Origin of the sequence: Actinomadura rifamycini DSM 43936 (assembly GCF_000425065.1) — a bacterium.
Lineage (GTDB): Bacteria > Actinomycetota > Actinomycetes > Streptosporangiales > Streptosporangiaceae > Spirillospora > Spirillospora rifamycini.
In genome coordinates this window covers 1-57,671 of the sequence record NZ_AULB01000018.1, presented here as the reverse complement: position 1 = coordinate 57,671, position 57,671 = coordinate 1, and the positions used below count along the sequence as shown (strand labels likewise).

Here is a 57,671-nt window from a genome sequence, read left to right as displayed (position 1 = left end):
GTCGTCGGCGCCGCGCTGGACGACCTCGTCATCGGCGACCGCCGCGTCCCCCGCCTCGGCCGCGCCCGGCTCCGGCTGGAGCACCGCTCGGGCGTCCGCACCGAGATCGACTCCGACCTCATGTCGCCCGTCCGCGAACGCCGCATCACCCTCGAGTTCGACGCGGGCGTCGTCGTCGGCCACTACCCGTGCAGCGACGCCGACCACACCGCCCAGCTCCGCACCGTGCGCCCCGGCGGCGAGACGTCCTGGACCGCCTTCGACGACGACGCCTTCCCCGCCTTCCTGCGCACCGCCTACGAGCGCTTCGCGGCCGCGACGCCCCACGGGACCCTGCCGCTCCAGGTCGACGCCGTCCGGCTGCTCACCGAAGCCAAGCGCCGCTGCACCGCCGTGCCGGAGGTGCGCGGTGTCGGCTGACGCCCGGCTCGCCGGCATCGGCGACGAGGCCGCCCCCGACCTCGGCGGCCAGCTCGCCGCCGTCGCCGGCCTCGGCTGGCGCCGCCTGGAGCTGCGCACCCTCGACGGCGTCCCCCTCGCCCGGATCCCCGAGGACGGCGTCCGCCGCGCCGCCGACCGGCTGCGGGCCGCCGGCGTCGCGGTCGCCGGCGTCGCCTCCAAGATCGGCGACTGGTCGCGCCCCGTCACGGGCGACTTCTCCCTCGACACCCGCGAACTCGACGCCCTCGCCGTCCGGTGCGCCCTCCTGGACACCCGGCTCGTGCGGATCATGTCGTACCCGTCCGGCGGGCTGGACGCGCCCGAATGGGGCCGCCGCGTCCGCGCCCGGCTCCGCGAGCTCGCGCGCCGCGCCGAGGACCGCGGCCTCGTCCTCGCCCACGAGAACTGCGCCGGCTGGGCGGGCGCCCGCGCCGACCGCATGCTCGACCTCGTCACCGGCATCGGCAGCCCCGCCCTGCGCCTCCTGTTCGACACCGGCAACGGCGTCCCGCACGGCTACCCCGCGCCGCCGCTGCTGCGCGCGATCGTCCCGCACGTCGCGCACGTCCACGTGAAGGACGCGACCCGAGGCCCGGACGGCGACGTCGCCTACGTCCCGCCCGGCGAGGGCGACGCCGGCGTCGCCGAGTGCCTCCGCATCCTGTTCGACCACGGCTACGACGGCGTCCTGTCGATCGAACCCCACGTGAGCCTGCGCCCCCACGCCCCGTCCCCCGGCCGCCCCGAACCCGCGACCTTCGCCGACTGCGGCCGGGCCCTGGAACGCCTCGTCGCCGCCACCGCCGCGTCGAAGGCCCCCCGATGACCCCGCCCGCTTCCCCACCCCCCGACCACCCCCCCTCCGCCACCACCACGTCCCCCACCTCGGGCGAGTGCGGTGCGGGGGGCGGGTGTGCCGGGGGTGAGCCGTTGGCGTTCGTGGGGTTGCCTTCGGTCGGGGTGTCGGGGCCGCCGGTGCCCGCGCCGCTCACCGCGGACGACCGGGACCTGCTGCTGCGGCTGCTGCGGTGCCCGACGGCGGGGCCGCTCGAAGGGGGGTCGGGCGCGGGACTGCGGGCGGCGCAGGTCGCGTACGCGGAGCACGCGGCGCGGTTCGGGATGCGGGTGGTGCACCACGCGCCCGCGGGGATCGACGACGTGGAGCGTGGGCCCGTGCCCGCGGCGGTGCGGGACGCGCTGGGCGACCCGGGGTTCCTGGCGGAGCAGCCGAACCTCGTGCTGCGGCTCGGACGGGACGGCGTCCCCATGGGGCGCACGGTGATGTTCAACGTGCACCTGGACACGGTCGCGGGGATGCAGCCGGTCGGGTTCGACGGGGCGCGGTTCCGCGGGCGGGGGGCGGTCGACGCGAAGGGGCCCGCGGTGGCGCTGCTCGCGGGGATCCGCGCGGCGTGCGCGAGCCGGCCGGAGATCGGGCGGGACGTGGGCGTGGTGGTGCAGGCGGTCGGGGGCGAGGAGGGCGGGGCGATGGGCGTGTCCGGCACCCGGCCCCTGGTGCAGGCCGGGTACACGGGGCGGCTGAACGTGTTCTGCGAGCCCACCCGCCGGAGGTTCCTCGCCCGCTGCACGGCGTCGATGACCGCGCGGGTGGTCGTGGCGGGCGAGGACGCGATCGACGACCGTCCCGGCGAGGGGCACAACGCGAGCGTCCTGCTGGGGTACCTCGCGCAGTGGCTCGGGTCCGCGCTGGACCCCTACGCGGCGCAGGCGGCGGTGTGCGTGGCGGGGCTCGAGACGGGGCCGCGGCACAACAAGGTGTACGGGTCGGGTTCGCTGCTGCTGAACCTCGCGTACGCGTCGATGGACGCGGGCCGCCGGCTGGAGCGGGAGGTCGAGGCCGCGCTGCGGGACGGCCTCGACGCGTTCGCGGCGCGGTTCGGCGACTCGCTGCTGTTCGCGCGGACCGCGGCGGACGCGCACGCCGTCACGCGGCTGGAGTGGCGGAAGCGGGGCCTGCCCGTGCTGGACGACCGCAGCGCGTGGGGGCACGCGCTGCTGGAGCGCGCGGGGATCCCGCCGTGGCCGCCGGACGAGCCGGGGTTCACGTGCGACGCGATCTGGATGTCGCAGGTGCCGGGGGCGTGCTCGGTCGTGCTGGGGCCGGGCGATCTCGCGGCCGACAACGCGCACGCCGAGGGGGAGTCCGCCGACGCCGCCGAGCTGGCGGCGTTCGCGGCGGACGTCGCCCGCGTGCTCATCGCTTTCACCGACGAGCTGATCGGAGCATGGTGACCTTGACGACCGCTGCCGCGGAGCCGCGGGCCGGCGTCCGCGTGGACTACGCGGAACTCCTCGATTTCACCGCCGCGGTGTTCGCCGCGCACGGGGTGCCGCGCGAGCGGGCCCGCGCGGCGGCGCGGACGCTGTGCCACGGCGACGTCGCGGGCATGGAGTCGCACGGGCTGGCGAACCTGACGCGCCTGTACCTGCCGCTGCTGGCCGAGGGGCGGGTGGATCCGCGCGCGGAGCACCGCGTGGTGGACGACCGGGGCGCGCTGGTGCTGGTGGACGCGGGCCGGGCGCTGGGCCTGTGGTCGGCGGGCGCGGCGATGGACCTCGCGGCCGACCGTGCGGAGGAGCACGGGATCGGGATGGTGTCGGTGCGGGGCGCGACCCATTTCGGCTGCGCGGGGCCGCACGCGCTGCGGGCCGTGGAGCGGGGGATGGTGGGGGTGGTCGCGGCGAACTGCGGCGGGCAGCGGATCGCGCGGCCGCCGGGCGGCGCGGCGCCGATGCTGGGGACGAACCCGCTGAGCGTGGCGGCGCCCGCGGGGCCGCACCCGCCGTTCGTCCTCGACATGAGCACGACCGCGGCGCCGACGGGCCGGATCCGGCAGGCGGCGCGGGACGGGCGGACGGTCCCGGAGGGGCTGCTCGCGGACGACGCGGGCCGCCCGGTCACCGACCCGGCGCGGTTCGACGCGGGACGGGCGCACCTGCTGTGGCTCGGCGGGCGGCCGGGGCAGCACAAGGGGTTCGGGCTGGGCGTGGCGGTGGAGGTGCTGGCGGCGCTGGTGGCCGGGGCGGCGCTGGGCCCGCCGGGCGGGGGCCGCGACGACGACATCGGGTTCGCCGCGGTGGCGGTCGCGCCGGGCCGGGCCCGGTTCGCGGCGGACGCGGGCGCGCTGTTCGGCGCGCTGCTGGACTGCCCGCCGGTGGATCCGGCCGCGCCCGTCCGGTATCCGGGCTGGTACGAGCACGAGCGGGCGCGGGAGCGGATGCGGGACGGCGTCCCGCTCGGCGGCGGCCTGTACCGGGAGCTGTACGAGGTGGCGGTGCGGACGGGCGTCGCGGTTCCGGAGGTGCGGCGGTGAGGCCGCCGCTGCGGGTGGCGGTCGTCGGGCTCGGGGTGATCTCCCGCTTCTACCTGGCGGCGCTGCGGGACGCGCCGGACCTGCGGCTGGTCGCGGTGTGCGACGAGGATCCGCGGAAGGCGTTCGCGCTGGGGGTGCCGGGCCGCACCGACCATGTGCGGCTGCTGGAGGAGGATCGGCCGGACGCCGTCGTGGTGACGGTGCCGAACGACGTGCACCACCGCATCTGCATGGACGCGCTGGAGCGGGACGTGGCGGTCTGCGTGGAGAAGCCGCTGGCGCTGACGGCCGCGGAGGGCGCCGAGCTGGCGGCGGTCGCCGAGCGGCGGGACGTCCCGCTGTTCACGGCGTTCCACCGGCGGTACAACGCGGCGGTGGAGCGGCTGGTGCGGGAGTGCGCGGGGGCGCCGGTGGCGGAGGTGACGGTCCGGTACCTGGAGCGGATCGAGGAGCACGCGGGCGACGACGGCTGGTACCTGGACGCGCGGCGGTGCGGCGGCGGGTGCGTCGCGGACAACGGCCCGAACGCGTTCGACCTGGTGCGGCTGCTGCTGGGCCCGGCGGAGGCGGTGTCGGCGCGGATCGAGCGGGACGCGGCGGGCACCGACCGGCGGGCCGACATCGGGCTGCGCGCGGGCGCGGCGCGGGCGCGGGTGCTGCTCGACTGGTCGTATCCCGGCGAGTGCAAGGACGTGGCGGTCCGGCTGGCGGACGGGCGGGTGCTGCGCGCCGACATGCTCGGCGGGCATCCGGGCTTCAAGGAGTCGCTGTGGCACGAGTACGTCGGGGTGCTGCGGGCGTTCGCGCGGTGCGTGCGCGGGCGGGCCGGGTACGACGGCGGGCTCGCGGCGCTGCGGTTCGTCGAGGACGCGTACCGGTTGGAGGCGGCGTGAACCCGGATGAGGACGGCGCGAAGCGCGAGGTGCACGGGACGCTCGTGAAGGTGCTGACGCACCGCCGGACGGACCGGGGGATGCGGCTGGAGCCGTTCGCGAGCCGGTGCGTGCGGGCGGGCGAGGTGCACGAGCTGGTGGCGACGGACCACGCGGAGACGGTGGCGGGCGCCCGGATCGACCGGGTCGCGTTCCTCGGGTTCGCGGAGATCGGCGCCGCGGGGGTGCTGGACCGCGGGGACGTCCTGTGGATCGGCCACCGCCGGATCGGGGTGCTGCTCGGGTTCGACGGCTGCCATCTGCCGAACCACTACAACGTCCTGGTGCGGGCCGTTCCGGGGCCGCCCCTGGCCGGCGGGGAGCTGGGGCTGGCGCCGGAGGAACGGCTCGTGTTCCGCCGGGGCGCCCCGCCGGCCTGATTTCGCCGACGTTTTACTCGAATGACCGAATCAGCCATTGAGTTAGCCGCGGCATGCCCAAATTAAATAGTCGCCACAGGTGATGCCGAATGCGTTCCGGGGGTATGCGGGTCTTACCTTCGCCGCATGGTTCGGACCGGCTCGGTTAGGCAATCTCAGTGGTGTGGGGTCGGAAGTTCGAATCGCTCCCCGAAAAGCATTCGATTCGACCAGCGGCATCCGGCGTGAGGATGCGGAAAGGAAGGCCAGATGGTCATGGCGACGAAGCAGGAGAACCGGCTCGAGGAGCGGTTCCGGCTCTGGGACAACAACGGCAACGGCACCATCGAGCGGGCCGACTTCGAGCGCGAGGCGGACGAGATCATCGCCCGGCTCGGCGCGCAGGGCACCCCGGCGGCGGACGAGCTGAAGGACGCCTACCTCGGCATGTTCGACCGGCTCTCGGCGGCGGCCGGGTCCGGCACGATGAGCCGGCACCAGTTCCTGGAGGTCGCCGAGACGGAGATCATCGGCAAGGGCGACGCGGGGTTCGCCGAGGTCGTGAAGCCGACGATCCAAGCGATCGTCAAGGTCCTCGACAAGAGCGGCGACGGCGAGGTGTCCCCGGCGGAGATGCACGGCTGGTTCGCCGCGATCGGGCTGAGCCCCGAGGTGGCCGACACCGCGTTCCGCCAGCTCGACACCGACAACAGCGGAAAGCTGTCGGTGGACGAGCTGGTGGACGCGGTGCGCGACTACCACCTCGGCCGCAACGACATCCCGCTGCTCGGCCGCTGAGGCCGCCCCCGGCCCCGGCCGGGCCGTCCCGGAAATGACGGGACGTCCGGGAGGGCGCCGCACCGGAATCCTCGTCACGGCCTCCGGTGCCGGCGCCCTCCCGGGCGGTTCCGCCGCCGACACGCGAACCAGCGGAGAGACGTGCGGAGAAACGTGCGGGAGAACGTGCGGAGAAAGTGCTGACAATGACCGCCAAGACGATTCCGTTCTTCACCCAGGCGGCGACGTTCGACGCCGAATGGGACGGCATCCGACGACATCTGAACGACGTCCTCGACAACGGGAAGTTCTCGCACGGCGCGAAGGTCGCCGAACTGGAGCGGGCCCTCGAACGCTGGACCGGCGCCCGGCACGTCGCGGCCGTCAACTCCGGAACGGACGCGCTGGTGCTGCTGCTGCGCGCCGCCGGGCTCCGGCCGGGCGACGAGGTGGTCGTCCCCGCGTACTCGTTCGTCGCGACGGCGACGTCCGTGGTGCTCGCCGGGGGCGTCCCGGTGTTCGCCGACATCGAGGAGGGCGGGTACGGGATCGACCCGGCGTCGGCGGACGCCCGCGTCACCCCCCGCACCCGGATGATCATGCCGGTGCACCTGTTCGACCGGCCCGCCGACATGCGCGGCGTCCTGGAGGTGGCGCGGCGGCGCGGGCTGGCGGTCGTGGAGGACAGCGCCGAGGCGGTCGGCATGCGGGTGGACGGCGCGCACGCCGGGCTGCTCGGCGCGGGCGGCGCGCTGTCGTTCTTCCCCGCGAAGACGCTCGGCGCGATCGGCGACGCGGGCGCCGTCCTCACCGACGACGACGCCGTCGCCGAGACCGTCCGGATGCTGCGGCACCACGGGCGCGGCGGGCGGACGCTCGGCGACTTCGCCGGCATCGCGAACGCCACGGTCCTGCCGGGCCGCAACAGCAAGATGGACGACGTGCAGGCGGCGGTGCTGCTCGGCAAGCTCGGCCGGCTGGACGCCGACATCGCGCGGCGCGCCGACCTGTCCGCCCGCTACGACGCCCGGCTGCGGGACGTGCCGGGCGTGCGGCGGGTCCCGGGGGACGCGCCGCCGCATCCCGGCACGGGACGGTTCGTGTACGTGCACCTCGTCGAGGTCGACGACCGCGACGCGCTCGCCGCGCACCTCGCCGCCCGCGGCATCGGCACCGAGGTGTACTACCCGCGCCCGCTGCACCTCCAGCCGTGCTTCGCGCATCTCGGCCACCGCACCGGCGACTTCCCCCGCGCGGAGGCGGCGTGCGCCGCCGCGCTCGCGCTGCCGCTGTACCCCGACCTGCCCGACGCGCACGCCGACCGGGTGTGCGACGAGATCGAGCGCTTCTACGCCGGAAGGAGGCGGGCCCGGTGACCGCCCCGCCCCTCGACGGATCCACCGCCGGATCCACCGCCGAGACCACCGCCGCGACCATCCCGTTCTTCCCGCCCGACCTGTTCGAGGACGACCGGGAGGCGCTGCTGGACGCCGTCCGCGCCGTCGGCACCGCGCCCGGCCAGACGTTCATCCTCGGCGAGCACACCGCCCGCCTGGAGAGCGCGCTCCGCGACCGCCTCGGGCCCGGCACCGCCGACGCGGTGGCGTGCTCCAGCGGAACGTCCGGGCTGTCGCTGCTGCTCGCGGCGCTGGACGTCGGGCCCGGCGACGAGGTCGTGGTGCCCGCGTTCGGCTGCGCGCCGCTCGCCGCGACCGTCCTGGACGCCGGCGCCCGCCCGGTGTTCGCCGACATCGACCCGGTCCGGCTGACGGTCGACCCGGCCGCCGCCGAGGCGCTGATCGGGCCGCGCACGAAGGCGCTCATGCCCGCCCACATGTTCTCGGTGATGGCGGACATGCCCGCGTTCCGCGCCCTCGCCGACCGGTACGGGCTGCCGCTCGTGGAGGACGCGGCGCTCGCGCAGGGCGGCACGCTCGCGGGACGCCCCGCGGGCTGCTGGGGCGACGCCGGGGTGTACTCGTTCGTCCAGGTCAAGACGTTCGGGATGCCGGGGGAGGGCGCCGTCGTCCTCACCCGCGACGCGGCGCTGGGCCGCGCCGTCCGGATGCTGCGCAACCACGGGCAGGACGGCGTGCACCGGTTCGTCCACCACCGCGTCGGCCGGAACGGCGTCGGCCTCAACAGCCGGTTCGACGAGGTGATGGCGCTGTTCCAGCTGCACCGGCTGCCCGGACTGGACGGGCGGCTGGCGCGCCGCGCGGAGATCTCCGCGTACTACTCGCGGCGGTTCGCGCCGCTCGCCGACCGGGGCCTGGCGGCGCCGCCGGTCGGCGGCGACGGCCGCTTCCACTACGTGTACACGGTCCTCACCGGGCGGCGCGACGAGCTGCGCGCCCACCTGGCCGAGCGGGGGATCACGGCGCACGTCTACTACCCGCGCCCGCTTCCCGCCCAGCCCGCGTTCGCGCCGCACGCGGCGCCCGGCGCGGCGTGGCCGAACGCCGAGTCCGCCGCCCGCCGCAACATCTCGCTGCCGCTGTACCCGCACCTGACCGACGCCCAGGTGGAGCGCGTCGCGGACGCCGTCTGCGCGTTCGCCGACGCACACCCCGACACGCACCCCGACCCCGACGCACACCCCGACACCCACACGAACCGGGAGCGGTGATGACGCGCCACACGACCCTCGCCCGGCCGGGCACGTCCGGTCCCGCCGGCCTCGCCGCCTACGCGCGCCTGGCCAAGCTCGACATCTTCGACTACTACCTCGGCCTGCTGCTGGTGTGGGCGCTGCTCGGCCCGGCCGTCCGCTGGGACGGCGGGACGTTCGGGCTGCTCGGCCTCGTGCTGATCGCGGAGGTCGTCGTCGTGGCCGCGATGGTCGGCTTCGACGACATCACCGGGTTCCGCGACGGCAGCGACGCCGCGAACTACGGGTCGGACGCCGCGCGGCGCCGCCTGCACCGCAAACCGCTCGTCGCGGGGACCCTCACCGAGGAGCAGGCGCTGCGGTTCGCCTGGTCGGCGACGGTGGCGGGCGCGCTGCTGTGGGCGGTGAGCGTCGCGGCGGCCCCGCACCGCCCGCTGTGGGCGATCGCGCTCGCGGCGGTGTGCGTCGCCGCGTCCGTCCAGTACTCGTGGGGGCTGAAGCTCAGCTACCGCGGGTTCCAGGAGGTCTTCCTGATCGGGCTCGGGATCGGCTGGACGCTCGTCCCGTACGCGCTGCTGACGGGCGCCGCGTCCGCGTTCGTCATCGTGCAGGCCGTCGTGTTCGGGGCGGGGCCGATGCTGTTCGGGCTCTACTCCAACACCAACGACGCGGACGGCGACCGGGACGCGGGCCGCATCACCGTCGCGACGCTCGTGTCCGCGCGGACGCACCGCGCGTTCGTCGCCGCGGCGACCGCCGCGCAGGTGCTGCTGATCATCGGGTCGGCGGCGGCCGGGGCGGCGCCGTGGTGGTTCCCGGCGGTGCTGCTGCCCGTCGTCGCGATGCGCCTCGCGCACCTGGTCATCGGGTTCCGGGGCGACATCCTGCGGGCCCGCCGCATCGCCATCCACGCCCACCGCGTCACCGTGGTGCTGCTGGTGGCGGCGAACCTGGCGGCCACCGGGCTCGCGTCATGACCGGCCTGGACGTCGCCGTCGTCGGCGCGGGCCCCGCCGGGCTGGCCGCCGCGCACGCGCTCGCCGAGGCGGGCCGGACGGTCCGGGTGTTCGAGGCCGCGGCCGCCGTCGGCGGGCGGATGCGGACGGTCCGCGAGCACGGCTGCCTGATCGACATCGGCGCCGAGATGTTCCCCGGCCCGCCCGCGTACCCGGCGACGTGGCGGCTGATCTCCGCGCTCGGCCTCGACGCCGACCCGGGCGCCGTCCCGCGGGTCCCCGACGCGCTCGCCGTGTGGCGCGGCGGCCGCACCCGCCCGCACGTCGGCCGCCCCCTCGGGCTGCTGACCGGCGCGGGCCTGCCGCTCCGCGCCCGCCTCGACCTGGTGCGGCTCCAGGTGCGGCTGGCCCGGCTCGGCGACCTCGACCCGCGGCGCCCCGAGCACACCTCCCTCGGCACCGCGACGATCGCCGAACTCGTCCGGCCGTACCATCCCGACCTGCGCGAGTACCTCGTGCATCCGCTGGTCGGCGGGTTCTTCGGCTGGGACCCCGAGCGCTCCGCCGCCGCCCCGTTCGCCGCGCACCTGGCGTCCACCGGCGGCTCCGGCGGCTGGCGCACCTACCGCGACGGGATGGACGCCCTCGCCCGCGCGCTCGCCGCCCGCCTCGACGTCGTCACCGGCCACCCGGTCACGCGGGTGGCGGACGGGCCGGGCGGCGTCCGGATCGAGTCGCCGCGCGGGACCGTGACGGCCCGCGCGGCGGTCCTCGCCGTGCCCGCGCCCGTCGCGGCCCGGCTGCACCCGGACGCCCCACCCGCGGTCGCCGCGTACCTGCGGGCCTGCGGGTACGCGCCGATGCTCCGCGTCAGCCTCGTCCTGGACCGGCCGCTCGCGCCGCGCGGCACCCGCCCCCGGTTCGCGACGCTCGTCCCCGACGCCGCCGACCCGCTGCTCGGCGCGATCACCGCCGACCACCGCAAGCACCCCGGGCGGGCGCCCGGCGGGCGCGGCCTGCTGTCGCTCATCACGTCGCCGCGCGGCACCGCCGAACTCGTCGGCGCGCCCGACGACGCCGTCGCCAACCGGCTGCTCGCCCGCGCCGAACGGTTCGTCCCCGGCGTGTCCCGGCACGTCCGGCACGTCCGGGTGACGCGGTTCCGGTACGGGCTGCCGGAGGCGACGCCGCGCGCGCTGCGGCTCCGCGCCGACTTCGCCCGCCGCCCCGCCGCGGCCGTCGAGTACGCGGGCGACTGGACGGCGCTGCGCCCGTGCAGCGAGGGCGCCGTCGCGTCCGGCGGGACGGCCGCCGCGCGCGTCGCCGCGCACCTCGACAGCCGCGCCGCCCCCGACCCCGACCCCGCCCCGGAGGTGAGCCGATGACCCCCCTCGGCCGACGCATCGACCTGGGCACGCTGTTCGACGACCTCGCCGCGCGGGGCCGCCCGACGACCGTGCACCTGAGCCGCCCGCTCGACATCGCGCCCGGCCTCGGCACCGTCCACGGCCTGCCCGCCCTCGCCGGGCTGGTGCGGGACGCCGCCGGCTGGCTCGCCGCCGCCGGCGCCCGGCGCGGCGACCGGGTCGCGATCGCCAAGCGCGACCACTGGGACACGGTGCTGCTGTGCTGCGCCGCCGCCCGCATCGGCGCCGTCCCCGCGCCGCTGTCCGCGCACCTGGACGCCGGCGCGCTCGACACCCTGCTCAAGCGGCTCGACCCCGCCCTGCTCGTCGTCGACGCGGCGCGGCTCGCCGCGAGCTGGTCCGCGGGCCGCGCCCCCGAGTCCCTCGCCGCCCGCACGCTCGTCCTGGACGGCCCGGCCGCCGGGGCGCTCACCCTGGACGACGTGCGCGGCGCGCCCGCCCCCGCCCCGTACCGCCCGCCCGTCGACCACCCGCTCGCGATCGTGCACACGTCCGGCACCACCGGCGTCCCGAAGCTCGTCGCGCACACCACCCGGACGCTGCTGCGCCGCCTCGCCGGGTTCGAGGCGCACCGCTGGCCGGTGCTGTCCGCCCGCCCCGACGACGTCGTCGCCGGATCGTTCTCGTTCGTGCACGGCCGCGCCCTCGCCTGGACGGCCGTCGCGCTCACCCACGGCCCCCGCGAACTCCTCGCGATCCCCGACTCCCGCTGGGACGAGGCCGGGCCGCTGCTCGACCGGCACCGGCCCACCGTCGTCGAGGCCCAGCCCGCCGCGTTCGTCCGCTGGCGGTCCCGAACCCGGACCGGCGACGACCACCCGTTCGACCGCGTGCGGCTCTTCATCAGCACGTTCGACGCCGTGCACCCGCCGACCGTCCGGGCGTTCCTCGGCGCGACGCGGCACCCGCGGCCCCTCTGGCTCCAGGGCTGGGGGCAGAGCGAGACCGGCCCGCTCACCTTCCGGTTCCTTACCCGCCGCGCCCTCGCCGCCGAACGCGAACGGCACCCCACCACCCGCGACCTCGGCCGCCCCGTCCCCGGCCGCACCCGGCTCCGCGTCCTCGACCGCACCACCCTGCGGCCCGTCCCGCGCGGCACCCCCGGCCTCGTCGTCTGCGCCACCCGCGCCCTCGCCGACGGGTACGTCGGCGAGCGGTCCCGGTTCGAGCGCAAGCGCGCGGGCCGCTGGTTCATGACCGGCGACATCGGCGCCCTCACCCGCGACGGGCGCCTCCTCCTGCTCGACCGGGAGGCCGACGCCGTCCCCGAGAACGCCACCGAACTGGAGGACGTCATCGAGGACCGGCTGCCCGGCGTCGCCGAATGCGTCGTGCTCAGCGTCCCCGGCCGCCCGGCGCAGCCCGTCGCCGTCACCGACGGCGGCGCCCTCGACCCCGTAGCCTGGCGCGCCGCGACCGCCGACCTGCCCGCCCTCGCCGAACCCGTCGTCCTGGCCTGGGACGACATCCCGCGCACCGGCACCGGCAAGGTGCGGCGCGCCGCGCTGCGCGAGCGGCTCGGCCTCACCCCCGAGACGTACGGGACGGGCCGATGGACGTGACGCGCCCCCTCGCCGGGACGACCGTCCGCGCGTCCGGCGACACCCTCCCGCTGCGCGTCGCCGCGGCCCGCCTCCGCGCCCTCGGCTGCACGGTCGAGCACGCCCGGGCCGCCCCGCCGGACGCGCCCGCCGGACGGCTCGCCGCCGTCCGCGCCCCGTTCGGCGGCGCCCTCCCCGAATGCCGCATCGGCTGGTCCGGGCCGGTGCCCGTGCCGATGCGCGGCGAGCACGACGTGCAGGCCGCCTGCGGCATCATGCAGGTCCACGGGCGCGCCGCCGGCGGCCCCCGCGTCCTGCCCGTCGACTTCGCGTCCGCCTGCGCGGGCGTGCTCGCCGCGCAGGCGTTCACCGCCGCCGCCCTCGCCGCCCTGCACGGCCGGACGGACGTCGCCGCGACCACGTCCGTCGCGCAGGCCGCGGCGCTCGCGCTCACCCAGTACGTCGCCGTCGCGACCGCCGAACCCGGCGCGGGGCGACCCGCCGACCCCGCCGGCGACGCCGAGCGCACCCCGCCGTTCCGCTCGTCCGACGGCGTCGTGTTCGAGCTCGAGACGTTCGACGCCGAGCGGTGGCTGTGGTTCTGGTCGGCGCTCGGCGCGGGCCGCGCCGCGATCGTCCGCGGCTGGCCCCCGTTCCAGCAGCGCTTCGCCACCGCGACCTGCGCGCTCCCCCCGGACCTCGCGAAGGCCGCGGGCGAGCACGAGTACCGCGCCGTCCGCGACGCCGCCGACGCCGCGGGCGTCAGCGCCGTGCCCGTCCGGCCCGCGACGGTGCCGCCGCCGCCCGCCCCGGCGTCCCCGTGGCGGCTGCGCGCGGTGACGCCGCCCGCCGCCCCGCCCGCCCCGCCGCCCGCCGGGCCCGGCCCCCTCGCGGGCCTCCGCGTCGTCGAGTCGACGAACCGGGTGCAGGGCCCGCTCGCCGGGCACCTCCTCGCGCTCCTCGGCGCCGATGTCGTCCGGCTCGAACCGCCCGGCGGCGACCCGCTGCGCGGCGTCCCGCCGCTGTCCGGCGACCTTTCCGCCCGCTTCCTCGCCCTCAACCGCGGCAAGTCCGCCGTCGAGGCCGACCTCACGACCGCCGCCGGGCGCGGCACGGCCCTGCGGCTCGCCGCGTCCGCCGACGCGTTCCTGCAGAACTGGCCGCCGGGCCGCGCCGCCCGCTTCCGCCTGGGCGCCGCCGACCTCGCGGCCGTCCGCCCGTCCCTGGTGTACGCGCACGCCGGCGGCTGGGCCGACGCCCTCCCCGCCCCGCAGCCGATGGGCACCGACTACCTCGTGCAGGCCCACTCGGGCGTCGCCGCGCTCGTGTCCGGCCCCACCCTCCTCACGGTCACCGACGTGCTCGGCGCCCTGATCGCCGCCGAGGGCGCCGTCGCGGCCCTGCTCGCCCGCGCCCGCACCGGCGCGGGCGTCCGCGCCGCGACGGCGCTGATCGACGCCGCCCGCCTGCTCCGCACCGCCGTCCACACCCCGGTGGACGGCGCCCCGCGCGCGCCCGTCGTCACCGACCTCGCCGCGATGGCCGCCGACCCCGCCTACGCGTCCCTCTTCGAAACCGACGGCACCGCCACCTACAGCCGCGCCCCATGGACCTTCGACCACCCCCAGGAGCCCCACCCATGACCCCCACCCCATCCACGTCCGCCGTCAGTCCTGGGTCTCGTGTGTGGAGGTCGGGGAACGGGGTCGTGCTCGCTGATCTCGTGCCCGCCGGGTTGCGGGGGGAGTGGGTCGCGCGGGGGGTGTGCCCGGGGCGCGACCTCTACACGCTGTTCCGGGAGCGGGTGCGGGACGCGCCCGAGCGGGACGCGGTCGTGGACGACGCGGGCGCGCTGAGCTACGCCGAGCTGGACGGGCGGGTGCGGCGGGCGGCCGCGGCGCTCGCCGCGGGCGGGCACGGCGCCGCCGACATCGTCGCCGTGCTGCTGCCGAACGGGCGGGACGCGGTCGTCGCCGAGCTGGCGGTGGCGGCGATCGGGGCGGTCGCGCTGGCGATCCCGCACACCCGGGGGCCGCGCGACGTCGCCCGGCTGCTGGAGCTGTCGCGGGCCGCCGCGCTCGTCACCGTACCCGGGATGATCGACGCGGTGGACGTCCCGGCCCGCACCCGGGTGTGGACGCCGCACCGCCGGATCGACGGGTCCGGCGCCGGGGCGCGGTCGCTGGACGACGCGGGCGCCGCGGAGGTCCGGGCCTGGCGGCCCGCCCGTCCGGACGCCGAGGCCCCGGCGCGGCTGCTCGTGTCGTCGGGGTCGGAGTCGGCGCCGAAGATGGTCGCGTACTCGCACAACGCGATGGCGGGCGGGCGCGGCAACTACGTGGCGGCGCTCGGCGGCGGCGCGCCGATGCGGGCGCTGCTGCTGGTGTCGCTGGCGTCCGCGTACGGGTCGCTCGGCACGTCGGTGGTCCTCGCGCGGCTCGGCGGCACGCTCGTCCTGCTGCCCCGGTTCGACGCGGCGGCGGCGCTGCGCGCCGTCGAGCTGCACCGGCCGACACACCTGTTCGGCGTCCCGACGATGCTGTGGCGGATGACCGAGGCGGAGGCCGCCGCGGACGTGTCGTCGCTGCGCGCCGTCGTGTCCAGCGCGGGCCCGGTGCACGGGCACGTGGTGGAGGCGTGCACGCGCCGGTTCGGGATCGCGCCCGTGAACATCTACGGGTCGAGCGACGGCGTCAACTGCCACACCGGGCGCGTGCCGGGCGGGTGGCGGCCGGGGCTCGCGGGGGTGCCCGACCCGGACGTCGCGGAGATCAGCGTCCGCGACCCGCGGGGGCGGCCGCTGCCGCCGGGGGAGGCGGGCGAGATCTGGGCGCTCGGCCCGATGACGCCGCTCTGCTACGTCGCGGCGCCCGAGCTGGACGCGCGGCACCGCGCCCCCGGCGGGTGGGTGCGCAGCGGCGACCTCGGCCGCCTCGACCCGGACGGGACGCTCTGGGTGCTCGACCGGCTGAAACGCGTCGTCATCCGCGGCGGCGTCGGCCTGTCCCCGGCGGAGGTGGAGCGGGAGCTGTCCTCCCACCCGGGCGTCGCGGACGTGCACTGCGTGCCGGTCCGGGACCGCGACCTCGGCGAGCGGATGTGCGCGTGCGTCGCGCCGCCGCGCGGGGCGCCGCCGCCGACGCCCGCCGCGATGCTCGACCACCTGCGGGAGCGCGGCCTCGACAAGCGGCGGCTCCCGGAGCGCTTCCTGGTGCTGGACGAGCTGCCGCTCGGGCCGACGGGCAAGGTGTGCGCCGCGACGCTCGCGCGGCTCGCCGCCGAGTCCGCCGTGCCCGCCGACGCCGGGAGCGGCCGGTGACCGCGGTCGTCGGCGCCCGCGAGCGGCACCGCCTGCTGGGCGAGGCGTACGACCCGATGACCGTGGAGAACCTCGCCCGGACGGGGGTGGGGCCCGGCTGGCGGTGCCTGGAGGTCGGCGCGGGCGACGGGGGCGTCGCGGCGTGGCTGGAGCGGCGGGTCGCGCCGGGCGGGCGCGTGACCGCCACCGACGTGCGTCCCGATCCGCAGGCCGCGGGCCCGCGGGTGACGCGGCACGACATCGTCCGGGACCCGCTGCCGGACGGCGGGTACGACCTCGTGCACGCGCGGCTGGTGCTGCGGCTGCTGCCGGAGCGCGACGCCGTGCTCGGCCGGCTGCTCCGCGCGCTCAAGCCGGGCGGCGTCCTGCAGCTCGACGAGTTCGACGCGTCGGCCGCGCCCGCGCTGGACGTGCCGAGCGCGGCGGCGCGGGAGCTGTACGACACGTTCACCGCGGCGAAGAACCGGCTGATGGCGCGCTCCGGGGTCGATGTCGCGTGGGGGCGGCGCGCGGTGCGCGCGCTGGTCGCGGCGGGGTTCACCGAGGTCGCGGCCCGGTCGCGGGTGGAGGTGTGGGACGCGGGGGCGCCGGGCCTGCGGCTCCTCGCGCACCACGCGCGGCACCTGGAGGACGAGTTCGTCCGGGAGGGGATGACGCCGGGGCAGCTCGACGGGGTGCGGGAGCTGCTGGCCCACCCGGGTTTCCGCGCCTGCTCCTACACCATGTACTCCGTCCAGGGCCGGCGCCCACGGGAGGTTCGATGACGTCGCAAGCGAAGGACGCGCGCGCGAAGGGCGGGCGGTTCGACGTCCGCGCCGCCGCGCCGGAGGCGCACGCCGCGATGGCCGCCGGCGGTCCGCGAAGAAAGGTGATCATGGCACCATTGCGGTCATGAGCGACCGAACCTCCCGGAAAGCCGTCGCGGTCGCGGTGACCTGGCTGCTCCTCGGCATCGCGGGAGTGCTCGGCGCCGTCGCGACGGTGCTGGTCGCGGTGCCGGGGCGGCTCGCCGACCAGGCCGCGTTCGACGCCGCGCGGGACTGCCCGGCGGCGCCGCGCGAACCCGCCGACTGCCTGTGGAAGCAGGAGTTCGCGATCTCCGACATCCGCCTGTACTCGGGCCGGGGCAGCGAGATCACGGCGACGCTCACCGACCGCGCGGGCGACGTGTGGCCGACCGAGTACAGGACGAACGAGCCCCTCCTCGACGACCTGGACGACGGCGACACGGTCGTGGGCACGATCTGGCTCGGCGAGGTCGTGCGGATCGCCGCGCCGGGCGGCGTCCAGGAGACGACGGCGAACCCCGGGGGATTCGCGGAGAGCGCCGTGGGGACCGCGCTCGTCGCCGGCCCCACCGGCCTGCTGCTGATCGTCGCGAGCGGGTGGCGGCTGAAGCACCGCACCCGGGAGTCGGCGCCGCGGGGGCTGACGGGCTTCCTGTGGTTCACCGGCGGGCAGGCGGCGGGCTCGCTCGCCCTCGGGCTGCTGGTGATCGTTCAGGGCTGGTCCGTCTGGCTCATCCCCGGGCTGTGGCCGGTGATGGCCGCGCCGCTCGCGGGGCTCACGGCCCTGGCCGTCCGGAAGGCGGACGACCTGTCGGCGGCCCTCGGCGGCACCGGCTCCGCCCCCGCGCCCTAAATGCGTGGAGAACGCGGGGAGCGGCCGGGAGAGTGGGGGGCGTGGCTTACGGGGACACCGGACGGACGGGCGCGGTGCGCGCTCCGGAGATCGACCTGCTCGACCGGCGCGCCCTGGAGCGGTGGGCGCCCGCCGACCCGCGGGTCGTGGACGAGGCGCGGCGGCTGAAGGAGCGCGCGCTGCTCGACCTCGGCATGACGCACAGCGCGGTCGCGTCCTGGCTGTACAGCAAGTGCCACCACCAGATCCCGACGACGGCGGTCGGCACGGCGGCCGTGGTGGCGGCGGGCGACGGGTCGTGCCTGCTGCTCTACAACCCGGGCTTCTTCCTCGGCATCGGCATCGAGGGCGTCCGGTTCGTCCTGTTCCATGAGGCCCGGCACGTCGTCCAGCGGCACCTGTTCGCCGACCCCGACCTGCGGGCCGACCCGGTGTTCACGCTCGCCTGCGAGGTCACCGTGAACCACGTGGCGCTGGCCAGGCTCGGCGGCGGGCTGCCCGAACTGGACGGCCGCCCGGTCGGGGTCTCGCCCCGGGACGTGTACGGGGCGTACGTCCGGGACCTCGGCGCGCAGGGGCTCCGGCCGCGGTGCTACGAGGAGTGGATCGACACCGACATGAGCGTCTACCGGGAGCTGCGGCGGATGCGGAACCCGCCCGGCGTCGAGCACGCCGTCTGCGTCCACGTGCTCCTCGACGTGCTCGACCAGGAGACCGTCGACCGGATCGGCGCGGACGTCCTGCGCAGCGTCCTCGTCGCGGCCCGGCGCGGCGACCGCGCCGCCCGCGGCGAGCTGCTCGACCTGCTGCGCCGCACCGAGGGCGGCGGGGAGCGCACCGACCGGATCTGGGGCGACCTCGGCGCGCACGCGCTGCGCGGGCGGACGTCGGCGACGCGGCGGGTCGACTGGTGGCAGCGCTGGCTCGTGGACGTGCTGGGCTCGCGGCTCGCCGAGGGCGAGCGGCTCGTCTACCCGAAGAAGCGCGGCGCGCTGCTGGCGGCCCTCGGGCACGAGCCGATGCTCGCGCGGCGCGGGCCGCGGCGGCTGAAGACGCTCGTCATCGCGCTCGACACGTCCGGGTCGATGCCGGACGGCGTGGTCGAGTGGCTGGCCGCGCTCGTCGGCCGCATCGACGGGGTCGAGGCCGACTGGGTCGCGTTCGACGCGACGGTGAAGCCGTTCGTGCCCGGCGAACCGCTGCGCGGCGGCGGCGGGACGAGCTTCAGGGCCGTCCAGGCGTACGCGGAGAGCCGGGACGACCCGGTGGACGCCGTCGTCGTCGTCACCGACGGGCACGCCGAGCGCATCGCCCCCGCGGAACCCGGCAAGTGGATCTGGCTGATCACGCCCGGCGGCGACGAATGGCCCGAGCACCGGGACCCGCCGATGGCCTGCCACCGGGTGGAACCCGTCTGATCACGATCGATGCCGATATTGGCTACGGTGACGCCCTATGAGCCCGCACGGTAAGACGACGCGCGCCCGCGACATCGCGCGCTGCACCGCCGGCCTGCTGCGGTTCGCGACCCCCGGCGAGACGGACGCGCTGCTCGGCCACCTGCCGGACGGCCGCGTCGCGCACGCCGTGCGGAGCCACGGGACGCCGAACCGCGTCGTCATCGAGGCGCTGCTGCGGCGCGGCCGCCCCGGCGACCTCGACGCGCTCGTCACGCACGCCCTCACGGTCGGCGACCCGCCGTCGCTGCTCGGCCGGCTCCTCGACCTCGACAGCCCCGAGGTCAACGAGACGTTCGTCGGTGCCGACGCCGCGCTCACCCGCCTGCCGCGCAACCTGCGCCGCCAGCTCGCGCACCAGACGTCCCGCCGCGACGGGACCACGCCGCGCCCGCTGCCCGACCGCCTGCGCGAGGCGCTGCCGTCCGCGAAGGCCCCGGAGAGCTTCGACCACGCGCTGCTCTACGCGGCCGACCCCGAGCAGGCCGGGGCCGCGCTCCGCTTCCTCGGCGCGGGCGCCGACCCGCACGGCGCCGTCCAGGCGTGCCGCACCCTGCTGGACGCCCGCCGCCACCACGAGATCCGCGACCTCGTCGACCGGGACCGGCTGCCCGCCTACCGCTGGGGGCCGGACGGCACCGAGCCGAGCGTCCTCGCGTACGCGCGGGCCGCGCTGCGCGGCGAGGAGGGCGAGCGGGCGCTGCGCGAGCTGTCCGGACGGGTGCGCGGCGCCGAGTTCCTGCGGACGATCGCCGAGATCTCCGACGCGCACGCGTGCGGGCCCGGCCGGGGGAGCCGCCCGGTGTTCCGCACCGTCGTGGACCGCCGCCACCCCGGCATCCCCCGCGTGGGCTGGGCCGACGTCCTCGCGGACGAGCCGCGCCGCCGGGCCGCCGACGGGCCGTTCCCGCTCCGCGCGGCCCGCTTCATGGCGAAGCGCACCGACCTGCCCCTCGACCTCGCGCGGCTGCTCGCCGCCGACCATCCGGCCCTGGCCGTCTTCCTCGCCGACCCGGCGCCGGAGGTGCTCGCCGACCTCTGCGGGCGCGGGCCCGTCCCGGGCGCGGACGTGGTCCTCAAGGTCGTCGGGAACGGCCTGGCGGCCGGCACGTTCACGCCCGAGTTCGTCGTCGAGACCGTCCCGGAGGACACGCTGCGGGTCGTGGCGGAGTCGCTGTGGCTGCCCGCGATGCGGGGCACCGCCCGGATCCGCGCGCTCCTCGGCCTCGCCGGGGACGTCCGGCTCGCCCCGGCGTTCACCGACGAGACCGGGCACGGCCGCACCCGCCGCCTCCGCCGCCCCGGCCTGGCGCTGCACTGGGACGCCGCGCTGATCTACGGTTCGGACGCCGCGCGGCTGTTCGAGCGGCCCGGCGGCACGACCGCCGACGCGGTGCTGGCCGCCGCGCCCGCCGACGCGGTCCTCGCGCCCGCCCCCGGCGCCGCCCCCGACCCGCGCGTCCTGCGCCGCCTCGCCGAGCACGTGGACCGGCACCTCGGCGGCCGTCCCGAAGCCTGGCTCGTCGCGCTCCGGCTGCTGGAGGACGGCTTCGTCGGCACCCTCCCCGAACTGCTGGAGACCGCCGGGGCCGTCACCAGCTGACGACCCGGTAGTCCTTCAGCAGGACACCGTGCGGCGGGTCCCCGCCGCGCTCGCCCCGCACGATCGGGTCGTACACGCGGGCCGCCGCGTCCACGACGTCCAGCGGCGGGCGGAACCCGGCGGCGGCCCGCCGCGCCCGGTCCGGCCCCGGCTGCTGGTCGGTGAACCAGCCCGGGTCGACGCTCGTCACGTACACGCCGCGCTCCGCCAGCTCCGGCGCCGCCGTCAGCGTCAGCATGTTCAGCGCGGCCTTCGCCATGTTCGTGTGCGGATGCTCCGACCCCTTGTAGTACCGGCCGAACCGGCCCTCCGCCGCCGACACGTTCACCACGTACCGCCGCGGGTGCGGGGACGCCTCCAGCAGCGGGCGCAGCCGCCCGAGCAGCACGAACGGCGCGGTCGCGTTGATGAGCTGCACCTCGATCAGCTCCACCGGGTCGACCTCGTGCACCAGCCGCGTCCACGAGTTGACCGGCGACGGGTCGGGCAGCAGCCCCGCGACGTCCACGGTGCCCGACGCGGTCGCCACCGGCGGCCCGCCCGGCCCCGGCGGCAGCGCCGCCCGCCCCTCGACCGCCAGCAGCTCCGCGTACGTTTCCGGCGGGTGCCGCAGCGTCTGCGCCGCCAGGTTCACCAGGACGTCCAGCGGTTCGCCCGCCGCGACCCGCTCATCGCACCAGCGGACGAGCGCCGGGACGTCCCGCAGGTCCATCCCGGTGACGGTGAGCCGGTCCCACCACGCGTCCCGGTCGGGCACGGCCGCGAACCGCCGCCGGGCGTCCACCGGGAACCGGGTGAGGGCCGTCACCGCCGCGCCGTCCCGCAGCAGCTTCAGCACCAGCTCGAACCCGGCCTTCACCCGCCCGCCGGTGACGATCGCGCGCCGCCCCGCCAGGTCGGCGCGCGCGTCGCGGCGCGCCCGGTGCTCGGCCGCGCACGGCGGGCACAGGCGGTGGTAGAAGCCGTCCAGGTCGCGGAAGTGCGCCCGGCAGACGTAGCAGACCTGCAACCCGCCCAACCGGGCCGGGCTCGCGCCCGGGCGCCGCGCCGCCGGTCCGGCGTCCGGTTCGCTGTCCGGTCCGGCGTCCGGTCCGGCGGGCGCCGGGAGCGCCGCCCCGCCCGGCGCCGCGACGGGGGCGCCCTCGACGCGGCCCGCGGCGCCGGTCGCCGTTCCGGCGAGGATCTCGGCGTCCGCCTCCGCGCGGCGCCGCCGCCGCGCCGCCCGCTCCCGCCCCCGCGTCCGCCGGACGAACGCGGACACCGCCGCCCGCACCCGTTCGAGGTCCGGGTCGCCGTCGGGCGCGTCCGCCAGTTCGGCGAGGACGTGCAGGCACGTCGCCACCTCGTCGTCGCGCATGCACGCCATTAAATCGGGTGATCCCGGGCGTCGCGGACCGCTTCACTGGTCGCATGAGCATGCCGGACGGGCCGCGGCTGGCCCACTTCATCGACACGATGATCGACCTGGGCATCACCGGGCAGGTCTTCGGCGAGCACGGGATCGGGAAGACCTCGACGTTCTTCCACCACGTCCGCACCCTCGACGGCGTCCGGCTCGTCTACGTGCCCGCGGCGAACCTCACCCCCGACGACCTGCTCGTCAACGCGCCCGTCCGGCGGCCCGGCGACGGGGAGCTGGTGCTGCGGCAGCTCATCATGCGGCAGCTCAAGCCCGGCAAGCCGTTCGTGCTGCTCATCGACGACTCGCTGCAGGCGGGCGCCACCATCCAGTCGCAGCTCATGCAGATCGCCTGCACCTGGACGCTCGGCGAGCACGACCTCCGCGCGCTCGGCTGCATCGGCGTGTTCCTCACCGACAACGAGTCCCTCGACGAGACCGCCGCGCGCCGCACCGACCTCGCCGTCCTCGACCGGATGGCGACGCTGCGCGTCACCGCCGCCGACACCGCGTGGCGCGCCGCGCTGTCCCGCACGTTCCGCGGCGTCGACCTCACCGGCGTGTTCCGCGTGTGGGCGTCGCTGCCGCCCGCGCTGCGGCGCCTGCTGTCCCCGCGCACCCTGGAGCACGTCATCGACTGCGGCCTCGCCGGGTTCCCCCTCGCGTGGGGGCTGCCGCTGGTGGACGGGCGCCGCCTCGCCCTCGCGGAGCCCGGGGCCGACGGGCGCCCCGGCCCGGACCAGGCCCCGGACGTCCTCGACCGCGTCGCCGCCGAGCTGCGCCGGGCGGGCGCGGACGCCCCGAACCCCGCGCACGTCCCGGACGCCGTCCGCCGCGCCGTCCGCGCGGCCCTCGACCGCCGCTGGGCCGTGCTCGTCCAGGGCCCGCCCGGCTGCGGCAAGACGGAGGTGGTCAAGGAGGTCGTGCGGGAGGAGCTCGGCACCGACCCGCTGTACTTCTCGCTGCCCGTCACCAACGTCGAGGACCTGTGCGCGCCCGTCCCCACCCTCGACGGCACCCTCGACAACCTCCTGGCCGCGCCGTTCGTCGGCGACGGCGACAAGGCGATCGTGTGGGACGAGTACAACCGCCCGAAGGACAAGGCCGCGTTCGCGCGCCTCATGGAGATCACCCAGGAGTGGTCCCTGGCCGGGCGCCGCATCGAGGGGCTCCGCGCGCAGATCGCCTTGCAGAACCCGCCGTACCACCTGGGGCGGAAGCTGCTCGTGGCCCGCAACACCATCGCGCAGGCGTCCCGCTTCACCGTGTCGCTGGAGATCGACCCCGAGGACATCCCCGCCAACGAGTGGCTGATCTCCCGGTACGGGCCGACCGCCGAGACCGTCCTGGAGTGGTGGAAGAACGACATCGACGACGAGGGCCGGCAGTGGATGACCAAGCGGACCCTGGAGCGGCTCATCCGACTGCACGGCCGCGGGCTGCCGCTCGACGTCGCGAAGATCTACCTCGGTGACGGCGACTACGCGCCCGTGCCGCTCACCGACCTGGAGGCCCGGCTGTCGCGCCGTCCGGTCACCGGCCTGCGCGAGCTGTCCGCCGACCTCGACGCCTGGACCGGGCGGCTCCGCGACGCGCCGCCCGAGGGCTCGGACGCGACGGACACCGTCCACCGCGTCCTCGCGAACGCGGAGCTGTCGCAGCTGGAGGCCCACGCGGAAGCCGTCGCGGCGCTCGCGCCGCTGCTCCCGCCGAAGCTCAAGGCCACCTACCTGATCGGCGCCGACCCCGCCCGGCAGCGGTTCTGGACGTCGGTGTTCGTCAGCGGACGAGGCTGAGCGCGCCGGGCGCCACACCGACCTCGACGCGCGACCCCCACGAGACGATCTGGTGGATCGCCGAGGGCCCCGGCCCCGACCGCTGGCCCGTCTACGCCGTGACCGAACGCGACGAGGGCACCCGGTTCGACTGCACGGCCACCGAGTTCCTGTTCCGCCAGATGACCGACCCCGACTTCCCTTTCTACTCGCCGGCCGACCACATCACCGGCCACTGGTTCAGCGCGTTCGTCCGCTCCGATTCCTGACGGACGCCCCCGAACCGGACGGCCGTCCGGAGCGTCTCCTCCCGTGGAAGATCAACACGAGAGGTGTCGCAGTGCTGCCGCTTCACGACGACGACCCGCCCGCCGTGGGCCCGTACGCGCCGGTCGCGCTCCTCGGCCACGGCCGGCGGGGACCCACCTACCTCGGCCGGGCGCCCGGCGGGCGCCCGGTGGCGGTGACGCTGGTCCGTCCCGGGCTCGCCGCCGAGGAGGGGTTCCGCCGCCGGTTCGCCGCCGAGGCCGCGGCGGCCCGCCGGGTCGGCGGCGCCCGCAACGCGCGGGTCGCGGACGCCGACCCGCACGCCGACCGGCCCTGGCTCGCCGCCGAGTACGTCCCCGGCCCCTCGCTGGCGGAGACCGTCGCCGAGCGCGGTCCGCTCCCGGCCCGCACGGTCCGGACGCTCGGGGCGGGGCTCGCCGAGGGCCTCGCCGCCCTGCACGCCTGCGGGCTGGTGCGCCGCGACCTGCACTCCGGCGACGTGATCCTCACCGCGGACGGCCCGCGCATCGTCGGCTTCGGGACCGTCCGGACAGCGGAGGACGACCCGGGCACCGAGGCCGGGGAGGCCGCCCGGTCGGCGCTGTACCTGACGCCCGAGCAGATCCGCGGCGACTGGGAGATCCGGGACGCCACCGACGTGTACGCCCTCGGCAGGGTGCTGGTGTTCGCCGCCACCGGCGCCGTGCCCTTCGACGGGAATTCGATGGAGACGATGCTGCGCGGGCTCCTCCACGAGGCCCCCGACCTGACCGGCGTGCCCGCCGACCTGCGCGACGTGGTCGCCGCGTGCCTGGCCAAGGACCCCGGCGACCGCCCGACGGCCGAAGAGGTCCGCGCGGCGTGCGATCCCGCGGCCGCCTCCGGCGGGCTCCGGCCGCCCGACCGGCCGCACGAGGCGGTCTCCCGTCCGGACGCCGCCGCCCCGCCCCCGCCCCCGCCGACCGCCTCCGGCGCCCCGGTCCCGCGTGCCCGGCGGCGCGCGGCGACCGTGTGGGCGGCCGTCGGCGCCGCGGCGGTCCTGGCGGCCGGCGCCGCGGTCGGCGCCGCCCTGCTCCGGGCGCGGGCCCGGCGTCCGGCGCCCGCGTGACCGGCGTCGTCCGGAGCGAACCAGGGCGATCTGGAGCAAATCATCGGCTCGACGCACATCTCCTGACCGCCCGGCCATTTTCGAACGGACACGCCGGGTCCGGCGAATCACGGTTAGGCGCGATTTCGTACTAGCTTGTGGGATGAGGGTGGCTGGTGAGGGGACGTGAAAGTGCGGGAGCAGAGGGCTGCGGGCGGATTTGACCCGAATGTGCCGAACATTGCGCGGATGTACGACTACTACCTGGGCGGCAAGGACCATTACACCGCCGACCGGCTCCGCGCCGAGGAGGCGATCGCGGCCGATCCCACGCTCCCCGTCCTGATCAGGGAGAACCGCGCTTTCCTCGGACGCGCGGTCCGCCACCTCGCCGAGCAGGGCGTCGACCAGTTCCTCGACATCGGCACCGGCCTGCCCACGCAGCAGAACGTGCACCAGATCGCCCAGTCGGTGAACCCCGACGCCCGGACCGTCTACGTCGACTACGACGACCAGGTCGTCGCGCACGGCCGCGCGCTGCTCGCCGGGTCGCACGTCACCCGGATGATCGAGGCCGACCTGCGGCGGCCCCGCGACATCCTGGAGCACCCGGAGCTCGATCTCCTCGACCTCACCAGGCCCGTCGCGCTGCTCCTCGTGGCGACCCTGCACTTCGTCCCCGACGAGGACGACCCGCCCGGCATCATGGCCGAGCTCCGCGAGGCCCTCGCGCCCGGCAGCCACCTCGTCATGACCCACGCCTCCGCCGACGGCGTCCCCGACGTCGTCGCCAAGGTCGTCGAGGTCTACAACCGCACGTCCGCTCCCGGAACGCCCCGCACCCTCGAGCAGGTCACCGCCCTGTTCGGGGAGTTCGAACCCGTCGAGCCCGGACTGGTGTGGGCGCCGCTGTGGCGTCCCGACCACCCGGTCGACCCGGACCGGGCCCGGCAGACGTGGTTCTACGCGGGGGTCGGACGCAAACCCTAGAGGGTCCACCGAGCGAGGAGGACGTATGCAGGCGACGACGGTCGGGGCCGCACTGCGGGACGCGGCGGCCAGGGGCGGCACGTTCCTGTACGACGGCGACGACACCATCACCTACCCCGCCTTCGACGAACTCGCCGACCGCGTCGCGTCCGGGCTGCTCGCCCGCGGCGTCGGCCGCGGCGACCGCGTCGGGCTGCTCGGGCCCAACACCCCGCAGTGGCTCGCCGTCTTCTTCGGCGCGGCCCGCATCGGCGCCGTCGTCGTCCCGCTGAACGTCCGGTACCGGGAGGCCGAGCTGGCGTACATGCTCGGCCAGAGCGGCGCCCGGACGGTCGTCTCCGCCGGCGCCGTCGGCGGGTTCGACTTCGCCGCGTTCTTCGACGGGTTCCGGCCGCGCATCCCCGGCGTCCGCGACTTCGTGTTCTTCGGCACCGGCTTCCCCGGCGCGGGCTCGTTCGACGACCTCGCCGCCGCACCGCCCGACCCGGCGGCGCTCGCCGCGGCCCGCGCCGCCGTCGACCCCGGCGACCCGCTGCTGATCCTCTACACCTCGGGCACCACCGGACGCCCGAAGGGCGCGGTGATCACGCACGGCGGCCTGCTCGCGTCGGCGTCCGCGCAGGCCGCGCACCTCGGCATGGACGAGCGGGACGTGCTGCTCGGCCACCTGCCGCTCAACCACGTCGGCGGCATCACCTGCACGATCGCGGCCGCGCTGGCCGCGGGGTCGGCGGTGGCGCTGCTGCCCGCGTTCAGCCCGGACGGCGCCCTGCGCGCCGTCGAGCGCCACCGGGTGACGCTGCTGAGCGCCGTCCCGACGATGTTCACGCTGATGCTCGGGCACGCGAGCCTCCCCGAGCGGGACGTGTCGTCCGTCCGGACGTGCGTCGCGGGCGGCTCCAACGTGGAGCCCGCGCTGGGCGAGGAGATCCGCCGCGCCTTCCCGGGCGCGTCGCTGTACGGGCTGTACGGCCTGTCGGAGTCGTCGGGCGCGTGCGTGCTGTCCGGGACGGACGACGACGCCGAGACGGTCGCGCGGACCCTCGGCGTCCCGATCGGCGGCTTCGAGGCCCGGACGGTCGGCGCGGACGGGGCCGTCCTCCCGGCGGGGGAGACCGGCGAGCTCCAGATCCGCGGCGGCTGCGTCGCCGCCGGCTACTGGGACATGCCGGAGGAGACCGCGGAGGCGTTCCTGCCGGACGGCTGGCTCGCGACGGGCGACATGGCGCTGCTGGAACCGGACGGGCACGTGGTGCTGCGCGGCCGCAAGAAGGAGATGTACATCCAGGGCGGCTTCAACGTGTACCCGGTGGAGATCGAGAACGTGCTCGGCGCGCACCCCAAGGTCGCGATGGTCGCCGGGTTCGGCGTCCCCGACGACGTCCTCGGCGAGGTCGGCTGCTGCTACGTCGTGCCCCGCCCGGACGGCGCGCCGCCCACGGCGGACGAGCTGGCCGCGTACTGCCGGGAGCGGCTCGCCGACTACAAGGTCCCGCGCCGCTTCGTGATCACCGCCGAGGTCCCGCTGACGCCCGTCGGCAAGATCCACAAGGCGCTGCTGCGGGAGCGGCACGCGGCGGTCCCGGCCGACTAGGCCGGGGGCGGGGTCATCCGGCGTCCCGGACGGGCGCCCGCCCGGGGTCGGCGAGCGCGGCCGCCGTCATGCGCTCCATGCGGCGGCACGCCCGCCGGTAGAACTTGAGCTGCGTGCGGCGGCCGAACAGCATGAACCCGAGCCGCACGACCGGGTTCGGGATCCGCCCCCGCCGCGACACGGCGCGGATGCGGAACTCGACCTCGCCCGTGTCGAGCCACTTGCGGACCTCCTGGTCCATCTGCCCGCGCTCCAGGTGCCCTTGCAGCGTCCGGTAGTTCCAGCCCCACACCCGCACCGGCCGCCCGCCGATCTCCTCGACGCGGTCGGCGACGTCCCCGACGCGGACCGCGAGGTGGAAGCGCAGCCCGCAGAACCGGCCCTCCAGCAGCATGTCCCGGCCGGGCTCGGGCGGGCCCGCGCCCTGCACGCGCCGGATGATCGCCGGGTCGGCGTACGCGTAGTCCCGGACGAGCCGGCGGCCGGTCTCCCAGCTCCCGCCGGGGACCGGCGGCCCCGGCGGCTCCGGCGGCAGCGCGCGGCGGACGTCGTCCACGTGCCAGCCGCGGCCCGTGCGCGGCTCGTCCGGGTCGAAGTTGGGGGGACGGTGCCGCAGGTCGGCGTGGAGCCGGTGCGGCGCCGGGACGCTGTGCCTCATCGGGGTGCTTTCTCCGGTCGACGGCGCGGTTCGGGATCGGGGCGGGCGGGGCGGGCGCCGCGCCCGGCGCGGCGTTGGGCGACCTCCTGGACGGCGGCGTACGCGGGGCCGCGCACCCGCTGCAGCAGGCCCGCCGGAGGCAGCCCCGGGATGGGGCGCCGCTCGGGATCGAAGCGGATCGGCGCGCGCGCGTCCGTCCGCGCCGGCCCGGTGAGCCGCAGCTCGCCGAACCGCTCCCACGGGCCGAACTCCGTCGCCACCAGCAGGTCGAACAGCAGCGGGCGCGCGTCCGCGGCGCGCGCGAGCCCCGCGAGGCCGGCCGGGCGGATCCGCGGGCCCCGCGCGGCCGCGCCGAGCAGCACGCGCCGGTCCCCCGCCCGGTACGCGAGCAGCGACCCGTAGAAGCCGGGGGCCCAGCGGGTCGAGGGCCGCAGCAGGTGGCGTCCCAGCGGGCCGCGCCCCGTCGTCGCCAGCAGCAGCTCCGCCTCGCCCTCCCCGGCGGCCCCGCCCTCGCCGCCGTCCGGCGGCCAGCGCAGCGCGAGCCCGAGGACGTCCGGGAACGCGTCCGGCGTCCCGGCCGCGCGCGACAGCCGCGCCGTCCCGTGCAGGACGGCGCGGTCGTCCAGGAACGGGACGCACCACTCCCGCGGCGCGCCGTGCAGGACGAGCGCGGCGTCGAAGACGAGCCCCTCGGGGTGCAGCGGGCGCCCGCCGCGCAGGCGCGCCGCGAGCGCGAAGCCCTTCGCGGCCGCCGCGGCGAGCGCGTCCGTGACGGGCCCGGTCCCGCGGGTGTCCGCCCGCTCGGTGAGCACCTCGATCTCGCCGGCCATGCGGCCCCCGGCCAGCTCGGCGACCCGCTCGCAGAAGTGCGTCCACATGTGGAGCTGCATCTCCTTCGCGACGCGCAGCCCGCTGTAGAGGGCGCTCGCCAGCCGGTCGCCGCTGCGCGCCCACGACTCGATCGTGAACACGAGCCCGTCCGGCGCGTCCGCCGCCCGGAACTCGATCTCCCCGGCCTCCAGGTGCCCGCGCAGCGTCACGAAGCGGAACGACACGGGCGTCCGGTCGACGACGCGCACCGGGCAGTTCCACGGGCCGGGCATGTGGACGAGGTACTCGTCGCCCACCTCGACCAGCCCTTCGGCCCCGGCCGTCTTGTCGAAGACGGCGACCTCCACCGGCGACGCCGCGTTCAGGTCGTCGCCCAGGCGGGTGATCAGCTCCTCCGGGGTCAGCGGGCTGCCCGCGATCCGGACCGTGTACCGCCGCTGGAACGCGGGCCCGGCGCCCTGCCGCGAGTCCTGCACCCCGCGCCCGTCCCGGTGCGGCAGCCGCTCGACCTCCGCGACGGCGTCCGTGCGCAGCCCGCCCCGCCGCACCCGCCGCGACCTGCGCAGCCACCGCCACCCCGCGATCGCCATCCCGGCGGGCCAGCGCGCCGAGCGCGCCCGCCTCCGCCACCGCTGCCGCACGGCGCCCCCCGATCGTCCGCCGTCCCGAGTGTGGCCGTCGCCCTACCCGGGACAGGCGTGCCGAATCACACGGATCGGCCGGATTCGTCCGGGCCGCGGGGACGCCGGCCGCCGGGCGGGCCGGTACCACGACGCCGCCCGGACCCCCAGCATGATCGCCGTCGGAGCTTCCTCGGGGGGACGATGGACCCACTGCGACCGCACGACCCGCCGCGGGTCGGCGCCTACCGGCTCCGCGGGCGGCTCGGCGCGGGCGGCATGGGCGAGGTGTACCTCGCGGCCTCGCCCGGCGGCCGGGACGTGGTGGTGAAGGTGATCAGGCCCGAGCTGGCGGACACCGCGGACGCGCGCCGCCGGTTCGTCCGGGAGATCGCGGCGGCGCAGCGCGTCGGCGGGTTCCACACCGCGCAGGTCGTGGACGCCGGGCCGCACGACGACCCGCCGTGGATGGTCACCGAGTACATCCCCGGCCCGTCCCTGCGGCGGCTGGTGCTGGACGGCGGGCCGCTGCCGCCCGACCGCGTGCGCGCCCTCGCCGCCCAGCTCGCCGAGGGGCTGGCCGCGGTCCACGCCTGCGGGCTGGTCCACCGCGACCTCAAGCCGGGCAACGTCATCATGGCCGCGGACGGCGCGCGGATCATCGACTTCGGCATCGCGCGCATGGCCGACGCGAGCGTCCTCACCGCGACGGGCGCGGTGGTCGGCACGTACGCGTTCATGTCGCCCGAGCAGGTCCACTCCCGCGCCGTCGGGCCGCCCAGCGACGTGTTCTCGCTCGGCGGGGTGCTCGCGTTCGCCGCCGCGGGCCGCAGCCCGTTCGCCGCGGACACCATCCCGGCGATCGTCCTGCGCATCGTCAACGACGAGCCCGACCTCGGCGCGGTGCCCGGCGGGCTGCGCGAGCTGATCGCGGCCTGCCTGGCGAAGGACCCGGACGACCGCCCGACGGCCGCCGACCTGCTGCGGCACCTGACCGGCGCGGAAGCCGCCCCCCGCCCGGCGCCCGCGCCACCCGCCGCGCCCGCCCCGCCCGCCCGGCCCGCGCCACCCGCCGCGCCCGCGCCGACCGTCCGGCCCGGGCCGGACGCGGGCACGGCGCCGCCGCGCCGGATGCCGCGCCGCCGGTTCCTGCTGGCCGGGGCCGCGGGCGCGGCCGCCGTGGCCGTCCCGGCCGTCGTCCTGGCCACGCGCGACTCCGACGCGAGCGGGCACTCCGGGAAGCCGGGCGGCACCGCGCGGCGGATCAGCGACCGGATCCTCACCGGGCACGGCGCGGTGTCCCAGGCGGCCTTCACGCCGGACGGCACGGCGCTCGCCACCGGCGGCGCGGACGGCCCGATCATCCTGTGGGACGTCGAGACCGGCGAACGGATCCGCACGCTGCGCGCCCACAGCTACCCCGTCGTCTCGATGGCCTTCACCCCGGACGGCGAAACCATGTTCAGCGCCGCGGAGGGGGTGCAGGTCTGGGACGTCGCCGCGGGCCGGGCGCGCCGCGGCCTCCCCACCCAGGGGCGCAGCGAGCACCCGCGGGAGTTCGCCGCGATGGCGGGCACCCCGAACGGGCGGTACCTCGCCACGGACGCGCCCGGTGGCGGCGGCCCGATCCTGTGGGACGCCGCCACCGGACGGCTCGTCCGGAGGTTCGCCGGGGACGCGGACGCCTCGCTGGCCTTCACCCCGGACGGCCGCGACCTCGTCGGCGGCGGCCGGGGCGTGCGCCTGTGGGACGTCGCGAGCGGCGGGTTCCTCCGGGAGTTCCGCGGGGCCGGGGTGCCGACCCACTCGGTGGCCCTGAGCCGCGACGGCCGCGTCCTGGCCGCGAGCAGCGTCCTCGCGCCCGTCCGGCTCTGGGACCTTTCCACCGGCCGCACGCTCCGCGACCTCACCGGCCGGGGGAAGGCCACCGGCCCCCTCGCGTTCAGCCCGGACGGGCGGCTGCTGGCCGTCTCCTCCGTCCCCGACGCCGCCGACGCCGCCGAGATCACGCTCTGGGACGTCGCCACGGGGCGGGTGGACCGGATCCTCGAAGGGCACACGGGCGCCGTCAACGCGCTCGCCTTCCATCCCGGCGGGACCGCGCTGGCGAGCGCGAGCGACGACCGCACCGCCCGCCTGTGGAAGCTGACCGCCTGACCGCTCAGCGGCCGCCGTCCCTGCGCCGGAGGCCGTCCAGCACGACCCGGCAGAGGGCGTCGCCGGCACGCGCCCCGGGCCGGCAGACGGCGGTGCCGAGGAGGTCGACGACCTCCTCGGGGCGGACGTCGGCACGCATCGCCCCCTCCCGCTGGGCGGCCCGGACGATCTCCCGGAGGAGGCCGTCGACCTCCCGCTGCAGGGCGTTCCGCTCGCCGGGCGGCGGCGTCCCGTCCTCGGCGAGCGTTTTGACGAGGGCGAACGGCTGCTCGGTGGAGTGGGCGACGACCTCGGCGAACACGTCCCAGCGCGGGACGTCCCGCGCGGCGAGCGCGCGGAGCTCCGCGGCGTACCGGCGCAGCGCGGTGGCGGCGATCTCCTCGACGAGCGCCCGGCGGTCGGGGAAGTGCCGGTAGAGGGTGCCCACGCCGAGCCCCGCCGCGCGCGCGATGTCCTCCATGCCGACGCCGGGTCCGTACTCGGCGAACAGTTCGAGGGCGCGGGCGACGATCCGCTCGCGGTTGCGGCGCGCGTCGGCTCGCATCGTCCTCCGTCCAGGGTCAACCGGAACCACGAATTCAGGTTACCCTGGGCGAACGGAACCGGAATATCCGATTCAGGTTGGAGCGATCATGCGCATCGGACTGTTCACCATCGCCGGCGGCGCCCCCCTGGACGACCTCGTCGCCCAGGCCCGCCTCGCCCGCGACGCCGGGCTCGCCAGCGCGTTCTTCGGGCACGGCTCGTCCTTCGACGCCCTCACGACCGCGGCGCTCGCCGGGCGCGAGGTGCCCGGCATCGAGGTCGGCACGGCGATCGTCCCCACGTACCCGCGGCACCCCCTCGCGCTCGCGAGCCAGGCGCTCACCGCGCAGGCGATGGCGGGCGGCCGCCTCACCCTCGGCATCGGCCCGAGCCACCGGCCGATCATCGAGGACGGGCACGGCATCCCCTACGACCGTCCCGCGCGGCACACGCGCGAGTACCTGACCGCGCTGCGCCCGCTGCTGCGCGGCGAGGACCCCGCCCACCGCGGCGAGACGCTGACCGCGGTCGGCGCGGTGGACGCGCCCGGCACGACCCCGCCGCCGGTGCTCCTCTCCGCGCTCGGCCCGGCGATGCTGCGCATCGCCGGGGAACTCGCCGACGGCACCGTCACCACCTGGACGGGCGCCGCCGCGATCGCCGACCACGTCGTGCCGCGCATCACCGCCGCCGCCGCGGCGGCCGGACGTCCCGCGCCCCGCGTGCTCGCGGGCGTCCTCGTCGCCCTCACCGCCGACCCGGACGCCGTCCGCCGCGAGATCGCCGACCGGTTCGCCGCCGCGGCCGACCTCGCCGCCTACCGGGCGGCCCTCGACCGCCAGGGGCTCGCGGGCGTGCACGAGACGGTCGTCGCGGGGGACGAGGCGGCCGTCGCCGCGGAGCTGCGCCGCTTCGCCGACGCGGGCGCCACCGACCTGCTGATCGCCCCGTTCGGCGACGCGCCCCGCGTCCTGGAGTTCGCCGCGTCCCTCGGCTGAGCGGGCGGCCCGGGCAGTCGGGGCGCCGGGTCAGGCGGGCGGGCCGTAGCCGGTGCACTCGGGCGCGAACGCCGGGTCGTCCGGGCCGAGCGCGTTGAGGACGATCTGCGCGACCGGGCCGTCGTACCAGAGCCCGGCGTGGCCCACCGGGTCGTCCGGGCACAGGTCCTGCAGCAGGATGTTGGTCGAGTCGCCGCCGTGCAGGAACGAGTTGGTGAGCGGGGTGACGGTCGTGTCGTGCGCGGTCGCCACCGTCACGTACCGGACGCCCGGGACGGTGTCGCCGTCGGCGAACAGCGCCTCCTGGAACTCCGACCCCGCCTCCTGCTGGACGTGCGCGGGCGACCCGGCGAACCGCAGGAAGTCGTTGACCAGCCCGAGCACGCCCAACCGCCGCCCGAGGTCGACGAGGCCGTCCATGGTCGTGCCGTGGTTGGTCGGCCCGAGCGCGACGAGGGAGCGCACCTTCGCGGCGCCGCCCAGCCGCTTGATGTAGTAGTTCGGCATCATGCCGCCCTGGGAGCCGCCGACCACGTCGACCTCGGCGGCGCCGGTCGCGGCGAGCACCCGGTCGACGAACGCGCTCATCGTCCGCGCCGACTCCGCGATGTCGCCGAGCCCGTAGACGCGGCCCAGCGTCAGGTGCGTCCCGCCGTAGTTGAACCCGTAGACGCAGTACCCGGCGTTGGCGAGGGTCGGCGCGAGCACCGCCCCCGCGGAGCCGAGGTTGGACGTCGTCCCGTGCACGATCACCACCGGGTTCGGGTGCTCGGGCGACGGTTCGCAGTCCCAGTCGTTCGCGCCGGCGACGGCGTCCGGGCTGAGGAAGAAGTTGCGCACCGCCGTCCCGACGTCGCCCACCGGGTACGCCTCGTCCGCCGCCGCCGCGTGCGGCGCCGCCGCCGTCCCCGCCGCGACCGTGATGCAGAGCGCCGCGAGCCCGTGCCGTACCCGTCGTCCCCAGGTCATACAGACGACGCTATCTGTTAGAGCTTCGGCCCGCCACGCCGCCGGTGACAAGAACCCCGCGACGCCTTCGCGCCCGGCGACGGAAAACGCCGCGGAGACCGCCGCCCTCCCGGCTGTCCCCCGTGCGAGCTACCCGCGAATGTCCACCGTGCGGGGAAGATGCGCGACCCCCGGATCCCTAGCGTCGATCCTGCACGCGGCGCACCGGGCGCGGCATCTCGAAAGGGGCATCATGCGACTGCTGAAGCAGCTCGTGACCGTCGCGGCGGTCGCGTTCGTCGGGGGCGCGGTCGCCGGCGCCGTCCAGGACGTCTGGTACCTCACCCTCATCGCCGGCCTCGCGACGGCCGCCCTCGCCGTCCCCGCCTACACCTGGATCGTGGGCCGCACCGAGCGCCGCGCCGTCACCGAGCTGGCCGCTCAGGGCGCCGCCTTCGCCACCGTCCGCGGCATGCTGATCGGCACCGCGATGTTCGCGGTGGTCATCGGGCACATCTACCTCCTCGGCGGCTACCACGTCGAGGGCTTCGGCTCCCTCACCGGCGCCCTCGGCATCCTCGGCTTCATGGCCGCCGCCGCCGTCACCGAGGAGCTGCTCTTCCGCGGCGTCCTGTTCCGGATCATCGAGGAGCGCATCGGCACCTACCTGGCGCTGGCCCTCACCGGAATCGTGTTCGGCCTCATGCACATGGCCAACCCGGACGCCAACCTGTGGGGCGCGGTCGCCATCGCCATCGAGGCCGGCGGCATGCTCGCCGCCGCCTACGCCGCCACCCGCAACCTGTGGGTGCCGATCGGCCTGCACTTCGCGTGGAACTTCGCCCAGGGCGGGATCTTCAGCACCCAGGTGTCCGGCAACGGCGACTCCGAGGGCCTGCTGGAGAGCTCGACGTCCGGTCCCGTCCTGCTCAGCGGCGGCGACTTCGGGCCGGAGGCGAGCGGGTACGCGGTCCTGGCGGGCGCCGTCCTCACCGTCGTCTTCATGTGGCTCGCCCACCGCCGCGGCCACGTGGTTCCGCGACGCCGGCGCGACCGGGCCGCCGCGACCGCTACGCTCGCCCAGTGATGATCACGCTCCGCAGGGCTCCCGACCTGTGGCACCGCCTGGACGTCACGGTACGGGACACCCCCCTCGCCCTCTTCCTGGCCGTCGGCTCCGCCGTCCCGATGTTCCAGGGCCAGGGGACGCAGCTCGGCGCCGTCCCGGACCGCCCCCTCGACGCCCTCGCGGCCGCCGCGATCGCCCTCCAGAGCCTCCCGCTCGTCGTGCGCCGCCGCTGGACGGCCGTCTGCCTCGCCCTGACGGCGATCGGCTTCGCCATCGACCAGCTCTCCGGCTACCACACCTTCGCGGGCACCGGCATGGCCGTCGCACTGCTCAGCGCCGGCGCCCACCTGGAGTGGCACCGCCGCACGACCGCCCTGCTGCTCACCGCCGCGTACGTGCCGCTCGCCGTCGCGCTCCACCGCCTCGCCCCGTCCGTGGGCGTCGCGGAGTTCGTGACCTTCTACATGGCGACGTGCTTCGCGTGGGGCGTCGGCGCCTGGCTGCGCTACATCCGCGCCGTCGAGGCCGAGCGCCGCCGCCACGTCGCCGCCGCCACCCGCGCCGCCGAACGCACCCGCATCGCCCGCGAGCTCCACGACGTCGTCACCCACCACGTCACCGCGATGGTCGTCCAGGCCGAGGCCGCCCGGTACCTGACCGCCGCCCCCGAGCGCCTCGACGAGACCCTCGGCTCCGTCACCGACACCGGCCGCCGCGCCATCTCCGACCTGCGGCACCTCCTCGACCTGCTCAACCCCGACCACGACGAGCCCGCGAAACCGGCCGTCGGCGAACTCCAGACCCTCGTCGAGCAGACCCGCCGCGCCGGGCAGCCCGTCGAGTTCACCGAGGAGGGCGCGGGAGGCGCCGGCAGCGCCGACTTCACCATCTACCGCGTCGTCCAGGAGTCCCTGACGAACGCCCTCAAGTACGCCCACGGCAACCCCACCGTGGTCAAGGTCAACTACGGAGAGAAGGAGATCACCGTGGAGGTCGGCACCCGCGGCCCGAGCACGGCGGCCGGGTCGCCCGGCGGGAGCGGACGGGGCCTCGCGGGGCTCCGCGAACGGGTCGACGGCCTCGGCGGCGAGTTCGCCGCGGGCCCGGGCCCCGACGGCGGCTTCGTCGTCCGCGCCCGCATCCCCGCCGCGAGCGCGCCGTGACCGCGCCCGTCCGGGTCCTGGTCTGCGACGACCAGGCGCTGATCCGCACCGGGTTCACCACGATCATCGACGCGCAGCCCGACCTGGAGGTCGTCGGCGAGTGCGGCGACGGCCGCGCCGCCGTCGACCTCGCCCGCGAACTGGACCCGGACATGGTCGTCATGGACGTCCGGATGCCCGTCCTCGACGGCATCGAGGCGACCCGCCTGCTCGCGGGCGCCGGCGTCCAGAACCCCGTCAAGGTCCTCGTCGTCACCACGTTCAACCTCGACGAGTACGTCTACGAGGCGCTGCGCGCGGGGGCGAGCGGGTTCCTGCTCAAGGACGCCCCGCCCGCCCAGCTCCTGCACGGCATCCGCACCGTCGCGACGGGCGCCGCGCTCCTCGCCCCCGAGGTGACCCGCCGCCTCGTCGGCCGCTACGCCGCCCGCATCCGCCCCGCCGGCGGCGGCGCGGACGACGTCCCGCTGACCCCCCGCGAACTCGAGGTCCTGCGCCTCATCGCCGACGGCCGCTCCAACAGCGAGATCGCCGCGACCCTCGTGATCAGCCAGGAGACCGTCAAGACGTACGTCTCCCGCATCCTCACGAAACTCGACCTCCGCGACCGCGTCCAGGCCGTCGTCTACGCCTACCGCCACGGCCTGGCCACCTGACCCACCCCGCGGCCCGGTGCGTGGCGTGGAGAAGTCGGCGTGAAAAGAAGACGTCGGTGATCCACGGTACTCTGCCTAGCTGTCGGCGTCGCCGTTGGCCGGTGTGAACGATCGCGCGGAGGCCTGCGGTGTACTCGGACCCGAACGACACACCTGGAGACCAAGTGCAACCCGTCAAGATCGTGGACTTGTTCGCCGGCCCCGGCGGCCTCGATGTGGCGGCGGAAAAGCTCGGTATTCCGACGGTGGGCATCGAATGGGATGCATCGGCCTGTGAGACGCGGCGCGCCGCCGGACTGGAAACCGTGGAAGGCGACGTGCGCGACCACAAGCCTTCCGATTACCCGGATGCGAACGTTCTGGCCGGCGGTCCCCCCTGCCAGACCTTCACCGTCGCGGGAACCGGCGTCGGCCGTAAAGCTCTGGACGAAGTTCTGAGCTTCGTCAAGCGCATGCGCTCACGGGAGGACCGCGAAGAAATCGCCAAGGACTTGGCCGAGCTGAGCGACGAGCGCACCGGCCTGGTGCTGGAGCCTCTTCGTTGGGCGCTCGAGGCGATCGACGTCCGAAAGTCACCATACGACGCCATCGTTCTCGAACAGGTTCCCGCGGTGCTTCCCGTCTGGGAAGCCTACGCGGAAGCCTTGAGCGCCGAGGGGTACGCCGTCGACTGCGGCCAGTTGCGGACGGAGATGTACGGCGTTCCGCAAACGAGGAAACGCGCCGTTCTCATCGCACGCTTGGGCGTCGAATCGGTTCGTCTTCCAGTCCCGACTCATCGGCCCTACAGGAAGGGTGTTCCGCGGGATTGCGGTGACCTGCTTCTTGCGCCGTGGCGGACGATGACGGAAGCGCTCGATCGACGTGGTCCGTTCTCCGTCATCTCGAACTATGGCACGGGCGGCGATCCCAAGGCCCGCGGGCGGCGGTCCCATGACGAGCCCTCGGCGACCGTGACGGGCAAGATTTCCCGCAACAGGGTCGTTTCCGGGACCGGGGAAGAACTGCCCCGCTTCAGTATGTCGGAGGCCGGCCGCCTTCAAACCTTCCCTCGCGACTACCCATGGGCGGGGAAGGACGTCGGCCAACAGATCGGCAACGCCGTCCCGCCTCGTTTGGCAATGCACGTACTCGCCGCAGCGTTCGGATGGGATCCGCCCACCGAAGACATGCTGGAAAAACTCACGACCTGGAACGTCGCGGGCGTACCGGCTCCGAAGGCGCTGGAGAACGTGATGGTCGAGGGCATGGAATACGTGTGACCCCGGCGCTCGGCCTCGCCGGGTGAACGGACGTGGTCGCATCCATCGCTCCGTTCACCCGGCGGGGCGCTGCGGCACCCGCCGACCTCAGACGTCACGCCGGCCGAGGTCGGCTCCTCCCTGTTCGCCGCTCAGCCGTCGTGCAGGCTCCGGTGCGTCGGCTCCGCGCCCGGGTCGCCGGGCGGAAGGGGGGCGACCGTGGTCGGAGGGGCCGGGGAGACCAAGTCGTTGAAGAACGAGTAAGCGCCCGCGAAGGCGACGACCGCCAAGATGGTTCCCGCGGCGAACTTCTTGTTCTGCGTTCCGTCGCAGACGATGTAACCCAGGAAGCCGCCGACCAGAGCGACGACGATGGAACCGAGCAACAGCGTCATGACCCGAGGGCTGATGCCGTCGGCCGTGGTGGTGGCGATCACGGTGGTGACCAGAGTCGACATGGGCGTCCTTTTGCAGATGGACGAGTGATGGGGTGACGCGCCTGTCGTGTCGCGCGGGGTGCAGGCGCCTGTGCGCAGCCGGGAGTGTCGGCTCTGGCGTCGGGCCAGGTCGACTTGGATCATCGCCGACTGCTGTGCGGCTGATGCGTGCGCCGTCCGTGCTGCATTGGACGATCTCCATGGCGGCGCCGAGATCACTTGTCACAAGGCTTCCAGCTGCGTGCTCCCGTCGTTTGTCGTCGGCTCGTGCACGAACGAAGGCATGAGAAGTAGCGTCTTTGCCATCGATGGAACGGTTCGTACCCGAACTGCGTTCGGAGGCAAGACGTGTTGAAGGGTCCCGACGCTTCAGTGATGAACTCGGGACAACCTCGACTCGATGGCGCGGGTGCATGCCATCGCGAGGCCGCTGGGTTCTACCGGTCGTCGGACCTGCAATTCATGTCGACTGGTTGGCTCGCGGGTAGTGCATCATCTCCCTTCGGCGGCGAGGGATGCTGCCGGTTCGTCATCTCGGGTCGTGGCTTCATGGATCCCTTCGGCTAGCGCCTGACCGGGGATCCACGTATGGACGATAGGAGATCACGGTGATCGCGATCGCGCCATCGGCCCGATCCTGGGGCCGGGCATCACGAGGTTCCACCATAAACGGGCCGCCGCGCAAGCCGAGATCACGAATGTACAAGAAAATCACGTGTGCGCAGTGTCTGCCCCACTCGGTCGAATGTGGTGTTTCGAGGGTTTGAGGGGGCGCGTTCCTCGGTCGATGCATCTTCCGCATCAACCGCCTTGACATCCGTGCATCCGCGGGCGTACTCTCCGGCGAGTGCGGCTCGAGTTCGAGCCGCTTGTAACCCTTACCCGGATGCGCTTCACAGCCTGAAGGTGTGGGCCGCTACAACATGAATATTGTTCGGATGTGCTAGGGCCGCATTGATGTAGTCGTGTCAGCTGCGGGCTCTATATCGGCATGCCGAGATTGGCTGCAGTTGTCCCCGCGAGCCCGATCATCCGAACGATGAGAGCGTGATGGTCGGTCTGCGTCGACGATGGACGAAAGGCGACGGCTCAACATGGACACCACCCCTGCCGACGGTGGGCAATCCGTTCATCACAGCGAGCAACTGGAGAAGCTCGAAGAGTCCTTGAAGGACGCGTTGGCGATCGTCCAGGACACGCCTCGAGAAGATCTGAAGCCCCAAGAGTGGCTGGAGACCGCGGCTGCAGTAGGCGTGTGTCTCGCCCAATCACGTGAGGCTCTCGCCGAAGTGCGTCAAGAAGTCGTCGGAGGAGCCCGGGCGGCGCTCCTCCTGTACCTTCGCGGGCACCCGGGGGAGGAGGTCTCGCCCCACCAGCTGGAAGGTGTCGCGGCCATCAGGGCCTGGGCACGGCGTATCCGTGAACTTCGGCAAGTCGGGTGGGAGATCGAAACCCGCGGGAACGGCGCCGAGGCTCCGTATCGACTGTCGGCCTCCCACCTGGACGAGTCCGTGGCCTCGAGCGAAGAGACCATCGAGTCCGTGGGGGGCGGGAAGCCCGCGGAGAGATTGCTCGAATACCTTCTGCACATCAGCCCGTGGCCGGCCAGTCCGCAACAGCTGGAACGCGTCGCGAAGACACCGACCTGGCGACAGGAGCTTCGGGAACTGATCGACCAGGGGTGGTTGATCCAGTCACATGACGATGCTCCTGATGAGATCCTCCCAGGACATTACCGTCTGGCGAACCTGGAAGCGTAACGACCGAAAAAAATTTCGTTCGGTCGCCGTACCCTGTTTCAGTGCAGGGGCACCACGCCCGAGCATCACTCGTGTTCGCGAGGAGAACAATCAGTGACCAGTACGGACGAGTCCGAACGCGCCGCACACTCTGGTTGGTCGGGAAAAGACAGCCCCGTCGGTCAGGTCGTGCTCGCCCAATCCGAGGCTTGCCTGCGCTCCTATGAGGCCAACGCGGTCCTGATCGAGGAGCACGCGAACATCGAGACGTCCATCCGGGAGGGGGGTTACGGCCATCGGCAGTTGTACGAGCTGATTCAGAACGGGGCCGACGAGCTCAGAACCACCCGTAACGGGGTCATCCACGTGCTGCTCACGACAGACGCGCTGTACTGTGCCAACCGGGGGAACCCGATCACTCCGGAAGGTGCGCGCACCATCCTGGCCTCGCACCTGTCCCGTAAGCGCGGTGCGGAGATCGGGCGCTTCGGGGTCGGGTTCAAGTCCGTCCTCAGCGTCTCCGATCGTCCGTTCTTCTTCAGTCGCAGCGGCTCTTTCGTCTGGTCTGCGAGCCGTGCTCGGGAGCGCATTCTGGAACGCGTCCCCGATGCGGCGGGACCCACCCCCGTGCTCCGCATCGCCGAACCGCTCGATGCGGATGAGGAGCGTGCGAAAGATTCGATCCTCAACGAGCTGATGTCCTGGGCCGTCACGGTCATCAAGCTTCCGCTCCGCGAAGGCAGGTTCGCCGATCAACTGGGCGCTCAGCTACGGACATTTCCGTCGGTGTTCGCTGTGTTCTCTCCCCACGCCGGCCGCGTGATCCTCGAGGACCGTAGGAACATCTCGTACCGCAAGGAGATCGTCGTAGGAGGCGAAGGTCGCCGCCGGTCCCTCCAGGTCATCGAGAACGGGGTCGAGGCCGAACCTCTGGAGTGGTCGGTCTTCGAGAAGAACACCCCACTGTCCGACGACGCATGGGCTGATGCCGGTGAGTATCGGAACCGCGTCGAGGTTCCCATAGCCTGGGCCGTTCCGGACTCCGGCTGGCACAAGGAAGGGACTTTCTGGGCCTTCTTCCCGACGGAGTACCAGACCACCTTGAGCGGTGTCCTGAACGCGGCATGGAAGACCAATGAAGATCGTCAACACATTCTTCGAGGCAATGCCTTCAACGATGAGTTGATGAAGGAGTCCGCCCGGCTGGTCGTGGCCTCCCTGCCCGAGCTCGCCACGCCCGAAGATCCCGCGCGGCCCTTGGAACTGATGACCGCGCGTGGACGTGAGGTCCGGAACTGGGCGGATGAAATCCTCACCGACCTCGTTCGTGCGGAGGCGGCACGCAACCGCTCCCTGCCAGACCAGGACGGGGAGTACCAACTCCCTGAGGATGTACGCCTTCACCCGAAGGCGCCGTCGACCGATGCCGATGTTTGGCAGCGTTGGAAAGCTTGGGTCGAGCGGTGGGCCGCCTACCCTGGCCGCCCGGCCGAGTGGTGTCACCCATCAGTGGAGAGAACGGCGACACGACGGGCCCGCGCCGACATGTTGATCTCGGACTCTGGAAGCCGGGCCGCCACTGTTCAGGAGTGGCTGGAGGCATTGGTGACCGACGGTTCGGCCGCCGCATCGGCCGTCGCACTGTCGATCGTGGCGGAGATGGCCGCCGAACATCACCCTTACAAGGACGAGGCGCGGAAGTCGGCGGTTCTCCGAACAGCGGACGGCCGGCTGGTGCCCCCTCTGGAAGGGAAGGTGTTCCGTCGCACGGCGATGGACCCCCCTACCGAGGACACGGTCTACGTGGACCCGGAGTTGGAGGACGATCCCGCCGCCTCTCGATTCCTCGACATCCTCGGCATCAAGGAGGCGGATGCCTTCGGTCGCTTCGCCGCAGCGGTCTCCGGGGACCTCGCAGGCTACCGTGGACCGGATTGGGACCGGTTCTGGCTGCTCGCGAGACAGACCGGTGTCGAGCGCGCCGTCGAGTATCTGGTCGAGCGGGACGTGGTCGCAAGTCTCGAGATTCGTACTCGGGCCGGGACGTACGAACCGCTGAACGCCTGCCTGCTTCCCGGCACCGTCATCCTTCCCGGGAGCCCGGATGACGCCGAGTTCGTGGTGGACGAGGACTTCCATCACGATGACATGGAGATGTTGCGCCGACTGGGCATGTCCGACACGCCGATCCCGGAAGCGGACCCTTCGACGGCGGAGTGGTTCGGCGACTACAAGGCCGCGATGGTCGACAGGTACTACCGGACCCTGCCTGCGGGGGCCCGCAGGCCACAGCAGGGCAAGATCGTGGTGGAAGGCGCTCCTCTCGCCGGGCATCTCGGGCTTCTGTTCGACCTCACGCCGGCGGCGCGGTCCCGCTTCATTCAGAACCTGCCGCCCGAGGGCATGGTGACCAGGTGGACGGTCCAAGCGCTCACTCGTCCGGACGATCTGCCCCTGCCCGTACCGTCCCCTCTGGTATGGGCCATCGAGAAGACCGGCAGGGTCGCCACGTCGATGGGCGTACGTCGCATCGCCGATTGTGTCGGCCCCGGCTTGGCGGACCATGCTCGTGTGCTGCCCGTCGCGGACATCGACCTCGGCCTCGCACGTGCCCTCGGTCTCGCCAACACCTTGGAAGAGATCAAGGGAACTCTGTGGCTGTCGCTTCTCGACCGAGCTCTCGAGAGTGAGAGACACGTGGAGATCGGCGCCCTGTACGCGCTCGCCGTGACCCAGTTGAGCTCGCCTGCCAAGATTCGTTGTCGACAGGGAGAGAGCTGGACCGCCTGCCCTCCGGCGGAAGCCGTCGCGACAGCGGATCCCGGTCAGTACGAACGTCTCATGGCACGCGGCATAGCGGCTCTGCTCGTTCCTGAGACGAACGATGTCGCGCAGCTCGTGGACGCGTGGGGAATGAAGACCTTCGACGAGGTCTACGTCACGGAGATTCGTGCGTCGCCCCTCGGCGAGCCGATTCCCCTGGAGGACGTGTTCCCGCAGCTGAAGTTCGAGCCCGGGCGTCCGCTGCGAGGCCTCGTCCTGCAACGCTGCGAGACTTTGGACCAACTCGTTCGTACGCCCTCGGGTCAGACTTCGGAGCCCGTCCGCATCGGCCGGCGCGAGGAAACCGTCTACTGGCTCGATAGTCCCGATGACCTGGCGCTTCTCCAGGAGTTGAACGCCCTCCTGCGGCTGGGGCTCTCGGAGGAACGGCGTCGGGAGGTCCTTCGCCATCGCGAGGATCTCCAGCGCGACCGCCGGATCGTCGAGGTGCGAGCACTGCCGGACCTCAGGGACAAACTGGTGGCCATGCTCGGTGCCGACGTGCTCCGAGAACGGCTGCCGTACGGCCTGGTCGACGCGGTCGAGGCCGAGGAGGGACCGATCGACGACCGGACCGTCGCGGAGCTGACGCTCGCCGTGTACGGGGCGGGCGTCCTGCGCGAGTTCCGACAGCAACTGGAGGACCGAAACTTCCCCGTCCCGACCCAGATGGCCGGCAGCCATCAAGCGAAAGCGTTCGTGGCGGATCTCGGCTTCCCCGCCGAGTACGCCGGGTTCCGGCAACCCGCGCTCGCACCGGTTCTCACCGTGGAAGGACCTGTGCAGTTCCCGGCCTTGCACGACTACCAGGAGCTGATGGTCGGACGAATCATGGAGGTGCTGCTGAGCCGACCCGCCCTGCGCGGGATGCTCAGCCTGCCCACCGGAGCGGGCAAGACCCGAGTGGCCGTCGAGGCGATCATCCGCTGCCTGCGGTCGCTTTCGACCGAGGCCGTCTCCGTTCCCGTTCTGTGGGTGGCGCAGACAGAAGAACTCTGTGAGCAGGCGGTTCAGACGTGGCAGATGGTGTGGCGCCACACCGGACCGGCACGGCAGTTGACGATCAGCCGGCTGTGGGCCGCGAACGAGGCGGATCCCGTGGACGAGGGGCATCACCTCGTCATCGCCACCGACGCCAAGTTGGAAAGTGTGATCGAGGCCGAAGAGTACGCGTGGCTCCGCGAAGCACAGGTCGTCGTCGTGGACGAGGCGCACACATCGATCAGTCCGCGGTACACGCGGGTTCTCGGCGCGCTGGGACTCAACCCGCACCGATCGCGATGCCCCCTCGTCGGTCTGACCGCGACGCCTTTCCGCGGGACCAACACCGAAGAGTCCGACCGCCTGGTCGCCCGCTATGGCCGAAACCGGCTGGACCACCGGCGGGACGGCACGGAGATCCTGGGCGCAGACCCTTACGCCACCCTGCAGGAACTCGGTGTGCTGGCGCGCGTGAAGCACGAAGAGCTGCCGGGCTCCGACCTCGATTTGAGCGTGCAAGAGCGAGACTCGCTCGAACAGCTCCGTCGGCTGCCGCCATCGGCCGAAGAACGGCTCGGACACGACGCCGCCCGCAACCGTATTCTGATCGACAAGATCCTCGAGTTGCCGGACGACTGGCCGATCCTGCTGTTCGCCACGTCCGTCAACCACGCCCAGACCATGGCGGCGCTTCTCATCCGCAAGGGAGTTTCGGCCGCCGCCGTTTCGAGCGGTACCGATATCGGTCAACGTCGGCATGCGATCGAGCAGTTCCGGCAGGGCGGGATCCGCGTCCTGGCCAACTACAACGTTCTTTCCCAGGGTTTCGACGCGCCGGCGACACGGGCCGTCATCGTCGCCCGTCCGACGTACAGTCCCAACGTCTACCAGCAAATGATCGGGCGCGGCCTTCGCGGCCCGCTGAACGGCGGCAAGGAGGAGTGCCTCATCGTCAACGTCGCCGACAATATCGTCCAATACGGTGAAGAGCTCGCGTTCCGACAGTTCGAGTACCTCTGGAAGAGCCGATGACCGCACAGGTCCAGCTGACGGAACAGCAGCGACGGCTCGTCGAGGAACCTGCGGAGGCCCGCCTTCTGGTGACCGCTCCGGCGGGTTCGGGCAAGACGCTGTCCCTGATCCATCGCCTCGCCCACCTCATCGAGTACGAGGAACTCGAGCCGTCGGAAATTCTGGTCCTGAGCTTCTCCCGTGCGGCGGTCGGTGAAATCCGAAAGCGGCTCGCCGCCTTCGGAAGCGCCGCCGCGCATGTCGGCGTCCAGACGTTCGACTCCTTCGCCACCGGGCTGCTGTCCGAGGTCGCCCCGGAAGGCCCCTGGCAGCGACAAGGGTTCGAGCCGCGGATCCACGAGGCGACCCGGCTGATCAGGGAAGACTCGGACGTCGAAGAGGTCATCGGTGATCTCCGTCATCTCGTCGTCGACGAGGTCCAAGATCTCGTCGGTGATCGCGCCGAGCTCGTCCTGGCGCTGTTGGACACCGACGTGGAAGGCTTCACTCTGCTGGGCGATCCAGCCCAGGGCATCTACGGTTTCCAACTCGAGGACCCGCGGCAGCGCCTGGAGGGCGCTGCTCGGCTGTACGCAGAGGTGCGCGAACGCTTCGAGGGTGATCTGCAGGAGGTCTCGCTCACTGGCAACTTCCGTGCTCGTGAGCCGGAGGCCGAGGCGGCGCTCGCCTTCGGCGATGGGCTGGGACTCGTGAACGCTCCCTTCGGCGAAATCCAACGAAACCTGCGCAGTGTGCTCATGGCGGGGGACTCCCTGGGAACACTCGAGCAGGCCGCTCCCGTCATGGCCCGCATGGCGGGGACGACGGCGGTGCTGTGCAGATCGAACGACCAAGTCCTTCTGGTCTCACGGCGGCTGTACGACCTCGGGGTCCGGCATCGCGTCCAACGGTCGGCGCGTACCGACGTCATCCCCGCATGGGTCGGATCGCTCTACCGAGAAATCGATTCCAAACAGCCGAAGAAAAGCGAGGTTCTTGAGATTTTCAGGAATTTCGAGGTGGACCCGGAATCTTCCTGGGAGCTCCTTCGGCGCATGGGGCCGAGGCGCCGAGACGAAACCCTGGATCTTTCCGCCATTCGGAATCGCCTGTATCGCGGAGACGTTCCCGGTGAACTCACGGAACAAGGTTTTGAAGGGATCGTCGTCTCCACCGTCCACAAGGCGAAGGGACTCGAATTCGATCAGGTCGTCGTCCTGGACCCGGGAGACGCACCCGAGGACGACATGATCGAGCAGGCCGAGCGTGCCCGCCTGCTCTATGTGGCGATGACGCGGCCGCGTGACCTTCTGATCCATGTCAAGCCCGTCACCGGGGCGACGACCGGTCGCCTGCGGAAGCAACGGGACGGGCGGTGGGCCGAGCTGGGATTCAAAGCCGGGCGAAATCTCGGGATTGAGATCCGTGCGGAAGACGTCGACCCGGAGAACCCTCCGGGCACCCTCGGCTTCCAGGACGACCCGAAAAGTATTCAGAACTACCTGGCGACGGGCGTTCGAGCGGGTGATCCCGTCACGCTGGTTCGGCTTCCGGTGGAATCTTCCGGTGGCTTCGCCGGTTACGCCGTTGACCACGAGGGTCGGCGCATCGGTGTGACCACCGAGTCCTTCGAAAGGATGTTGAGAGCGCACCTGCCCGGCCGTGACCGCAGAGTTCCCTTTGCGATCAAAAATCTTCGAGTGGACACAGTGGAGACCGTGGTCGGCCGTGAAGCGGCCGGCCGCAATGCCGGTCTCGGCTGGTCGGGCGTCTGGCTTCGGCCGCGGATCATGGGCTTGGGCGTTTTCGACTGGATCGGAGAGGGCTCGTGAGGTTGGACAGGCACTATGCGTTCCGCCACGAGTTGGTCACCCGGTTGGAACGTGACTTGGTAGGGCCGACCGGCGGCGCCGAAGAAACGATCACTGATCCGCCCATCACCAAGTACGCCGCCGGAATCCTCTTCCCAAGGTCCCAGGACAGCGTCGCCGACACCAATCCGCTGGACGAAGAGCCGGAGAACAGGCACGCGGCCGATGTCGTGGACCCGGCCGTGGCCATGGCCAACGTGCGCTACCCGTCCTCCATGGGCATGACCTTCTCCGTCGACCTCACGGTTGCGGAGACGATCGTGGTCGAGGTGGAGGCCGCACGCTATGTGCCCGATTCGCCGCTGAAGGGCCGACGCGGTCGGACCGGTTCCGTGGCTGCGGAGTCGTGGCGGCGCACCGGTCTCGAGGTCGAACCCTGTCGCATCGATGTCTCCCGCACGGGCCGGCGGCGGATCGGGTTGGCCGAAAATCTCGAACTCTTCGTTCGAGTGCGGGCGGCGAACGCCGACGGGGTCGCGGCCGTCACGCTGGCCTTGCTCAACCGAAATGAAGCATCGCGTTCCACCGGGGGCCGAGACGCGCTCGCCTTCTTCCAGCCGCGTATCACGGTCCGCTCCGCGGACGGATCGTCCCCGTTCGTGGAACGGCCGGTGCCCGGGGCCGCGGACACGGACGAGGAGCTCACCGCCTACCGACTTCTCTACGGGCACGCGCCGAACTTCGCCACCGGCCATGGCTGTGCGGTGGAATGGGAGTCCGTCGAGGTCGCCGTCAACGACGTGGCCACGGCTCCCACGACACGATGGATTCGAACGACCTTCGTGCCCGCCCATGATCTTCGGTCGGCCGATTCCAACCCGGAAGTCGATACCGCTCGCCTCGGCATGCATCGGCTCGCGACCGCGTCCGACGACGAGGTCATCGCCGCGTTGAGGACGCTGACATCGGGCTATCGCGCATGGATAGAGCGCAGGACCGGTCAGCTCGAAGATATCTCGCACGAGGATTTGCGCAGGACGGCCGCCGAGCACCTGCGACGTTGCACAGAAGCCTGCGATCGTATGGACGCGGGAATCGAGACGCTCGCGGATTCCTCGGACCCGGCTCCCATGGAAGCGTTCCGGCTCGCGAACCGGGCCATGGCGATGCAGCGTGCTCGAACGGACTGGCTGAGGACCGCGAACCGGAATTCGACACCGCCGGACGAGACGACCGCCACCTGGCGCCCGTTCCAGATCGCCTTCTTCCTCCTCTCGCTCCGGGGGGTCGCGGATCGAGAGTCGGACGACCGTGGTATCGCCGACGTGCTGTGGTTCCCGACCGGCGGTGGCAAGACCGAGGCCTATCTGGGGCTGATCGCCTTCGCCGCGTTCCTCAGGCGGTTGCGCGATCCGCGGAACGGCGGCGGGGTCACCGTGCTGATGCGATACACCCTTCGCCTTCTGACGGTCCAGCAGTTCGAGCGTGCCGCGCTCCTCATGTGCTGTATGGAGCGACTCCGCCGGGAAGCGGCCGGCCGCCTCGGTTCGAGCGAAATCTCCATCGGCATGTGGGTGGGGCGTGGCTCGACCCCCAACACCTTGGACGAGGCCAAGCGGTCTCTGCGGAAGCTCGGCAAGAGGGAGGAGGTGCAGGAGCAGAACCCGGTCCAGCTTCGGTCATGCTGCTGGTGCGGTACCGCTCTCGACCACTATGACTACAGGATCGAGGGCGACCGGCTGGTGATCGCCTGCGGCACGGCCGACTGCGACTTCGCCGAAGGGCTTCCGGTCCACGTGGTCGACGAGACCATCTATGCCGCACGCCCGACTCTGATCATCGCCACGTCGGACAAGTTCGCGGGGCTTCCCTGGAAACCCGAGATCGGCGACCTCTTCAATCACTTCAGCTCCGAACCGCCGCCCGAACTGATCATTCAGGACGAGCTGCATCTCATATCCGGGCCCCTGGGCACGCTGGCGGGCCTCTACGAGACCGCGATCGACCTGATCGGCGATCGCCCCAAGATCGTCGCGTCGACGGCCACGGTACGCCGGGCCGCCCATCAGGGCCTCGCGCTGTTCGACCGCCGGGTGGAGCAGTTCCCACCGCCCGGGCTGGACGCTCGAGATTCCTACTTCTCGGTGGAGACACCGCCGTCCTTGAAGGCGAGCAGGCTGTATGTGGGGCTCATGGCGCCCGCCACCAGTCAGACCAGTCTGATGGTGCGGACGTACGCTGCTCTGCTTCATCATGCCCAAGCGATCGAGGGAGCCGACGATGTGCGGGACGCCTATTGGACGCTCCTCGGATACTTCAACAGCCTCAGACTGCTCGGCGGTGCCAAGCTTCAGATCCAGGACGACGTCAACGATCGTCTCGACCTCCTCAGCGAAAGCCTCGGCCAGAAGCGACGAGACATCGGCCGTGACATCGAGTTGACCAGTCGGGAACCGTCGAGCGCGATTCCGGGTCACCTCCAGGACATGGCCAAGCCTTACCCGGACGCGCTGGGCGTGATCCTCGCCACGAACATGATCTCCGTGGGGGTCGACGTGGACCGCCTGGGCCTGATGGTCGTGATGGGGCAGCCCCAGTCCACCTCCGAATACATCCAGGCGACCAGCAGGGTCGGCCGGAAATGGCCTGGACTGGTGGTCACTCTGTTCAACGGTGCGCGCTCCAGGGACCGATCGCACTATGAGAACTTCGCCTCCTATCATTCGGCCCTTTATCGACAGGTCGAGGCGACCAGCGTGACGCCGTTCTCGGCGCGCGCTCGCGACCGTGGTCTGCACGCCACCGTCGTGGGGTTGGCCCGCTTGATGATTCCGATGGCCCGCCCGAACGAGGCGGCCGCGCACATCGCCGACTTCGAGGACGAACTCGGCCCCATCTGCGACCGGATCCTGGACCGCGTGGAACGCGTCGCCGGCCGGGCCGAGCGGAACATGACGGATCGGCAGCTCAAAGAGATCATCGCCCAGTGGCACGAGGCGGTCGACGAGAACCCGACGCTCGCGTACGGCACCTATCGGCAACCCGGCCTCCTGGTCGACGCGGGCCGTTGGGACGAGTCGGACGATGCGACCGCCTCCGGCTTCGCGACGCTGTGGAGCCTTCGGGACGTCGACGTGGAGTCGTCCCTCTACCTGGACAGGGGGGCGCGGTGAAGGGGAAGCCCATCGGGGGTGTCCGGCGAGCCCAGCTCATCACGACCTATGGGGTCGGTTCGCTGATCGCGGTCGGCGGCGAGTCGTTCATGGTGGCCGGGCTCGACCGCTGGCCCGAAGTCGGCCCCTTCGACCAGATCGTCCATGAGCCTCGGCTGCAAAAAGAGTTCGGAGTGCGAGGCTTCCGGCTGCCGCCGGCGTCCGACAACGACAAGTACGGGGACGTCCCCGTCATTCGCTTCCCGGAGATTCTTTCCTGCCCGGAATGCAATCGACTGGCAAAGGCCAAGTTCTTCGGTGCGTCCCGAAGCCCGGCGAAGTGCAGGGAGTGCGATCGCGAACTGGTGCCGTCCCGGTTCGTCGTCTGCTGCGCCGCTGGCCACATCGACGACTTTCCCTACTTCCGCTGGCTTCACAAGGGCGGCGACGTAACGGGGGGCGAAGGGCGACGGCACGAAATGAAGCTGAAGGCCACGGGCCGCAGTGCTTCACTCGGTGACATCGAGATTTCCTGTTCCTGCGGTGTGCGCCCGGTCACCATGGAGGGCGCCCTGAGCAAGGGGGCTCTGAAGGGCATCAGCACATGCACGGGGCGGCGCCCCTGGCTCGGTGACGTACCGGCGGAAGATTGCGCGGAACAACCGCGGGCGATGCAGCGAGGAGCGTCCGGCGTGTGGTTCTCCGACGTGCGTTCCGCGCTGTCGATCCCGCCTTGGTCCGAGGGCGTCCAGAGGCTGGTGGAGCGCCACTGGAGATCTCTCAGGAAAGCGCCGGACCTGCGCGACCGCCTCGAAGAGCTGGAGCTCGACCGACACCGGCTGTTCGGCGTCGAAGAGATCATGCAGGCCGTGGAGCGACGCCGCGAGATGGAGGCCGGTCACCTGGACACCTCCGATGGGGCTTTGAAAAACGACGAGTACCAGGCTCTGACCAGGCCTACCGAAGAAAAAGGGGGCAAACAGGACTTCGTCTGCGTCCCCTGGGAGGAGGACGACGCCGTCGCGGCGGAACTCGCGATCGACAAGGTGATGCGGGTCAAACGGCTGCGGGAGGTGCGCGTTCTCACCGGGTTCACCCGCCTGGCCGCGCCCGGCTCGGCGAATCCCACGGGCTCGGCGGCGCTCTACGCGACCGAGAACCGTCCCGACTGGTTGCCCGCGATCGAAGTCATCGGCGAGGGCGTCTTCCTCAGGTTGGACGCCGGTCGACTCACGGAGTGGGAATCGCGTCCCGGAGTTCGGGCGCGCCTGGCCCCCATCGACACCGCTTACCGTGAGCGTTTCGAGCGGCTCGGCCGCGCCGCCGACAGAGAGATCACGCCCAGACTCGTCATGATCCACACGTTGGCGCACGCGATCATCAACGAATGGAGTCTGGACTCGGGGTACCCAACGGCCTCGCTGCGCGAGCGCCTGTACGTGTCCGACGGAATGTCCGGCTTCTTGATCTATACGGCCACCAGCGACTCCGCCGGAAGTCTGGGAGGCATCGTTGCGCAGGTCGAGTCGGGGCAACTGGCCTCGTCGGTGGGCCGGGCCATCGATCGGATGTCCTGGTGTTCCGCCGACCCTTTGTGCATCGAATCGGACAGCGGCGGTGTCGACAACCTGAACCGTGCCGCCTGTCACTCGTGCGTCCTTCTCCCGGAGACGAGTTGTGAAGAGTTCAATACCCTGCTCGACCGCGGCCTGATGGTGGGCACGCCCGAGGCCCCTGATCTGGGCTTCTTCTCCGTCGAATGATCTCTGACCGCCGATCCCGGGCGCCCGGCGCCTCGCGGCGGACGAGGGTGCGGAGGCCGACCGCGACGCCGAGCGCGCGCCACGCGAGCAGCACGTCGTGCAGCGCGCGGAACCGGCCGGGCAGCCGGTCCGCCGGGAACGCGACGGGGAGAACAGCAGGACGAAGAACACCGGCACCTGGCGGACGGGCCGGACCAGCACCGCCAGCACGTACCCGACGGACGCGGCGGTGACCGTCACGAGCGGCGCGGCGCCGGCCGGCAGCGGCCGGCGGACCGACAGGTCCAGGTCGAAGCGCAGCCGCACCACCGGGTAGGCGTCCTTCGAGGGTGGCCGGGGCGAGCGCGTACCCGTCGAGGGCGCCCCGCTCCCGGTGGGACGACGCCCACACGACGGGGGCCGCCGCGGCGTCGGGCGGGACGGTGAGCAGGACACGCCGCCCGGTGCGGACGCGGCGCCGCACCGGGACGGGTACGGCCGCCGCGGGCTCCGACGGGTCCGGGCCGTCCGGCGCGAGGTGCAGCTCCAGACGCAGCCCGTCGCCGCCTGGCCGACCCCGCCCGGCGGCCCGGCCGCGCTGCGCGCGACGAGGTCATCCGGAGGCGGAATGCCGCGGCCAGGCGGGAGGGCTGACGCCCGCGACGCCCGCGGCGTCCGCGTAGCGGCGGGCGAGGCGCGCGAAGGCGTCCCGCAGCTCCGCCGGGCCGACGACCTCGATGTCCGCGTCGAACCGCCCGACCGCCGCGGCCAGGCCCGTCCACGACCACGACCCGAGGACCAGGCGGCAGCGGTCCGGCCCGAGCGCCTCGACGACCCCGTCCGGGGCGAACGGGGACACCTCCCCGGCCGGCAGGTCCAGGACCACCTCGCCCCGGCACGGCCAGTCGTCCGCGCCGCCCCGGAACCGCTCGGTGACGAACGCGGCGACGTCGTCCGCGGGCAGCTCGCGCGGCGCGAAGCGGGGGCCGGTGGGGACGCGCGGGACGATCCGGTCCGCGCGGAAGGTGCGCCAGTCGTCCCGGTCGAGGTCCCAGGCGACGAGGTACCAGCGGCCGCCCCACGTCACCAGATGGTGCGGCTCCACCCGGCGCGTCGCGTCGCGGTAGCCGAACCGGAGCACCTCGCGCGCCCGGACGGCGGCGCCGACCGCCGCGAGCACCCCGCCGTCGGCCCGCGGACGCCCCGGCGGCTCGACGGCCGTGACCCGCAGCGTGTCCACCCGGTACCGCAACCGGGCCGGCATCACCTGCCGGACGGTCGCCAGCGCGCGCGCCGCCGCCTCCTCGATCCCCGCGCCGCTCGTGACGGCCGTCTGCAGCGCGACGGCGAGGGCGACGGCCTGCTCGTCGTCGAACAGCAGCGGGGGCAGCTCCGCGCCCGCGTCCAGCCGGTACCCGCCGTCCGGCCCCTTGACCGCGACGACCGGGTACCCGAGCTCGCGCAGCCGGTCGACGTCCCGGCGCACCGTCCGCGGGCTGATGTCCAGCCGCTCCGCCAGCAGCGCCCCCGGCCAGTCCCGGCGCGTCTGCAGCAGCGAGAGCAGCGCCAGCAGCCGCGCCGAAGTTTTCTGCATGTCCGCCATTCTCCCGCAAGTAGCGGCCACACCCTGTCCGCTACCGCTGCCACTGTGGGACGCGAACCGAACGACCAAGGAGCCGAATATGCCGGTCAAGGCAGTGACCCACCTCAACTTCCGCGGCGACGCCCGCGCGGCGCTCACCTTCTACCAGTCCGTGTTCGGCGGCGACCTCGCCGTCGTCACGTACAAGGACACCGGCAACGTCCAGGACGAGGCCGACGCCGACAACGTCACGTGGGGCCAGGTGGACGCCGACAACGGCTTCCGGGTGATGGCCTACGACGTGCCGTCCGCCCAGCCGTGGAACCCGGGGGAGAACGCGTTCTTCGTCTCGGTCCGCGGCGACGACGCCGATGAGATCACCGCGTACTGGGACAAGCTCGCCGACGGCGCGACCGTCGTCCAGCCGCTCGGCCCGGCGCAGTGGGCGCCCCTCTACGGGATGCTCAAGGACCGCTTCGGCGTCACCTGGGTGCTCGACATCGTCAGCGAGTACGCCGCGTCCTGATCGAACCCCGCCCGCCGTCCACCGGACGGCGGGCGGACCGCCCCCGAGAACACGAGGCCGCAGATGACCGTCCTGGACGACCGGGCCCTCAACCGCGCGACGCTCGCCCGGCAGCTCCTCCTCGAACGCGCCGACCTGCCGGCGCCCGACGCGATCGCGCACCTCTGCGGCCTCCAGGCCCAGGAGCCGCAGGAACCGTTCACCGGCCTCTGGACCCGGCTGCGCGCGTTCGACCCGGCGAACCTCTCGACCGCCCTCACCGCCCGCGCCGCCGTCCGCATGCACCTCATGCGCCGGACCGTCCACCTCGTCACCGCCGCCGACGCCCTCGCCTGGCGCGCCCGGCACCACGCGATGCTGCGGCAGCGCGTCCTCGGCGTCTACCGCCGCGAGCTCGCCGACACCGACCTGGACGACCTCGCCGCCGCGGGCCGCGCGGTGCTGGCGGACGGACGCGCCCGCACGACGACCGAACTCGTGCAGGCCCTCGACCGTCCGGTGCCGTCCCGCCGCGCGATCGGCGAGATGCTGGTCGCCGCGCTCGTCCCGGTGGTGCAGGCGCCCCCGCGCGGGTTGTGGCGCACCAAGGCGGGCGTCCGCAACGTGAGCGTCGCGTCCTGGCTCGGCCGCGACATCGACCCGCTGCCGACCGACCCCGCGGACCCGGTCGGGCAGGCGCTCGTCCGCCGCTACCTCGCCGCGTTCGGCCCCGCGTCCACGTCCGACCTCCGCGCCTGGTCCGGCCTCGCCGGGCTGCCCGCCGCCGTCAAGGCCGTCCGCGGCGAGCTCGTCGCCTTCCGGGACGGCCGGGGCCGCGAGCTGCTCGACCTCCCGGACGCCCCGCGCCCCGACCCGGACACCCCCGCCCCCGTCCGCTTCCTCCCGGCGTTCGACAACGCGATCCTCGGCTACCACGACCGCGGCCGCATCATCGACGACGCGCACCGCGGCATCTCGGTCGCCGGCGAGCGCGCCGTCCTCGTCGACGGCCGCGTCGCCGCCACCTGGGCCCTCGACGGGGACACCGTCACCGTGACCCCGCTGCGCCGCCTCCCCGCGCCCGACCGGACGGCCGTCCTCGAAGAAGCCGAGCACCTGGCGTCCTTCCTCACCGACTGCGACTCCCAGCGCGCCCGCCTGGCCGACTGACGAACGGCGATCTACGAAAACCTGTAGTGACCGAGGTAGATATTCGCGCCCGCATCGGGTACGGTATGTGTCATCGAAGAGAGACAAGTCCAAGAGAAGCGGCAGAGGACGAACTGCCGGCAGGTTTGGATGGAACAGGCCGAGCGTGCCGGGGCCAGCGCAGTGGAAGGGGCTCCGGCACCCGGTCCGACCGGCGGCCACCGGGTCGCCGGAACAAGAGGAACACGCAGTACCGGAAGTGATGTCGAGGAAAGGAGGGTCCGGCGCCATCGGGATCGCCCGCAGCAGGCTCCAGTCACGCCGCTCGGGTACCGCAGTTCCACAGATTGGACGGTGGTCTACGGTCACGCATCCGCGATCCCTGCGCACCCGTCCCGGTCGGGACGGCTGACGCGGAAGACCCGCCCTTCGGGGCCGGGTAGATGGTGTTGTACCTCTGGGCCCCGGCGCCGCAATCGGCGCCGGGGCCCCCGTTGCGTTTCCCGACCGGCAGTTCCCCGAGCAGTACGGAAGGTTTTGTGAGAGCACCCCGGCCGGCCCGGACCGGCGACCAGCACGCCCCGCACGGGGCCGACCCCGACGACGGGCTCGAAGACAAGCTCGACGACGACGACTACCCGGCCTACAGCATGGGCCGCGCCGCCGAGATGCTCGGCGTGACCCCGGCCTTCCTGCGCAGCCTCGACACCGCCAAGCTGTTCGTGCCGCAGCGGTCCGCCGGCGGCCACCGCCGCTACTCCCGCTACCAGCTCCGCCTGGCCCAGCGCGCCCGCGACCTGGTCGACCAGGGCACCCCGCTGGACGCGGCCTGCCGCATCATCATCCTCGAAGACCAGCTCGCCGAAGCCCAGCGCATCAACGCCCGGCTCCAGCGGGACCGCCGCCCCGAGTAGACCCGCCGCCCCCGGACGTCCCCAGGGGCGGCGTCGCCTATCTTGAAGGGGTAGGGCTTCCGACTCAGGAGACGATCACCATGGGCGGAGGGGCGCCCGAAGTATGGATCTCCGCGGCCGACGGCTGCGACATGGTCCGTGCCGACGCGATCGTGATGTTCCGGATGGACGGCACCGGCCGGCTGACCGCCCAGCTCCGCGACGAGGCGAAGGTCAGCGTGACCCTGCTGGAAGGCTCGTCCGGGAGCGGCCACCCGCCCCCCGACTTCCACCGCCGCCTGGCCCGGGCCGTCGCCGAACTCGCGGACTCGAGCGGCGCGCACCTCATCCGCGCGGAACACGAGGACGGCACCTGGAGCTGGACCGCCGAGGCCCTCTGACTTTGCCGCCCATTGCCCGCGCGAGGCGTAGCGTCGGTAGTGCCGCGGGGTCGAACTCCGCCCGTCCGCGACCAGCCCCGCGGCCGGAGGGCACCATGTCCACGACCCAAGGCCACATCGACATCCACCCGACGGTCGTCCTGTCCGTCGTGCGCGGACCCGAATACACCGTCGTCGCCCTGCAAGGGGATCTCGACCTGGAGACCGCGCCCGCCCTCCACGAGGAACTGCTGGCGCTCATGGACTCCGACCACAAGACCGTCGTCCTCGACCTGGCCCACCTGGGCTTCTGCGACGCCGCCGGCCTGTCCGCCCTGATCAGTGCCTCGCACCGCGCACTGGCCCGGGGCGTCTCGATGCGCCTCGCCGCCCCCCGCCCCCGGGTCGCCGACGTCCTCGCCGCCACCGCCCCCGAACACGGCCTCCGCCCCTACCCGTCCCTCCCCCGAGCCCTCCACCACCCCCTACCCCCACCCCTCCAACCCGCCCTCTGACACCGCCGCCCGGACGCCACCGGCACGTCGACCATTAGACATGTCTCTCCAACCGGAGACTTTTCTCCATACTCCGGGGCTTGCATGATGCGCTTTTGCAGTCGAGTTCCCGGAGAGGCGCATGGCCCACAACGCGAGCTGTGCAAACGCCAGGAAACCCGGTTGCAAATGCCCATGCGGTGGCGCCAGGCACGGTTGCCAGGGGGCCTTTCGGCTTGCGGACGGAGCCCTCCAAGACGTCCTGTCGTACCGGGAGGAGCGAGAACGCGACTGGGATAAGAGGCCGGACAAACTGAACCTTTTCCAGCAGCGTCCGACGGTGCGTGATCACATCATGATCGCGGGCGGTGTGGCGGGCCCTGGAACGTAAAGAAGCCCTGGTAGGACGGGTGGTCTCTCACCCCCGCCCGATCCCACCAGAGGCTTCACATGCTTTTCTACCGTTCTTCGCTGCCGTTGTCGCGTCAGACGCTGCAGTACGTGACCGGGGTCGTCGGCCGCCACCGCAAGCAGGCCGGCAGCAAGGGCCGGGCACTGACGGCGGGCATGCAGGCGCTGATGACGCTGGCGTACT

Annotated in this window: 48 protein-coding genes (1 of these 48 running past the window's edge); 41 read left to right on the top strand and 7 right to left on the bottom strand. The window is 73.6% G+C overall.

Features of this window, described 5'->3' with window-relative positions; genetic code table 11:
- The 19 genes from H505_RS0118190 to H505_RS0118105 all read left to right on the top strand — a co-directional run.
- Positions 1 to 420: the end of a Gfo/Idh/MocA family oxidoreductase gene (locus H505_RS0118190; protein ID WP_026403139.1), read on the top strand. The gene continues 582 nt to the left of window position 1, outside the view; only the last 420 of its 1,002 coding nucleotides appear in the window; the start codon falls outside the window, past its left edge; it ends in the stop codon at positions 418 to 420.
- The gene (locus tag H505_RS0118185; protein WP_026403138.1) at positions 410 to 1,267 is read left to right on the top strand and encodes a sugar phosphate isomerase/epimerase family protein; all 858 of its coding nucleotides are present in this window, start codon (positions 410 to 412) and stop codon (positions 1,265 to 1,267) included. Before H505_RS0118190 ends, H505_RS0118185 begins: the two co-directional genes overlap by 11 nt.
- Positions 1,268 to 1,380: 113 nt before the next feature.
- Positions 1,381 to 2,694 (top strand): M20/M25/M40 family metallo-hydrolase, encoded by a 1,314-nt coding sequence (locus H505_RS0118180; RefSeq protein ID WP_245592564.1) that lies wholly within the window; start codon positions 1,381 to 1,383, stop codon positions 2,692 to 2,694.
- Entirely contained in the window at positions 2,688 to 3,776 is a 1,089-nt protein-coding gene (locus H505_RS0118175) for an Ldh family oxidoreductase (protein ID WP_026403136.1), read from the top strand. Before H505_RS0118180 ends, H505_RS0118175 begins: the two co-directional genes overlap by 7 nt.
- On the top strand, positions 3,773 to 4,669 hold the full coding sequence (locus H505_RS0118170) for a Gfo/Idh/MocA family protein (RefSeq protein WP_026403135.1): 897 nt from the start codon (positions 3,773 to 3,775) through the stop codon (positions 4,667 to 4,669). Before H505_RS0118175 ends, H505_RS0118170 begins: the two co-directional genes overlap by 4 nt.
- Positions 4,666 to 5,088, top strand: coding sequence for a DUF6917 domain-containing protein (locus tag H505_RS0118165; RefSeq protein ID WP_026403134.1), 423 nt, complete (start codon positions 4,666 to 4,668; stop codon positions 5,086 to 5,088). The genes H505_RS0118170 and H505_RS0118165 overlap by 4 nt, the downstream gene beginning before the upstream one ends.
- A gap of 249 nt (positions 5,089 to 5,337) precedes the next feature.
- Positions 5,338 to 5,865 carry an EF-hand domain-containing protein gene (locus tag H505_RS0118160; RefSeq protein ID WP_026403133.1) on the top strand — a complete coding sequence of 176 codons (528 nt, stop codon included), beginning with the start codon at positions 5,338 to 5,340 and terminating at the stop codon, positions 5,863 to 5,865.
- 185 nt (positions 5,866 to 6,050) lie between these two features.
- Positions 6,051 to 7,220 carry a DegT/DnrJ/EryC1/StrS family aminotransferase gene (locus H505_RS0118155; RefSeq protein ID WP_051300838.1) on the top strand — a complete coding sequence of 390 codons (1,170 nt, stop codon included), beginning with the start codon at positions 6,051 to 6,053 and terminating at the stop codon, positions 7,218 to 7,220.
- Entirely contained in the window at positions 7,217 to 8,473 is a 1,257-nt protein-coding gene (locus tag H505_RS42670) for a DegT/DnrJ/EryC1/StrS family aminotransferase (protein WP_245592556.1), read from the top strand. The genes H505_RS0118155 and H505_RS42670 overlap by 4 nt, the downstream gene beginning before the upstream one ends.
- Positions 8,473 to 9,432, top strand: a complete 960-nt coding sequence (locus H505_RS0118145; RefSeq protein ID WP_026403131.1) for a UbiA family prenyltransferase — start codon at positions 8,473 to 8,475, stop codon at positions 9,430 to 9,432. The genes H505_RS42670 and H505_RS0118145 overlap by 1 nt, the downstream gene beginning before the upstream one ends.
- Entirely contained in the window at positions 9,429 to 10,796 is a 1,368-nt protein-coding gene (locus tag H505_RS0118140; RefSeq protein WP_026403130.1) for a protoporphyrinogen/coproporphyrinogen oxidase, read from the top strand. Before H505_RS0118145 ends, H505_RS0118140 begins: the two co-directional genes overlap by 4 nt.
- The gene (locus H505_RS0118135; RefSeq protein WP_026403129.1) at positions 10,793 to 12,400 is read left to right on the top strand and encodes a class I adenylate-forming enzyme family protein; all 1,608 of its coding nucleotides are present in this window, start codon (positions 10,793 to 10,795) and stop codon (positions 12,398 to 12,400) included. The genes H505_RS0118140 and H505_RS0118135 overlap by 4 nt, the downstream gene beginning before the upstream one ends.
- Entirely contained in the window at positions 12,391 to 14,022 is a 1,632-nt protein-coding gene (locus tag H505_RS0118130) for a CoA transferase (RefSeq protein ID WP_026403128.1), read from the top strand. The genes H505_RS0118135 and H505_RS0118130 overlap by 10 nt, the downstream gene beginning before the upstream one ends.
- Positions 14,023 to 14,087: 65 nt before the next feature.
- On the top strand, positions 14,088 to 15,698 hold the full coding sequence (locus tag H505_RS0118125) for a class I adenylate-forming enzyme family protein (RefSeq protein ID WP_245592555.1): 1,611 nt from the start codon (positions 14,088 to 14,090) through the stop codon (positions 15,696 to 15,698).
- The gene (locus H505_RS0118120) at positions 15,695 to 16,462 is read left to right on the top strand and encodes a class I SAM-dependent methyltransferase (protein WP_026403126.1); all 768 of its coding nucleotides are present in this window, start codon (positions 15,695 to 15,697) and stop codon (positions 16,460 to 16,462) included. Before H505_RS0118125 ends, H505_RS0118120 begins: the two co-directional genes overlap by 4 nt.
- The gene (locus tag H505_RS52415) at positions 16,459 to 16,593 is read left to right on the top strand and encodes a hypothetical protein (protein ID WP_281173453.1); all 135 of its coding nucleotides are present in this window, start codon (positions 16,459 to 16,461) and stop codon (positions 16,591 to 16,593) included. The genes H505_RS0118120 and H505_RS52415 overlap by 4 nt, the downstream gene beginning before the upstream one ends.
- Positions 16,590 to 17,339, top strand: coding sequence for a hypothetical protein (locus tag H505_RS47775; RefSeq protein ID WP_051300836.1), 750 nt, complete (start codon positions 16,590 to 16,592; stop codon positions 17,337 to 17,339). Before H505_RS52415 ends, H505_RS47775 begins: the two co-directional genes overlap by 4 nt.
- Before the next feature lie 41 nt (positions 17,340 to 17,380).
- On the top strand, positions 17,381 to 18,757 hold the full coding sequence (locus H505_RS0118110) for a DUF2201 family putative metallopeptidase (RefSeq protein ID WP_034518493.1): 1,377 nt from the start codon (positions 17,381 to 17,383) through the stop codon (positions 18,755 to 18,757).
- A gap of 37 nt (positions 18,758 to 18,794) precedes the next feature.
- Positions 18,795 to 20,399: a hypothetical protein gene (locus tag H505_RS0118105; protein WP_026403124.1), complete on the top strand. Its 1,605-nt coding sequence runs from the start codon at positions 18,795 to 18,797 to the stop codon at positions 20,397 to 20,399.
- Here the strand turns inward: H505_RS0118105 and H505_RS0118100 are convergent.
- Entirely contained in the window at positions 20,389 to 21,756 is a 1,368-nt protein-coding gene (locus H505_RS0118100) for a Rossmann-fold NAD(P)-binding domain-containing protein (protein ID WP_034518544.1), read from the bottom strand. The genes H505_RS0118105 and H505_RS0118100 overlap by 11 nt on opposite strands.
- 53 nt (positions 21,757 to 21,809) lie before the next feature.
- Between H505_RS0118100 and H505_RS42660 the strand changes: the two genes are divergently transcribed.
- From H505_RS42660 to H505_RS0118075, 5 genes are all read left to right on the top strand, one after another.
- On the top strand, positions 21,810 to 23,594 hold the full coding sequence (locus H505_RS42660) for an ATP-binding protein (protein WP_034518491.1): 1,785 nt from the start codon (positions 21,810 to 21,812) through the stop codon (positions 23,592 to 23,594).
- 98 nt (positions 23,595 to 23,692) lie between these two features.
- On the top strand, positions 23,693 to 23,842 hold the full coding sequence (locus H505_RS50620) for a hypothetical protein (RefSeq protein ID WP_169528841.1): 150 nt from the start codon (positions 23,693 to 23,695) through the stop codon (positions 23,840 to 23,842).
- A 71-nt stretch (positions 23,843 to 23,913) separates the two neighbouring features.
- A complete protein-coding gene (locus H505_RS42655) occupies positions 23,914 to 24,948 on the top strand; it encodes a serine/threonine-protein kinase (protein WP_051300835.1) in 1,035 nt (344 codons plus the stop codon).
- Positions 24,949 to 25,113: 165 nt separating this feature from the next.
- Positions 25,114 to 25,917, top strand: coding sequence for an SAM-dependent methyltransferase (locus tag H505_RS0118080; protein ID WP_341849565.1), 804 nt, complete (start codon positions 25,114 to 25,116; stop codon positions 25,915 to 25,917).
- Between the two features lie 25 nt (positions 25,918 to 25,942).
- On the top strand, positions 25,943 to 27,511 hold the full coding sequence (locus H505_RS0118075) for a class I adenylate-forming enzyme family protein (RefSeq protein WP_026403121.1): 1,569 nt from the start codon (positions 25,943 to 25,945) through the stop codon (positions 27,509 to 27,511).
- 13 nt (positions 27,512 to 27,524) lie between these two features.
- Here H505_RS0118075 and H505_RS42650 read toward each other — a convergent pair whose 3' ends face one another.
- Positions 27,525 to 28,169 (bottom strand): DUF1990 family protein, encoded by a 645-nt coding sequence (locus tag H505_RS42650; protein ID WP_051300834.1) that lies wholly within the window; start codon positions 28,167 to 28,169, stop codon positions 27,525 to 27,527.
- On the bottom strand, positions 28,166 to 29,641 hold the full coding sequence (locus tag H505_RS51060) for a DUF1990 family protein (RefSeq protein WP_211238500.1): 1,476 nt from the start codon (positions 29,639 to 29,641) through the stop codon (positions 28,166 to 28,168). The genes H505_RS42650 and H505_RS51060 overlap by 4 nt, the downstream gene beginning before the upstream one ends.
- Before the next feature lie 183 nt (positions 29,642 to 29,824).
- Here H505_RS51060 and H505_RS52410 point away from each other — a divergent pair, with 183 nt between their 5' ends.
- Positions 29,825 to 31,777: a WD40 repeat domain-containing serine/threonine protein kinase gene (locus H505_RS52410; RefSeq protein ID WP_026403120.1), complete on the top strand. Its 1,953-nt coding sequence runs from the start codon at positions 29,825 to 29,827 to the stop codon at positions 31,775 to 31,777.
- A 4-nt stretch (positions 31,778 to 31,781) separates the two neighbouring features.
- Here the strand turns inward: H505_RS52410 and H505_RS0118055 are convergent, their stop codons facing one another.
- On the bottom strand, positions 31,782 to 32,321 hold the full coding sequence (locus tag H505_RS0118055; protein WP_026403119.1) for a TetR/AcrR family transcriptional regulator: 540 nt from the start codon (positions 32,319 to 32,321) through the stop codon (positions 31,782 to 31,784).
- An 88-nt stretch (positions 32,322 to 32,409) separates the two neighbouring features.
- Between H505_RS0118055 and H505_RS0118050 the strand changes: the two genes are divergently transcribed.
- Positions 32,410 to 33,300, top strand: coding sequence for a TIGR03564 family F420-dependent LLM class oxidoreductase (locus tag H505_RS0118050; protein WP_026403118.1), 891 nt, complete (start codon positions 32,410 to 32,412; stop codon positions 33,298 to 33,300).
- A 30-nt stretch (positions 33,301 to 33,330) separates the two neighbouring features.
- Here the strand turns inward: H505_RS0118050 and H505_RS42635 are convergent, their stop codons facing one another.
- On the bottom strand, positions 33,331 to 34,269 hold the full coding sequence (locus H505_RS42635; protein ID WP_034518488.1) for an esterase/lipase family protein: 939 nt from the start codon (positions 34,267 to 34,269) through the stop codon (positions 33,331 to 33,333).
- A gap of 232 nt (positions 34,270 to 34,501) precedes the next feature.
- Here H505_RS42635 and H505_RS0118040 point away from each other — a divergent pair, with 232 nt between their 5' ends.
- From H505_RS0118040 to H505_RS0118025, 4 genes are all read left to right on the top strand, one after another.
- Positions 34,502 to 35,335: a CPBP family intramembrane glutamic endopeptidase gene (locus H505_RS0118040; RefSeq protein ID WP_026403117.1), complete on the top strand. Its 834-nt coding sequence runs from the start codon at positions 34,502 to 34,504 to the stop codon at positions 35,333 to 35,335.
- On the top strand, positions 35,335 to 36,480 hold the full coding sequence (locus H505_RS0118035; RefSeq protein WP_026403116.1) for a sensor histidine kinase: 1,146 nt from the start codon (positions 35,335 to 35,337) through the stop codon (positions 36,478 to 36,480). The genes H505_RS0118040 and H505_RS0118035 overlap by 1 nt, the downstream gene beginning before the upstream one ends.
- Entirely contained in the window at positions 36,477 to 37,136 is a 660-nt protein-coding gene (locus H505_RS0118030) for a response regulator (protein WP_026403115.1), read from the top strand. The genes H505_RS0118035 and H505_RS0118030 overlap by 4 nt, the downstream gene beginning before the upstream one ends.
- Before the next feature lie 164 nt (positions 37,137 to 37,300).
- Positions 37,301 to 38,398, top strand: coding sequence for a DNA cytosine methyltransferase (locus tag H505_RS0118025; protein ID WP_026403114.1), 1,098 nt, complete (start codon positions 37,301 to 37,303; stop codon positions 38,396 to 38,398).
- A 131-nt stretch (positions 38,399 to 38,529) separates the two neighbouring features.
- Here the strand turns inward: H505_RS0118025 and H505_RS0118020 are convergent, their stop codons facing one another.
- Positions 38,530 to 38,835 (bottom strand): hypothetical protein, encoded by a 306-nt coding sequence (locus H505_RS0118020; protein ID WP_026403113.1) that lies wholly within the window; start codon positions 38,833 to 38,835, stop codon positions 38,530 to 38,532.
- Between the two features lie 1,073 nt (positions 38,836 to 39,908).
- Between H505_RS0118020 and H505_RS0118015 the strand changes: the two genes are divergently transcribed.
- The 6 genes from H505_RS0118015 (at position 39,909) to H505_RS0117990 (ending at position 52,410) form a co-directional block, all read left to right on the top strand.
- Positions 39,909 to 40,574 carry a hypothetical protein gene (locus H505_RS0118015; RefSeq protein ID WP_157433043.1) on the top strand — a complete coding sequence of 222 codons (666 nt, stop codon included), beginning with the start codon at positions 39,909 to 39,911 and terminating at the stop codon, positions 40,572 to 40,574.
- Positions 40,575 to 40,667: 93 nt separating this feature from the next.
- The gene (locus tag H505_RS0118010) at positions 40,668 to 45,389 is read left to right on the top strand and encodes a DEAD/DEAH box helicase (protein ID WP_034518486.1); all 4,722 of its coding nucleotides are present in this window, start codon (positions 40,668 to 40,670) and stop codon (positions 45,387 to 45,389) included.
- Positions 45,386 to 47,200, top strand: a complete 1,815-nt coding sequence (locus H505_RS0118005) for an ATP-dependent helicase (RefSeq protein ID WP_026403110.1) — start codon at positions 45,386 to 45,388, stop codon at positions 47,198 to 47,200. Before H505_RS0118010 ends, H505_RS0118005 begins: the two co-directional genes overlap by 4 nt.
- Positions 47,197 to 50,352: a helicase-related protein gene (locus H505_RS0118000; RefSeq protein ID WP_034518484.1), complete on the top strand. Its 3,156-nt coding sequence runs from the start codon at positions 47,197 to 47,199 to the stop codon at positions 50,350 to 50,352. The genes H505_RS0118005 and H505_RS0118000 overlap by 4 nt, the downstream gene beginning before the upstream one ends.
- Positions 50,349 to 52,094: a DUF1998 domain-containing protein gene (gene drmB, locus H505_RS0117995; RefSeq protein WP_051300833.1), complete on the top strand. Its 1,746-nt coding sequence runs from the start codon at positions 50,349 to 50,351 to the stop codon at positions 52,092 to 52,094. The genes H505_RS0118000 and drmB overlap by 4 nt, the downstream gene beginning before the upstream one ends.
- Before the next feature lie 97 nt (positions 52,095 to 52,191).
- A complete protein-coding gene (locus tag H505_RS0117990; RefSeq protein WP_026403107.1) occupies positions 52,192 to 52,410 on the top strand; it encodes a hypothetical protein in 219 nt (72 codons plus the stop codon).
- 276 nt (positions 52,411 to 52,686) lie between these two features.
- Here H505_RS0117990 and H505_RS42630 read toward each other — a convergent pair whose 3' ends face one another.
- On the bottom strand, positions 52,687 to 53,667 hold the full coding sequence (locus tag H505_RS42630) for a helix-turn-helix transcriptional regulator (RefSeq protein ID WP_051300860.1): 981 nt from the start codon (positions 53,665 to 53,667) through the stop codon (positions 52,687 to 52,689).
- A gap of 88 nt (positions 53,668 to 53,755) precedes the next feature.
- Between H505_RS42630 and H505_RS0117980 the strand changes: the two genes are divergently transcribed.
- The 5 genes from H505_RS0117980 to H505_RS50610 all read left to right on the top strand — a co-directional run bounded on the left by H505_RS0117980 (position 53,756) and on the right by H505_RS50610 (position 57,097).
- Positions 53,756 to 54,181 carry a VOC family protein gene (locus tag H505_RS0117980; protein ID WP_026403106.1) on the top strand — a complete coding sequence of 142 codons (426 nt, stop codon included), beginning with the start codon at positions 53,756 to 53,758 and terminating at the stop codon, positions 54,179 to 54,181.
- A 63-nt stretch (positions 54,182 to 54,244) separates the two neighbouring features.
- Complete coding sequence (locus H505_RS0117975; protein WP_026403105.1) at positions 54,245 to 55,330, top strand: winged helix DNA-binding domain-containing protein; 1,086 nt, start codon at positions 54,245 to 54,247, stop codon at positions 55,328 to 55,330.
- 629 nt (positions 55,331 to 55,959) lie between these two features.
- A complete protein-coding gene (locus H505_RS49920; RefSeq protein WP_125620504.1) occupies positions 55,960 to 56,223 on the top strand; it encodes a MerR family transcriptional regulator in 264 nt (87 codons plus the stop codon).
- A gap of 80 nt (positions 56,224 to 56,303) precedes the next feature.
- Positions 56,304 to 56,603, top strand: coding sequence for a hypothetical protein (locus H505_RS50615; RefSeq protein ID WP_026403103.1), 300 nt, complete (start codon positions 56,304 to 56,306; stop codon positions 56,601 to 56,603).
- A 95-nt stretch (positions 56,604 to 56,698) separates the two neighbouring features.
- Positions 56,699 to 57,097 carry an STAS domain-containing protein gene (locus tag H505_RS50610; protein WP_051300832.1) on the top strand — a complete coding sequence of 133 codons (399 nt, stop codon included), beginning with the start codon at positions 56,699 to 56,701 and terminating at the stop codon, positions 57,095 to 57,097.
- Positions 57,098 to 57,671: the final 574 nt, after the last annotated feature.

Bases quoted from the DNA above. Each gene is read 5' to 3' on its own strand.
- H505_RS0118175 (WP_026403136.1), top strand. From the start codon at position 2,688: ATGGTGACCTTGACGACCGCTGCCGCGGAGCCGCGGGCCGGCGTCCGC.
- H505_RS0118160 (WP_026403133.1), top strand. From the start codon at position 5,338: ATGGTCATGGCGACGAAGCAGGAGAACCGGCTCGAGGAGCGGTTCCGG.
- H505_RS0118155 (WP_051300838.1), top strand. From the start codon at position 6,051: ATGACCGCCAAGACGATTCCGTTCTTCACCCAGGCGGCGACGTTCGAC.
- H505_RS0118145 (WP_026403131.1), top strand. From the start codon at position 8,473: ATGACGCGCCACACGACCCTCGCCCGGCCGGGCACGTCCGGTCCCGCC.
- H505_RS0118140 (WP_026403130.1), top strand. From the start codon at position 9,429: ATGACCGGCCTGGACGTCGCCGTCGTCGGCGCGGGCCCCGCCGGGCTG.
- H505_RS0118135 (WP_026403129.1), top strand. From the start codon at position 10,793: ATGACCCCCCTCGGCCGACGCATCGACCTGGGCACGCTGTTCGACGAC.
- H505_RS0118130 (WP_026403128.1), top strand. From the start codon at position 12,391: ATGGACGTGACGCGCCCCCTCGCCGGGACGACCGTCCGCGCGTCCGGC.
- H505_RS52415 (WP_281173453.1), top strand. From the start codon at position 16,459: ATGACGTCGCAAGCGAAGGACGCGCGCGCGAAGGGCGGGCGGTTCGAC.
- H505_RS47775 (WP_051300836.1), top strand. From the start codon at position 16,590: ATGAGCGACCGAACCTCCCGGAAAGCCGTCGCGGTCGCGGTGACCTGG.
- H505_RS0118105 (WP_026403124.1), top strand. From the start codon at position 18,795: ATGAGCCCGCACGGTAAGACGACGCGCGCCCGCGACATCGCGCGCTGC.
- H505_RS0118100 (WP_034518544.1), bottom strand. From the start codon at position 21,756: ATGCGCGACGACGAGGTGGCGACGTGCCTGCACGTCCTCGCCGAACTG.
- H505_RS42660 (WP_034518491.1), top strand. From the start codon at position 21,810: ATGAGCATGCCGGACGGGCCGCGGCTGGCCCACTTCATCGACACGATG.
- H505_RS0118075 (WP_026403121.1), top strand. From the start codon at position 25,943: ATGCAGGCGACGACGGTCGGGGCCGCACTGCGGGACGCGGCGGCCAGG.
- H505_RS42650 (WP_051300834.1), bottom strand. From the start codon at position 28,169: ATGAGGCACAGCGTCCCGGCGCCGCACCGGCTCCACGCCGACCTGCGG.
- H505_RS52410 (WP_026403120.1), top strand. From the start codon at position 29,825: ATGGACCCACTGCGACCGCACGACCCGCCGCGGGTCGGCGCCTACCGG.
- H505_RS0118055 (WP_026403119.1), bottom strand. From the start codon at position 32,321: ATGCGAGCCGACGCGCGCCGCAACCGCGAGCGGATCGTCGCCCGCGCC.
- H505_RS0118050 (WP_026403118.1), top strand. From the start codon at position 32,410: ATGCGCATCGGACTGTTCACCATCGCCGGCGGCGCCCCCCTGGACGAC.
- H505_RS42635 (WP_034518488.1), bottom strand. From the start codon at position 34,269: ATGACCTGGGGACGACGGGTACGGCACGGGCTCGCGGCGCTCTGCATC.
- H505_RS0118040 (WP_026403117.1), top strand. From the start codon at position 34,502: ATGCGACTGCTGAAGCAGCTCGTGACCGTCGCGGCGGTCGCGTTCGTC.
- H505_RS0118035 (WP_026403116.1), top strand. From the start codon at position 35,335: ATGATCACGCTCCGCAGGGCTCCCGACCTGTGGCACCGCCTGGACGTC.
- H505_RS0118020 (WP_026403113.1), bottom strand. From the start codon at position 38,835: ATGTCGACTCTGGTCACCACCGTGATCGCCACCACCACGGCCGACGGC.
- H505_RS0118015 (WP_157433043.1), top strand. From the start codon at position 39,909: ATGGACACCACCCCTGCCGACGGTGGGCAATCCGTTCATCACAGCGAG.
- H505_RS0118005 (WP_026403110.1), top strand. From the start codon at position 45,386: ATGACCGCACAGGTCCAGCTGACGGAACAGCAGCGACGGCTCGTCGAG.
- H505_RS42630 (WP_051300860.1), bottom strand. From the start codon at position 53,667: ATGCAGAAAACTTCGGCGCGGCTGCTGGCGCTGCTCTCGCTGCTGCAG.
- H505_RS0117980 (WP_026403106.1), top strand. From the start codon at position 53,756: ATGCCGGTCAAGGCAGTGACCCACCTCAACTTCCGCGGCGACGCCCGC.
- H505_RS0117975 (WP_026403105.1), top strand. From the start codon at position 54,245: ATGACCGTCCTGGACGACCGGGCCCTCAACCGCGCGACGCTCGCCCGG.
- H505_RS49920 (WP_125620504.1), top strand. From the start codon at position 55,960: ATGGGCCGCGCCGCCGAGATGCTCGGCGTGACCCCGGCCTTCCTGCGC.
- H505_RS50615 (WP_026403103.1), top strand. From the start codon at position 56,304: ATGGGCGGAGGGGCGCCCGAAGTATGGATCTCCGCGGCCGACGGCTGC.
- H505_RS50610 (WP_051300832.1), top strand. From the start codon at position 56,699: ATGTCCACGACCCAAGGCCACATCGACATCCACCCGACGGTCGTCCTG.